Source organism: Vibrio sp. 2CM40D (assembly GCF_023161825.1).
In the GTDB taxonomy this organism is placed as follows: domain Bacteria; phylum Pseudomonadota; class Gammaproteobacteria; order Enterobacterales; family Vibrionaceae; genus Vibrio; species Vibrio alginolyticus.
This window is the reverse complement of the sequence record NZ_JALNTL010000001.1, coordinates 115343-173013: the sequence shown is the minus strand read 5'-3', so window position 1 is coordinate 173013 and position 57671 is coordinate 115343. Positions and strand designations below refer to the sequence as shown.

The following is a 57671-nucleotide window of genomic DNA, read 5'->3' as shown; positions in this document are numbered from 1 at the left end:
ACGATGAGGTGGATTGCATCAGTGTGTTCGACCCATTGACAGGCGTGGTGAAACAACGAGACTTGCCGCGCTATACCATCTATCCCAAGACGCACTATGTGACGCCAAGAGATCGCATTCTTGAAGCGATTGAAAATATTAAAGTCGAACTAGAAGTGCGCAAAAAGCAGCTTCTAGATAACAACAAGCTACTGGAAGAGCAGCGAATTAGCCAGCGCACTCAATTCGATATCGAAATGATGAATGAGTTGGGCTTTTGCTCCGGTATCGAAAACTATTCTCGTTATCTCAGTGGACGCTCGGAAGGTGAGCCGCCACCAACCCTGTTTGACTACTTACCTCATGATGGCTTGTTGATCATCGATGAATCTCACGTGACAGTACCGCAGATAGGTGCCATGTATAAAGGTGACCGTTCGCGTAAAGAAACGCTAGTGGAGTTTGGTTTCCGGTTACCTTCAGCTTTGGATAATCGTCCACTGAAGTTTGAGGAGTTTGAAGCACTAGCGCCACAAACGATTTTCGTCTCTGCTACGCCTGGAAATTACGAACTAGAAAAATCGGCGGGTGATGTAGCGGATCAAGTCGTTCGTCCTACAGGCTTGCTTGACCCTGAGTTGGAAGTTCGCCCAGTAGCGACCCAAGTCGACGACCTATTGTCTGAGATCCGTATTCGCGCTGCTAAAGATGAACGAGTTCTGGTTACAACACTGACCAAACGAATGGCTGAAGATCTCACCGAATACCTTCACGAACATGATGTTAAGGTACGTTATTTACACTCAGACATTGATACTGTTGAGCGTGTGGAAATTATCCGTGACCTTCGTCTTGGGGAATTTGACGTGCTGGTGGGAATAAACTTATTGAGAGAGGGCCTGGATATGCCAGAGGTCTCGTTAGTTGCAATTTTGGATGCGGATAAAGAGGGCTTCTTGCGGTCTGAACGCTCACTCATTCAGACCATTGGTCGTGCTGCACGAAACATCGAAGGTAAGGCGATTTTATACGCTGACCGAATCACCAACTCAATGAAAAAGGCGATGGATGAAACTAACCGTCGTCGCGAGAAGCAGGAAGCGTACAACGAAGAAATGGGTATTTCGCCACAAGCGCTCAAACGAAATATCAAAGACATCATGGAACTTGGCGATATCACTAAGTCTAAACGCCAGCGTAACACTAAACAGGTACCATTATCGAAAGTGGCGGAGCCTTCGCAAACTTACGAGGCACTGTCCCCTCAGCAGCTAGAAAAAGAAATCAGTCGACTGGAGGCAGCGATGTATCAGCATGCGCAAGATTTAGAATTTGAGTTAGCGGCACAAAAGCGTGACGAGATTGAAAAACTACGAGCGCAGTTCATCGCAAATAGTTGAACAAACTTACCGATTTAACTATCCAAGCATTTTAGGTCGCTTGTAAAAAAAGAAGCCAATAGGCAGTCGGGTCTATTGGCTTGTTTTGTGAACATATCGTTCACTAACAACGTCAGTTGGCTAGGTGACCCGAGGGGTCACTATCGTTACAGCATGGTTTGTGCCACTTTTTAAATAATTGATATTATTTTTGAATTTTTTCCTTTGCCCATAATTTAGCTAATGTTATTTGCAAAATGCAAAGCGTAATGCGATTATTGTTTAAAACACAACAAAATAATAGCTAGGTTATGCAACAAAAACCCGAAGGCCCAAAGTCTCGTTACCTTTTAATGGTCGAGGACACCGCATCTGTTGCGGCTCTGTACCGCTCATACCTGACACCGCTTGGCATAGATATCAATATTGTCGGCACAGGTAGGGATGCCATTGAGAGCCTAAATCATCGAATTCCAGATCTTATTTTACTCGATCTCCGTCTGCCAGATATGACGGGGATGGACGTTTTACATGCCGTTAAAAAGAGTCATCCCGACGTACCTATAATCTTTATGACCGCTCACGGTTCTATCGATACCGCTGTCGAGGCCATGCGTCATGGCTCACAAGACTTTCTAATTAAACCGTGTGAAGCAGACCGTTTACGTGTCACGGTTAACAATGCAATTCGTAAAGCGACCAAGCTAAAAAATGAAGCCGATAATCCAGGCAATCAGAGCTATCAGGGGTTTATCGGCAGTAGCCAAACCATGCAGCAGGTTTACCGTACGATAGATTCCGCGGCGAGCAGTAAAGCGAGTATTTTTATCACTGGTGAAAGTGGTACTGGTAAAGAGGTATGTGCCGAGGCAATCCACGCAGCAAGTAAACGTGGTGACAAACCTTTTATTGCAATTAACTGTGCTGCAATTCCAAAAGATTTGATTGAGAGTGAACTGTTTGGTCACGTAAAAGGGGCCTTTACTGGTGCTGCGAATGATCGTCAAGGTGCTGCTGAGTTAGCGGATGGCGGCACACTTTTTCTAGATGAGCTTTGTGAGATGGACTTGGATTTACAAACCAAGTTGCTACGATTTATTCAAACGGGCACATTCCAAAAAGTGGGTTCCTCAAAAATGAAGAGCGTGGATGTGCGCTTTGTTTGTGCCACTAACCGTGATCCTTGGAAAGAGGTACAAGAAGGTCGATTCCGTGAAGATTTGTACTATCGTTTGTATGTCATTCCTTTGCATTTACCGCCTTTACGCGAACGAGGCGAAGATGTTATTGAAATTGCATACTCACTGTTAGGTTACATGTCACACGAAGAAGGAAAAAGCTTCATACGTTTTGCGCCTGATGTCATCGAGCGATTCAACAGCTATGAGTGGCCGGGTAACGTTCGTCAGTTACAAAACGTGCTACGCAATATCGTTGTTCTAAACAACGGTAAAGAGATTACGTTGGACATGTTACCGCCACCGTTGAATCAACCGCTTGACCGTCCGTCGTCTGTGGCTAAATTAATTGAGCCGAAAGCGATGACCGCATCTGAGATTATGCCATTATGGATGACGGAAAAAATGGCAATCGAGCAAGCGATTGAAGCATGTGATGGCAATATTCCTCGAGCGGCGGGATACCTTGATGTCAGTCCGTCGACGATTTACCGCAAGTTACAGGCATGGAACGGCAAGGAAGAGCGGCAAAAAGTATGAGTGTAAATGTATTAAATCAGCAAAAAATAGATGAACTGTCGATGGAAATTGGCAGTGACAACGTACCTGTACTGTTCGATATCTTCCTAGGAGAAATGGATACCTATATCGAGAACTTATCCCAACTACAGGGGGCAGAGCGATTAGCTTACTCAAAAGAAATCAGCCACGCGTTGAAAAGTAGTGCTGCGAGCTTTGGGGCAGATCGCCTTTGTGAACTGGCGATGTCCATAGACAAAAAAGCGAAAGCCGGTGAGTTAACTGCTGAGTCTGAGGTGTTAGAGGTTATGTTCGATCTTTTGCACGAAACTCGAGATGCTTATCGCTCTTGGCGACAGTAGCTATTTATTCCTATTAACCATTTTTCTTAGTAAACATCTGTTCTTACTGGATGCCTGAACTAAAACCCTTCGATGACAGAAGGGTTTTCATTATCAATAAACAACTTAAAAGAGGGCGCTAGTCAGGTAACGTGCTCCTAGATAGAAAGTTGTAGCTGATTTTCAATCGCTAGTTTGAGCTTGTTTCTATCGTGACGCCAGTCTCGGTTAGAGGAGGCGAGTGACTCCGTCACTACATTCCATTGACTTAAGACGTCTTGCTCGGTTTTCTCTGCTAGAACCACGTCTATTTTTCTTCCTTGACAGGCACGTTCACACCATTCTAATTTTTGAGCCATCGTCATTCGTCCCGCTGGGCCGTATTCTGGACTCAGGTTAGCAACAAAAATGACTTTTGCTTTTGTGTTTGCTGCAATCGCTTTGCCGAGTTCAGGCAGCAATAAAGGAGGCATGATACTAGTTAAAAAACTGCCAGGGCCAAGAATAATCGCGTCCGCTTCCGCCAAAGCTGTGATGGCTTCTTTGGTAGCAGGCACTTCTGGTGAAAGATCCAAACGTCGCAAGTCTGCTTTCATTTCGTCGACATTTGTTTCTCCCGTAACCCACTTCCCATCTACGGATAACGCGGAAAGATCCGAAGGGTGTTCGGACATAGGAAGGATGTTAACGTCGACTTTTAACATATTGCGAATCAGATTAATGGCATCTAAAGGTCTGACCGATAAGTTATCGAGTGCAGTAAGCATCAAATTACCAAGATTATGACCATCAAGTTCGCCAGTTCCTTTGAAGCGATATTCAAACATCATAGAACTGATCGAAGGCTCTGTAATGAGCTGATTAATACAGTTACGTGTGTCTCCCCAAGCGATTCCTCCTTGGCAGTGACGAATTCTTCCTGTTGAACCACCATTGTCAGTCGTGGCAACAATCCCAGTTGCATTGCTGCCAAAATCTCGTAATGCGGCCAGCATTCGACCTAAGCCATGACCACCGCCAACAGCGACCACTTTTTTATCTGTGTAGATATTCATTATGTTCTTCTAATAATCTAATAAAAAACGGCTACAATTTATCTTAAGGAGTGTCTTAAAGGTACTCACTTAGCGGTAAATTGTGTCTCTAGAGAGTTTTTTATCACTCAAGTCTGGATTCCATTACAAATATTAAGTATTTTACACCGCAAAGCTATCAGAGATTTCATATCTCTGGTTGCCATAACTCCGAGCTCACTATTGCTAAGTCCTTGGATAAGCGTTTTGAGCCAGTGGCATACTGTCACAAGGGCATGATTGGAAATGGCCATGCCTCCCGTGTTTGGAAAGGTGTTCCGTGGCGCAACAATTCGAAGACAAATTTCATCGTAAGTTTTATTACTTGCGTCTGTCTGTGACCGACGTATGTAATTTCAAATGTACCTATTGCCTTCCTGATGGCTATAAGCCTTCGGGCAATAAAAACTCGTCTTTTTTATCTCTCCCTGAAATCAAACGGGTCGTAAAAGCATTCGCTGATTGTGGCACGTCAAAAGTGCGCATCACTGGTGGTGAGCCTAGCTTACGCAAAGATTTTACCGACATTATCCATTCAGTAGCGGCGACGCCTGGCATTCAAAAAGTTGCAACGACAACCAACGGCTATCGCATGGCAAAACAAGTCGCAGATTGGCGTGAAGCGGGTTTAACCCACATTAATGTCAGTGTGGATAGCCTTGACCCGCGTATGTTTCATCAAATCACAGGTGAAAATAAGTTTACTGAAGTCATGAATGGTATCGAACGTGCGTTCGAGGTCGGTTATGAGCAAGTAAAAGTTAATGTGGTGTTGATGAAAGATCTGAACCATCACGAGCTGCCAGCGTTTCTTAACTGGATAAAAGATCGTCCAATCCAACTGCGTTTCATTGAGTTGATGCAAACGGGTGAGATGGATGAGCTATTTAATAAGCACCATGTATCCGGAGTGGCAATTCGTAACCAGCTAATTGCAAATGGTTGGTTGCTGAAAGTGCGCTCGCATAATGATGGTCCTGCGCAAGTATTTGTTCATCCTGATTACAAGGGTGAAATAGGTCTTATCATGCCTTATGAAAAAGACTTTTGTGAAAGCTGCAACCGACTGCGCGTTTCTGCGATGGGTAAGCTGCACCTATGTCTGTTTGGAGACCACGGTGTAGAATTGCGTGATCTTTTGGAACGTGATGAGCAAGAGAGTGAGCTTATTGAACGTATCCAGGCGCAGTTACAAACCAAGTCGGTAAGCCATTTCTTGCATGATGGCAATACTGGTATGACGCCACACCTCGCGTCTATCGGCGGCTAACTTCATTCAATTTTTAGAGCGAGTTCACTGATAAGCTGGCTCTAACTTTTTCCGAATCGATACCAAGCGTATCAAAGCTAATTAAGAGAATAGGTGAACAAATGGGTCACGCTGAAAGCAAATTCCAACCTGCAAATATTGCCGTTCTAACGGTATCTGACACTCGTTCTGAAGAAAACGATACCTCTGGTCGTTACCTAGCTGAGCATGCTCAAGAAGCGGGTCACAACGTAGTAGACAAGCAAATTGTTATTGATGACATGTACAAGATCCGCGCGATTGTTTCTCAATGGATTGCTGATGAAAGCGTACAAGCGATCATGATTACTGGCGGTACAGGTTTCACCTCACGTGATAGCACGCCAGAAGCACTTAAGCCTCTATTTGATAAAGAAGTTGAAGGTTTTGGTGAGTTGTTCCGTATGGTGTCGTACGAAGAGATCGGTACGTCTACGATTCAGTCTCGTGCGATTGCTGGTTTTGCTAACCACACCGTGATCTTCGCAATGCCTGGTTCAACTGGTGCGTGTCGCACAGGCTGGACAAAAATTATTAAACAGCAGTTGGATGCAAGTCATCGCCCTTGTAACTTCATGCCACACCTATCTGTATAACCTTTCCTAAAAGCGAAGGAAAAATAATGACCCAATTTACACATATCAATGCTTCTGGCGAAGCAAACATGGTTGACGTGTCAGCAAAAACGGAGACGGTTCGTGAAGCTCGTGCTGAAGCATTTGTTCACATGGCCCCAGAAACACTTCAACTGATTGTCTCTGGCCAGCACCACAAAGGTGATGTATTTGCGACGGCTCGTATTGCTGGTATTCAAGCTGCGAAGAAAACCTGGGATTTGATTCCACTTTGTCATCCGCTACTACTCTCTAAAGTTGAAGTTCAACTGGAAGCTATCGAAGCAGAAAACAAAGTTCGCATCGAATCAGTATGTAAACTTGCGGGTAAAACTGGTGTGGAAATGGAAGCGCTCACGGCAGCTTCCGTTGCTGCTCTAACGATTTACGATATGTGTAAAGCAGTACAAAAAGACATGGTCATTGGTCAAGTTCGTCTACTAGAGAAAACGGGTGGTAAATCTGGTCACTTTAAGGTGGAATCATGATTAAAGTACTTTTCTTTGCTCAAACTCGCGAGCTGATTGGCATCGACAGTGTCGAGTTAGACGGGCCGTTTGAAACGGTGGAATCCATTCGTGCACATCTAGTGGAAGAAGGCACTAAGAAAGATGGCAAGTGGGATTTAGCACTCGAGTCAGGAAAGCTACTTGCTGCAGTGAACCAATCTATCGTCCCTCTGGATACACAAGTAAAAGCAGGTGATGAAGTTGCGTTTTTCCCGCCGGTAACTGGGGGTTAAGATGGATTCTCGTGTTTCTGTACAAATTGAAGACTTTTCGGTTGAGCAAGAATATCAACGTCTATCTGAAGGGACGGCTGCCGGCGCTGTCGTTACATTCGTTGGTAAAGTTCGAGATATGAACCTTGGGGATAATGTGATTGGTTTACATCTAGAGCACTATCCGGGGATGACAGAGAAGAGCTTGAGCGACATTTGCGATCAAGCTGAGTCTCGCTGGCCACTATTAGGTGTACGCGTGATTCATCGTGTCGGAGACATGGATAGCGGTGATCAAATTGTATTTGTGGGCGTTTCTAGTGCGCACCGCGGCGCGGCATTTGATGCGTGCGAGTTCATCATGGATTATCTGAAGACCCAAGCACCATTTTGGAAAAAAGAGCGTACGACGAATGAAGATCGTTGGATTGAGTCGCGCGACACCGATCATCAAGCTGCACAGCGTTGGGAAAAATAGAACTAACCCGCATTCTAGTGAAAAAAGCTAAGTGCTAATGGCACTTAGCTTTTTTTGTATTTATCTTCATTGTATTGCTCACTTTGTTTCAATATTTCCTATCTTTTGTCTGGTGATATTCTTCACAATAAAAGTTTTTTGCCCAATATATAAACAATTATTTGTTAGACTTGATTTGTCATAAATGTTAAATGATGTGTAAATATCTAGCATAAGATGCTAGTAAATGGTTTAAACTCAGATTAATCGAAAGTTTCGCCTGTTAAATGTCGCTTCTGGTCTTTATTTGGCTGGTGAATGCTTTGGAGTTAGAGTTTACTGCTAGATATGTGTGGTTTGGTCAGCATTATTGGTTTTTTTGCTACATTTTTATGGCAAATTACTTCAATGATTGCTAATGTGTGCCGCAGTCTTTGTAAGGTTTTAGACTTTTGTGCTCAGAAAGCGCACTAAAAAAATCTAAAACTCTGACCGTTCCAGGCCCTTACAAAGAAGTCATGGATGCTAACGAAAAAATTTGGAGTTTTACGCATGTATAAGAATAAAATCACGCGCGCTTTATTTATTGGTGCTGGTCTTTCTCTCGCTCTAGCTGGTTGTGGTGAAAAGCCTGCGGAGAAACAAGCTGCTGAGCCTGCTCCGGCTCCAGCCCCTGAAGCTAAATCTGATTCTAAAGAGCCAAAACTTGCTGCTGTTCAAGAATTGGTGCGTGGTAACGGTACAGAAGTTGCGACAATAGACCCTCATAAATCTCAAGGTGTTCCAGAATCCCACGTGATTCGCGATCTTCTTGAAGGCCTTGTAAACCAAGATGCGGACGGTAACACTATCCCTGGTGTTGCAGAATCTTGGGAAACTGAAGACAACAAAACATACACTTTCCACTTACGTGAAGACGCAAAATGGTCAAACGGTGATCCTGTCACTGCAGGTGATTTCGTTTACAGCTTCCAACGCGCAGTCGATCCAGCAACCGCCTCTCCATATGCTTGGTACATGGAATACACCAAGATGAAGAACGCAAAAGACATTGTTGCGGGTAAAAAAGATAAGAGCGAGTTAGGTGTTAAAGCGGTTGACGATCACACGTTAGTGGTTGAGTTAGATACTGCAGTACCATATTTTGTAATGATGATGGGCCACACGACAGTGAAACCTGTTCATCAAGCAACTGTTGAAAAGTTCGGCGATCAATGGACGAAGCCAGAGAACTTTGTAGGTAACGGTGCTTATGTTGTTGACAACTGGGTTGTAAACGAGCGTTTGGTTCTAAAACGTAACGAACAGTACTGGGACAACGAAAACACGACGCTTGACCAAGTTACTTTCCTACCAATCGAGAACCAAGTAGCGGAAATGAACCGCTTCCTAGCGGGTGAAATCGACTTCACGAACGAGCTGCCTACAGAGCACTTCAAGCGTCTGAAGAAAGAGCACCCACAAGAAGTGTCTGTAACCGGTAACTTATGTACTTACTACTACATCTTCAATACGAAGAAAAAGCCGTTTGATGATGTTCGTGTGCGTAAAGCGATTTCTTATGCGATTGACCGTAACATTGTGACTGATGCGATTTTAGGTCAAGGTCAAAAGCCAGCTTACTTCCTAACACCTGAAATTACGGCAGGTTTCAACCCAGAAATTCCTGCATACGGCAAAATGACGCAAGAAGAGCGTAACGCAGAAGCTGCGCGTCTATTGGAAGAAGCGGGTTACGGCGCAGACAACCCTCTTGAATTTAACCTTCTATACAATACATCAGAGAACCACAAGAAACTTGCGGTTGCACTGGGTTCAATGTGGAAGAAGACGCTTGGTCTAGACGTTACGCTAGAAAACCAAGAGTGGAAAACTTACCTATCTACCAAAGATTCTGGCAACTTTGAGGTTGCTCGTGCAGGTTGGTGTGGCGACTACAACGAAGCTTCATCTTTCCTAACGCTGATGATGAGTAATAACACTACTGGTGGTATTCACTACGACAGCAAAGAGTACGATGCGATCATGAACAAAGCATTTGCTTCAACTTCTGACGAAGAGCGCCAAGCACTTTACCTAGAAGCAGAGAAGTTGATGGCCAAAGATATGCCAATCGCACCTATCTACCAGTACGTGAAATCACGTCTACTATCACCGAAAGTTGGTGGCTTCCCAGTAAATAACGCGGAAGACAAGATTTACTCTAAAGATCTCTACATCACAGAGTAATTCGTAACTCGATAGAACTATAAAAATGAGGCCCTACATGTGAGAAATTGCATGTAGCGCCTATCTTTAGTCCAAAAGAATTGGACGACTTCTTTAATTTAACTGTCACAGACTGAAAGAGTGAGTTTATGCTTAAATTCATCGCAAAAAGGATATTTGAGGCGATCCCAACAATGTTGGTTTTGATCACCGTATCTTTCTTTCTTATGCGCTTTGCACCGGGAAACCCTTTCTCGACAGAGCGTCCATTGCCACCCGAAGTAATGGCAAATATCGAAGCTAAATATGGCTTGGATAAACCTGTATTTGAACAATACACCACGTATTTGACCAATGTTATCCAAGGTGATTTCGGACCGTCATTTAAATACCTTGATTACTCAGTAAACGAGCTGATCGCGGTTGCCTTACCTGTTTCGGCTAAAGTGGGCTTCATCGCCTTTATCTTTACTTTGATAATGGGGGTTACCGTCGGTACCATTGCTGCGCTCAAGCAAAATACTTGGATTGATTACACCATTATGTCGACTGCGATGCTTGGTGTCGTAATGCCATCCTTTGTATTAGCGCCTGCGCTTATCTACATATTCTCGCTTCATTGGAATATCTTCCCTGCGGGCGGTTGGCAAGATGGTAGCTGGCAGTATTTAGTGCTTCCTGTTATTGGTATGTCGCTACTGTATGTTGCTACCTTTGCTCGTATCACGCGTGGTTCGATGATCGAAACCCTAAACAGTAACTTTATTCGTACGGCACGTGCTAAAGGTCTAAGTTACCGTTATATCATTATCAAACACGCTCTTAAGCCGGCACTTCTCCCTGTTGTTTCTTACATGGGCCCAGCTTTCGTAGGTATCATCACCGGTTCCGTTGTTATCGAAACCATTTTTGGTCTGCCTGGTATTGGTAAACTATTCGTTAACGCTGCGTTTAACCGTGACTACTCGCTAGTAATGGGGGTAACCATTCTGATTGGTTTCCTATTCATTCTATTCAACGCGATTGTAGATATTTTACTTGCAATGATTGACCCGAAAATTCGCTACTAACAGGGACGTTTGGTTATGTTAACGAAAAAAGAAAACCTAGAAGCGATTGAGAAATTCTCCGAAAACTTGGAGATTGAAGGTCGCAGTCTTTGGCAAGATGCTCGTATCCGTTTCATGCGCAACAAAGCGGCGATGGTGAGCTTATTCCTTCTTGTTCTAATGACGTTGGCGGTTATTATCCTGCCAATGATCGCACCGTACACATTTGATGATACTGACTGGTACGCGATGCACGTTGCACCGAATGCTGACCATTGGTTTGGTACTGACAGCTTAGGCCGTGATTTATACGTGCGTACGCTAATTGGAGGTCGTATTTCGTTGATGGTAGGTGTTATGGGTGCATTTGTAGCGGTACTGATTGGTACGCTCTACGGCGCAGCATCTGGTTTCATCGGCGGTAAAGTTGACCGCGTAATGATGCGTATTCTAGAAATTTTATACGCGGTACCGTTTATGTTCCTGGTGATTGTACTGGTAACATTCTTCGGTCGTAACATCATGCTGATCTTCGTTGCGATTGGTGCTATCGCATGGCTAGATATGGCGCGTATCGTACGTGGCCAGACTCTTAGTCTACGTAGCAAGGAGTTTATCGAAGCGGCACATGTGTGTGGTGTAAGCAACTGGAAAATCATTACTCGTCATATCGTACCGAACGTACTGGGTATTGTAGCGGTATACTCTACGCTGCTTATCCCAAGTATGATTCTAACGGAATCATTCCTATCATTCCTTGGTCTTGGTGTTCAGGAACCAATGACAAGTTGGGGCGCTCTTCTACAAGAAGGTGCACAGACAATGGAAGTAGCAATCTGGCAGCTGGCATTCCCAGCAGTGTTCATGGTTGTGACGCTATTCTGCTTCAACTACGTTGGTGACGGCCTGCGCGATGCGCTGGATCCAAAAGACAGATAATTAAAAGATAAGATTAAGGAAGCAATGATGAGCTTATTAGATGTCAAAGATCTGCGCGTCGAATTCACCACGCAAGATGGTATCGTAACCGCAGTAAACGATTTGAACTTCTCTCTCAACCAAGGCGAAACCTTAGGTATCGTTGGAGAGTCGGGATCAGGTAAATCTCAAACCGTATTCGCAATCATGGGCCTTTTGGCTAAGAATGGTATTATTTCTGGTAGCGCAAAGTTTGAAGGCAAAGAAATCCTAAACTTACCAGAAAAAGAACTGAACAAAGTGCGTGCGGAACAGATCGCAATGATCTTCCAAGACCCAATGACATCACTGAACCCTTACATGAAAGTCAGTGATCAGTTGATGGAAGTGCTTATGCTGCACAAAGGCATGGGCAAAGCGGAAGCATTTGAAGAATCAGTACGCATGCTGGAAGCGGTAAAAATCCCTGAAGCGCGTAAGCGTATCACGATGTACCCGCATGAGTTTTCAGGCGGTATGCGTCAGCGTGTAATGATCGCGATGGCGTTGTTATGTCGTCCTAAACTGCTTATAGCCGATGAGCCAACAACAGCACTTGATGTGACGGTACAAGCACAGATCATGGACTTGTTGAATGAGCTGAAATCTGAGTTCAACACAGCGATCATCATGATCACTCACGACCTTGGTGTGGTTGCAGGTTCGTGTGACAAGGTGCTGGTGATGTATGCAGGCCGTACCATGGAGTACGGCAACGTAAACGAAATTTTCTACAATCCAAGCCATCCTTATGCGGAGGGGCTGCTGAAGGCGATTCCTCGCCTCGATACTGAGGGTGAAATTCTGCCGACCATTCCTGGTAATCCACCAAACTTGCTTCGTCTACCGCCGGGCTGCCCTTATCAAGAGCGCTGTCACCGTGTGATGGATCGTTGTAAGCGCGAGGCGCCAATTCTGACACCATTTGGTGATGGTCGTCAGCGTGCATGTTTTTCTGAATGGGAGGCTTGGAACAAATGAACGCAGTAGACAAAAAACTAATTCTGGACATTTCTGAGCTGAAAGTTCACTTCAGCATTGCCTCAAAGTCGGCATGGCCGTGGTCAAAGCCTTCGAGCCTGAAAGCGGTAGATGGCGTGAACGTTCGACTATACGAAGGGGAAACGCTTGGTGTAGTAGGTGAATCAGGTTGTGGCAAATCGACGTTTGCTCGTGCCATCATTGGTCTGGTTGAAGCTACTGACGGCCAAGTAGTTTGGTTGGGTCAAGACCTTACTAAAATGAAAAGCGTTCAGCGCCGTGAGACGCGTAAAGAAATTCAGATGATTTTCCAAGACCCATTGGCATCGCTGAATCCGCGTATGACTGTTGGTGATATCATTGCTGAACCTCTTGAGACATTCTATCCAGAACTGTCTAAGCAGGAAGTGAAAGATCGCGTTAAAGAGATGATGGCGAAAGTTGGCCTATTACCTAACGTGATTAACCGTTACCCACACGAGTTCTCGGGTGGTCAGTGTCAGCGTATCGGGATAGCGCGTGCGCTTATCCTTAAGCCTAAGATGATCATTTGTGACGAGCCAGTATCGGCGCTTGATGTATCTATTCAAGCTCAGGTGGTTAACCTACTTAAAGAGATTCAAAAAGAGTTAGGGCTTTCTCTGGTATTCATTGCGCATGACTTGTCTGTCGTTAAACACATTTCAGATCGCGTTTTAGTTATGTATTTAGGTAATGCCGTGGAACTTGGCGAGGCCGAGGCTCTGTTTGCTGATCCTAAGCACCCATATACGCGTGCGCTAATGTCTGCGGTTCCGATCCCGGACCCGGATATTGAGCGCAATAAGAAAATCCAAATGCTAGAGGGTGATCTTCCTTCACCTATCAACCCACCGTCGGGTTGTGTATTCCGCACTCGTTGCCCACAAGCAACCGAAGAGTGTGCGAAGACAAAGCCAACCATTTTAGGTAATGACGTTCACGCGGTATCTTGTTTACACGTTAGTGTATAAATTCAGCCTGTGACGGGCTTAAGCGCGACACCTTCATCGGGTCGCGCTTTTTTTATGTGTCTGATTTATACATTCGAATTTCTTGAACATGATGTCCTAAGTTCGATGATTCTCTGTTTGATAGGAAACGCTAATATAGACACAAACAGAACGAGAGGAGAGCAATCATGGGTAAGTTGGTTGAAGGTGTTTGGCAAGATGTCTGGTATGACACAAAATCAAATGGTGGCAAATTTGTGCGCGAAGACGCCGGATTCCGTAACTGGGTTAAAAACGATCCTGATGCGGAGTTTACACCAGAGTCTGGTCGATACCATTTGTATGTCTCTCTTGCTTGTCCTTGGGCACATCGAACCCTCATTTTCCGCAAGCTGAAAGGTTTAGAACCACATATTGATGTCACGGTCGTTTGCCCTGATATGCTCAGCCAAGGTTGGCAAATGGGGCTTCCTGAGCCATTGTTTGGTCACACGCGCATGTACCAAATTTACACGCAGGCCAAACCCGATTACACGGGCCGCGTAACCGTGCCTGTACTTTGGGATAAAAAGACCAATACTATTGTGTCGAACGAGTCGTCAGAGATCATTCGCATGTTCAATTCGGAATTCAATGCGTTAACAGGGAATCACGACGACTACTATCCAGATCATCTAAAACACGTTATTGATGAGTGGAACGATTTTGTTTATCCGAATGTCAACAACGGAGTGTATCGTTGTGGCTTCGCGACTACACAAGAGGCATATGAAGAAGCGTTTGATTCTTTGTTTAATGCGTTAGATAAAATCGATGCTCACTTAGCGACGCATCGTTACTTAGCAGGGAACACAATTACTGAGGCTGATTGGCGTTTGTTTACGACTCTTATTCGTTTTGATGCGGTGTATGTGGGGCATTTCAAGTGTAACAAGCAGCGCATCGCAGACTACGAAAATATACAAGGCTACTTAAAAGAGTTGTATCAAGTTGAAGGCGTCGAAGACACGACGGATTTCTATCACATTAAACGCCACTACTACTTCAGCCACACTGGGATTAATCCGACGCAAGTTGTACCAAAAGGGCCTGATTTAGACCTAAATACTCCTCATGGAAGAGAAAGTATTGGCTAGTTTGCTGCTTCCATCGCAAATGAAAAAGTACTTAACGGTTAGCAATGCCGTTAAGTACTTTTGTGTCATCTAAATACCGGGAGTAGGAAGTTTACTTTTTCATTCATCCTCACCTTACTTAGCGCGTACGATGTCCATCACTAGCTTTCCGTCCACTTTTACAGGACCGTCCTCTTTAGCGCCGAGCGTATACTCAAACACGCCAGTCTTCATGCCACCTTTCTCTCCGTGGACCATTAACATCAGCATATCGCCTGATTCTACTGGTTCCATCAAAATTGCATTTACGTTTTCATTCTTTCCCATTTTTAACGGAGCGTAGCCGATAACAGGACCAGGCTTCATTGATTCGTCTGTTCGGTGGACAACCATCCAGCCATTGTCATCAGCATGAGCCATTTCAGCGGTCACCGTTCCTCCGGACATATCTTGATCGACGCCTTTAATACTCGGGGCGGAAAAGCTGAATGAAGAAAAACTAATCAGAAACGCAGCTAAACCAAACTTTATCAGTGATGTATTGATGAAATCCTTCATATATATTCCTTAGCAGTCAATGAGTTTGTGCATTGCAGTAGCTTTTACGTATTTCCTAGCAAAAAAGTTTAGCTAAAACGTAAATAATGTCGATAAATTGAACAGGGACCGTGCTGCTTTGGAGCCAATGCATTTTGGGGAGTGGGTCAATCGGTGTAAGAACAAGCACGAGCAATGTCGATTAGGTATGGGGGGCGATAGGGAGAAAAGCTTTGTGCACCAGTAATTATAGGTTGTGCAGTGATTGGTATAAAAAACAAATAAGTGTTCTGGCCAGCAATAGAAAAAGCCCTCGACGAATCGAGGGCTTTGTATCTATATCCAACTAGATGTCAGAAGCGATTATTTAGCTTCTTGGTCTGCTTGGATAGCTGTTAGAGCGATGGTGTACACGATGTCGTCTACTAGCGCGCCACGAGACAAGTCGTTTACAGGCTTACGCATACCTTGCAGCATTGGACCGATAGATACTAGGTCAGCTGAACGTTGTACCGCTTTGTAAGTCGTGTTACCCGTGTTTAGGTCTGGGAATACAAATACTGTCGCTTTACCTGCAACTGGAGAGTTTGGTGCTTTAGAAGCAGCAACGTTTTCCATAATAGCAGCGTCGTACTGTAGAGGACCGTCAATGATAAGATCAGGACGTTTCTCTTGAGCCAGTTTTGTTGCTTCACGTACTTTATCAACATCTGCACCCTTACCAGATTCACCAGTAGAGTAAGAGATCATTGCAACGCGTGGTTCGATACCAAATGCTGCTGCAGAGTCAGCAGATTGGATAGCGATTTCAGCAAGCTGTTCAGCAGTTGGATCTGGGTTGATTGCACAGTCACCGTAAACCAGTACTTGATCAGGCAGAAGCATGAAGAATACTGAAGATACGATAGACGCATTTGGTGCCGTCTTGATGATTTGGAACGGAGGAACGATAGTGTTCGCCGTAGTGTGAACAGCACCAGAAACTAGGCCGTCAACTTCGTCGTTCTCAAGCATCATTGTGCCTAGGAATACTGAATCTTGTAGCTTCTCACGAGCCACAACTTCAGTCATGCCTTTCGCACCGCGCAACTCAACTAGGCGAGCAACGTAGTTTTCACGAACAGCATCTGCATCAATGATGGTTACACCAGTACCTAGCTCAACGCCTTGTTGAGCCGCTACGCGACGGATTTCATCTGGGTTACCTAGAAGTACACAGTCTGCAATGCCGCGTTCAGCACAGATTGCTGCTGCTTTAACAGTGCGTGGTTCGTCACCTTCTGGAAGAACGATACGCTTACCTGCTTTACGAGCAAGTTCAGTTAGCTGGTAACGGAACGCTGGTGGGCTTAGACGACGAGACTTCTGAGTGCCTTCAGTCATAGACTCGATCCAGTTACCGTCGATGTGGCCAGCAACGTGTTCGTTGATGAACTCGATACGCTCTTTATCGTCTGCAGGTACTTCGATGCTGAAGCTCTGTAGGTTTAGAGACGTTTGCCAAGTGTTACCTTGTGCTTTGAAGATAGGTAGACCAGTGTCGAATGCTGGTTTACATAGGCCTTCGATTTCGCTAGGGATATCGTAACCGCCAGTTAGCAGTACTGCACCAATATCCACACCGTTCATTGCAGCAAGAGAAGCAGCAACGATAACATCAGGACGGTCTGCAGAAGTAACAAGTAGAGAACCCGGTTTGAAGTGCTCAATCATGTTTGGCAGAGAACGTGCACAGAAAGTGATGCTCTTGATGCGACGAGTGTTGATGTCACCTTCGTTGATGATATCTGCTTTCAGGTGCTTAGCCATGTCGATTGCACGAGTCGCAATCAGATCAATGCTCCATGGCACACAACCTAGTACACGAATTGGAGAAGTGTTAAAAATTTCCATCACTTTCAATTCGTTTTGTTTCGCGCTGTCTGCATCGTCAAAGATTTCAGATAGGTCAGGGCGAGTACGGCCAGCTTCGTCAACAGGAGCGTTTAGCTTGTTGATGATAACACCTGAGATGTTTTTGTTTTTAGTGCCGCCGAAGTTAGAACATGCTACTTCGATACGCTCTTTCAGTTGCGCAGGGTTATCAGTACCTGGAGTCGCAACTAGCACGATTTCTGCACCAAGTGTTGCCGCGATTTCCGCGTTTACTTGGTTTGCAAATGGGTGCTTACGAGTAGGTACAAGACCTTCGATTAGCGTAACGTCTGCGTCTTTGTTGATTTGGTTGTAACGTTCAACAACGGTTTCTAGCAGCTCGTCCATGTTGTCGTTACCGATTAGGCTTTCAGCAACAGACATCGCCATTGGTTCACCGATCTTCATATCGCTGTTACGACCAACGATAGTTGAAGTCAGATCTGGCTGATCACCACCTGAACGTGGCTGACAGATTGGCTTGTAGAAAGAAACTTTAACGCCTTTACGCTCCATAGCGCGAAGAACACCCATGCTAACGCTTGTTAGGCCAACGCCTGCGCTAGTAGGGATAAGCATAATAGTACGAGACATTCGTAGAGTACCTTTAGCTATTTGGGGGATAAAAGCTCAACTCTTATTCCATGAAGCTCGAAGAATAGGAGTTGAGCCCCTAAGAAATTCGTTTGAATGAAAATCTGGCTAGCCGAGTGGCTAGCCAGGAATTCAATTAAAGACCTGTCAGGCGAGCAGTGTCTTCAGCGATGACTAGCTCTTCGTTAGTAGAGATAACCATTGCAGGGATACGGCTGTTTTCAGTCGTGATAACGCCTTCGCCGCCGAAGCGAGCTTTAAGGTTAGCTTCGCTATCTACTTCGATACCGAAGATGCCAAGACGGTTTAGAACCATTTCACGGATAGGGCCAGAGTTCTCGCCGATACCGCCAGTGAAAGTGATTGCGTCTAGACGGCCTTCCATTGAAGCAGTGTAGCCAGCAACGTATTTAGCTAGACGGTGACAGAACACGTCCATTGCGCGTGTTGCTTCTTCTTTTTGACCGTAGTTGTCTTCAACGAAACGACAGTCAGAAGTCACTTCAGTTAGACCTTGAAGACCAGACTCTTTAGTTAGCATCGTGTTGATTTGATCAACAGAGTAACCTAGAGCGTCGTGTAGGTGGAAGACGATAGCAGGGTCGATGTCGCCACAGCGAGTACCCATTACCAGACCTTCAAGTGGAGTAAGACCCATAGAAGTGTCTACAGATTGACCGTTCTTGATCGCACATACAGATGCGCCGTTACCTAGGTGACAGTTGATGATGTTTACTTCTTCAACTGGTTTGTTTAGTAGGCCTGCAACTTCACGAGTGATGAACAAGTGAGAAGTACCGTGCATGCCGTAACGACGGATACCGTGTTCTTTGTATAGGTTGTATGGAAGAGCGTATAGGTAAGACTCTTCAGGCATAGTTTGGTGGAACGCAGTGTCAAATACAGCAACGTTTTTCAGCTCTGGGAAGTTTTTCTTAGCCGCTTCGATACCGATGATGTGAGCAGGGTTATGAAGAGGTGCAAATGTTGCAGCGTCTTGAATACCTTTTAGAACTTCATCAGTAATTAGTGCAGATTGAGTGAACTGCTCGCCGCCGTGAACGATACGGTGACCGATTGCGCCTAGGTTAGCTTTAAGCTCTGGCTTAGAAGCAAGAATAGTTTCTACCATAAACGCTAGTGCTTCTTCGTGAGCTGCACCATTGCCTAGTTGAGCTTCGTGCTTGCCATCAAGTTTCCACTTGATGCGAGCTTCAGGAAGGTGAAGACACTCAGCAAGACCTGACAAGTGCTCGTCGCCGTTCTCGGCATCAACAACGGCAAATTTAAGAGAAGAACTACCGCAGTTTAAAACTAAAACTAGCTTAGACATGTATGACTACCTGTTATTCGTCTGATAAAAAAATCAGTTAAAGAATGAAAAATTAATCACAAGAATAGCCGATACCCAGAAGGCTGCGTACTAATCCTGGTCAAAAATTGTTCTAATTCCATATAAAGAAATAGTGATGAACCCTTCCATCACTATGATGCGATCCGTGCAGATAGATATCTCGGAGTTGCTTAAATTGTAAATAACAGCAACAATGAGATTGAGGGTCTGCAAAGGATAGCGATAATAAGCAATGATAACAAAAAAAATTTGAAAGAATATTAACTTTCATCAATTTTTTGTACCTTCAGTTGAAATGTTCAACTATTTTTTAGTGAGAGAGCGGTATGAGTAATAAAGTCGGATTGATCCATAGCCTGAAAGATGGCCAGAATTACATGGAGATCTGGCCGGTTCGTAAAGAGCTAAGCGCCATATTTCCGGAACAGCGTATCATTAAGGCGACTCGCTTTGGCATTAAAGTCATGCCGGCCGTTGCTGCGATCAGCGTACTCACTCAAATGGCATTCAACAATTACCACGCGTTACCTCAATCCATTGTTGTCGCCTTGTTTGCGATTAGCTTGCCACTTCAAGGCATTTGGTGGCTTGGTGCTCGATCCAACACGAAATTGCCGCCTTCTTTGGCCTCTTGGTATCGGGAGTTGCATCAAAAAATTGTGGAAACAGGTTTTGCATTAGAGCCTGTCAAAGCTCGCCCTCGTTACAAAGAGCTTGCGATAATACTGAACCGAGCGTTTCGCCAGCTCGATAAATCGTCATTAGAGCGTTGGTTCTAATTTAAATTGTTTGAAATGGAGTGTGCACTGGCCGCTCCATTTTTGATCCTGCCTCTATTACCTACTTTGACGGTCGTTGATGAAGCGAGCGAAGCTTTGTTTACCAAAGATTCTTTCCGGATGAAGAAGTCCCCCCGATCACAAATGTTGCTTTAGTGTTAAATCTTTCTTTTCTTTACTAAGACTTAGTAGTAATAATAAAAACAAGATGCGCAAGAAGTGCACAGTTATATGAACACAACAATACCGCCTTCAAACATTTGAATTCACGAGTCGATACACATATTGAAAGCTCGTGAAACAAGGACGAAGTCACATCAAGGAGTTATGATGAAAACGAAACGTTTATTAGCCACTGCCGTTCTATCAGCTACTGCTATTTTTTCTTCTACCAATGTACTGGCCGCCACTGCAACTGTCGCAGTTTCACAGATTGTCGAACACCCGGCGTTAGACGCGACGCGCCAAGGATTGCTTGATGGTTTGAAAGCGAAAGGCTACGAAGAAGGCAAAAATCTAGAATTTGATTATAAGACCGCACAGGGTAATCCAGCGATTGCGGTGCAAATTGCCCGTCAGTACGTCGGCGAAAATCCTGATGTGTTAGTTGGCATCGCGACACCTTCGGCACAAGCTTTGGTGTCGGCTACTCGCTCTATTCCTGTTGTCTTTACTGCGGTAACAGATCCGGTTGGTGCGAAATTGGTTAAGTCGATGGAACAACCAGGTAAAAACGTAACTGGCCTGTCTGATCTTTCCCCCGTTGCTCAGCATGTCGATCTCATCCAAGAAATTCTTCCTCAGGTGAAAAGCATCGGGGTTGTATTTAATCCCGGTGAAGCTAATGCCGTGACTTTAGTTGAATTACTAAAAGAAAGCGCAAAAGCAAAAGGCATACAAGTGGTTGAAGCGACCGCACTAAAAAGTGCTGATGTTCAGTCTGCGACTCAAGCGATTGCAGCGAAATCAGACATTCTTTACGCCCCAACAGACAATACAGTTGCAAGTGCGATTGAAGGGATGATTGTGGCAGCGAATCAAGCGAAGAAACCTGTATTTGGTGGCGCGACGTCGTATGTCGAAAAGGGTGCTATTGCAGGCTTAGGTTTTGACTACTACCAGGTTGGTGTACAAACCGCGGATTACGTGGCGGCGATTCTTGATGGTCAAGAACCAGGCAAGCTGGATGTAAAAGTCGCGACGGGCTCTGACCTTGTAATTAATGAAAGCGCAGCATCTAAGCTCGGTATCAAGCTGCCAAGTTCTGTGGTTGAACGTGCGACAAGCATGCAATAAGTAACGCTTTTTGGGGTTAAGCCTGTCACGTTGGTTGGTAGACGCTTGCCCCAAAATTGATACTCGCCGGATTTCTCGTGTAGAGCATTCTGCTAGAGAAGAAGGGGAGTATACGTTAGAAGTCTTAAGTTCAGGTTGGTATTAGCCAGCCTGAGCATGCAGAAAGGAGCAGTTATGTCTGCATTTGCTTTTTTTGGCGCACTCGAAATTGGCTTGATTTATGGCCTAGTCGCTCTGGGTGTGTATCTTACGTTCCGTGTTCTCGATTTCCCCGATTTGAGTGTGGATGGCAGCTTTCCAATGGGAGCGGCGGTGGCTGCAACGGCGATTGTCGCAGGTATTAATCCTTGGCTTGCGACAATAATGGCGATGATAGCTGGTAGTATGACGGGGTGGGTAACCGCTTTTCTGGCTGTTCGGTGTGGTATTTTACACCTGTTAGCTTCCATTCTTACCATGATCGCTGCATTTTCAATTAATATTCGTATTATGGGTAAACCTAATATGGCGTTGCTTGGAGAGGATACTATTCTCACTCCGTTTGAAGCATTGGGCGATGCGATGTTTATTCGCCCTCTGGTTGTTGGGGTCTTAGTTCTTCTTTCCGCTTTCTTTGTCATTCGCCTGCTGAACAGCGACTTTGGTCTTGGTTTACGAGCCACGGGTGTGAATGCGCGTATGGTTTCTGCGCAAGGGGCGAGCACTGGCTTTTATACCTACTTTGGCTTGGCTTTATCCAACGGGTTTGTGGGATTCGCAGGCGCGTTGTTTGCACAAACGAACAGCTTTGCGGATGTGACCTCTGGCGTGGGCACCATTGTCGTTGGTTTGGCAGCTGTGATTTTGGGGCAGACCCTTATTCCCGGGCGCAAGATTTGGGTTGCGGTGTTTGCGGTCATCATCGGTTCGGTACTTTATCGCCTTGCAGTGGCTTTCGCTTTGAGCTCTGGCATGTTTGGTTTACAAGCTTCAGACCTCAACCTGGTTACCGCAGTATTGGTGGCTGTGGCGCTTATTGCTCCAAAGCTAAAACAGAGCATGAGAGCGAAACAACGCGTTACTGATGCTAAACAAGCGGCATCAAAAAATGGTTCTGGGGAGGCATTATGATCGAACTAAATAATATTCAGGTCACGTTCAACCCTGGGACGATTTTGGAAAATCGTGCATTGAAAGGCGTCTCTTTAGAGGTTCCAGAGCATCAATTTCTTACCGTGATTGGTTCTAATGGCGCAGGAAAATCGACGTTGCTTGGTGCGGTGACAGGTGAGACGCCGATGATAGGTGGTCAGGTTATCATTGACGGCAAAGACGTCACCAAGCAGACGGTAGCCCAACGTGCGACGCAATGTGCCCGAGTGTTTCAAGATCCATTGGCCGGGACTTGTGGTGAACTGACGATAGAAGAGAACATGGCTCTAGCGCACATGCGTGGTAAAAAACGCAGCTGGGGGTTGGCGCTCTCTACTAAACGTCGCAAGCTGTTCCAAGAGCGAATTAGCATCCTCGGTCTTGGTTTAGAAGACCGCTTGGGCGATAGCATTGGGTTGCTGTCTGGTGGACAACGACAAGCCGTTAGCCTTGTGATGGCGACGTTATCGGAGAGTAAGTTGTTATTGCTTGATGAACACACGGCTGCGCTTGATCCTCGTATGGCGGCGTTTGTTATCGACTTAACTAAACGTATTGTCGATGAGTTCGATTTAACCGTGATGATGGTGACGCATTCGATGAAAGACGCATTAGCATGTGGCGATAGGACCGTAATGCTTCACCAAGGTGAAATTGTGCTTGATGTGGCTGGAGAGCAGCGCGCTAACATGCAAGTACCAGACTTGTTGGATATGTTCTCCAAAGTGCGTGGTGAAGAGCTGGCAGATGACAGTCTCTTGTTGAACTAAGCGGTATCCGACAAGTCACTACGCCTACTAAGTGTGATCCTCCTTGGGAAAATTGGCTGATATGTCAACTCGCAAGGAGGATTTCTTGTCTCTAATTCTTCAATAACATAGTGGCATATCCGATGACGAGGAGTGCCCATAATGAACCTGCTATTTATTTTTCATAGTCAAACTATTGATGGTTTAGCTTTTAATGACGAGCAAATTACAGTCAGACTGAAAACCGAGACATTGGATTTTGATTCCGTCTATGTGCGTATTGAGCCGGACAATGAAGAATATCTGGTCGACATGGCTCAAATTGGAACAGCTGGGGAATTGTTACTATGGGAGGCATCGTTTCGACCAAATCGAGATCGAGATGTCACACATTATGTGTTTAAGCTTCTCAAAGACGGACAACAATACTGGCTCGATGCACGAGGCGTACAAAAGCGTATTCCACCCAAAGAGTTCCACTTTAAGTTGAATGTAGAGCATCAACCACCAAGCTGGGTCCAAGAGCAAGTTTTCTATCAAATCTTTCCTGACCGTTTTTCTGCTAGTAAAAGTGAGTCTGATATTCGCCACGCTTATGCTCAGTATGATTCTGCATCGATCGTCAAGGCGTGGGGAGATGCGGTAGGCTCTCACCAAAATACCGGGGCACGTGAATTCTTTGGCGGCGACCTCAAAGGTGTGGAGCAAAAGTTGGACTATCTTGAACAGCTCGGCGTTACTGCGCTTTATTTTAATCCGATCTTTTCTTCACCAAGTAATCATAAATACGACACCACTGATTACTTCACTGTTGACCCTATGTTCGGCACCAACGATCAGTTTGCTGAACTGTGTGAGAAAATCCGTGGTAAGAATATGAAGATTGTCTTAGACGCGGTGTTTAACCACACGTCAGTGCATCATCCTTGGTTTGATATCCAACAAAAAGGAGAAGGAGCATATGGCAATCCGCAGTCAAAGTTCCGTGATTACTACTTTTTCGAAGGCGAAACCAATCACTACATTGGTTGGAAAGGCATTGGTAACTTACCGGTTCTGAACTTCGAAAATGAACAGGTGCGCGACTACATCTACCAAAGTGAAGAGTCTGTCATCAAGTATTGGCTGAAGCCACCGTACTTGGTTGATGGCTGGCGGTTTGATGTAATCCATATGCTTGGCGAAGGGGACGGCGCGAAAAACAATGCTCATTATGTGGCAGCGTTTCGTCATGCAACTAAGTCAGTAAACCCGAATGCTTATGTGTTAGGTGAGCACTTTTTTGAAGCAACGCAGTGGTTGCAAGGTGATCAAGAGGATGGGGCGATGAACTACTACGGTTTTGCTCATCCAGTCCGAGCTTTTATCGCACGACAAGACATTATGTACGATCCAATCAACATTGATGGTTTGGAGTTTAAAGTATGGTTGGACGAAGCCAGAGCAAAAATCCCATTTTCGAATCAGCTATCGCAGCTAAATCAGCTCGATAGTCACGATACTGCTCGGTTTATCACATTGGTTGATGGTGATAAGCGTAAAATGAACATCGCGCTAGCAATTCTTATGACTTACGTTGGCACGCCTTGTATTTACTATGGGAGTGAAGTCGGTCTAGAAGGAGGGCTAGACCCGGATAATCGTCGTTGTTTTCCTTGGAATGAAATTGAAAGTTCACAATGGCTATCGCTTTACCAACAATGGATCAAGATCCGTAAACAATGTAAGCCTTTAGAGTCGGGCTGTATTCAATGGCTTCATTGTACTAACAACCAGTTGGCGTACGCACGTGTACTGGGTCGTGAAGCAGTCGTTGTAATGGTTAATCTCAGTGGTAATGAATGTTCAATCGATTTACCTATGTGGCAACTGGGCTTGGAGGTTAGCCAAGTTATATCGTTGTTAGATGACACAGAACAGGTTGATTATAAAGGTCATATCTCTGTCAATATGTCGGCACAGAGCTGCAAATTATGGCGACTAAAGTGACACCACACTCTATATTGATTAAACTCCTTTAATATATAAACGGTCTCAAACAGCGCGCACACATTTGTTTGGTCTCTTGTTATCTGGTGCTGCATTGCATGCGTCACCAGATAACGAGTATCAATTTAATAGCAGTCATAAGAGACTATTGACCTTTCATATGCATGGTACTCAATGGTAAACCAAAGGCGATTTAGCCTCTCATTTGTCATCTTTTTTCCTCTGGCGTTATTTGTAGTGGTTTTACTCGTGACAACGAAAAATTACTATGATGCGGTTAACCGCTATATCGATTCTGAGTATTCGCGTATCGAGCGTGCAATGTCTCGCGGTATTAAAGTACTCACGGCTTTAGATTACAGCTTCACCAACTATACCAATTACGCTAACCCACTGTTTGAAGAACATAATTCTTTAGTCAAAGAAGGGCTTTGTTATCTTTGGCCTATAGATGTGTTATTACTCGAAAGTGTTTATAGTGAAGGGTTACCTGCGGTTGACCTTGATTATATGATCGTAGGGGACGAAAGCTTATGTCAGCAAGGTTCAACGATTAACCAGTTAGCTGAACAAAAGGCGGGTTTTGCGCCGTCATTGTCATTTCTGCACGATATTGAATCGCACATTGTTGGAATTCATTACATTGACAAGCGCGGTTACGTTATCTCCTCACCCGATACCTACGCAAAAAATTTCACGAGAGAACTTTTGTCAACGCTAAAAGCCCGACCTTTTTGGCAAAAAACCGCGCAAGATAAAGTGAATATTACCTTGGCTGGACCAGGGCCAGTGTTGGACTCGATGGAAGGTCAAGTCATTAGTATGACGGTACCCGTCTATGAGAAAGGAGAACACCAAGGTGTTTTGTCTATTGATTTTGACATCAATACGCTCATGGCTTCGTCGCTAGGTCTTGTTGGTCAGTTTCATTTGGTTTCCAATTTACAATCCATTCCTTCAAACAGTACACGAATCAAACCAGTCGAATTAGAGCGATTGAGTGCGAATCACAGCATGTACTACGAGTACAACCTTTGGGATGAAGCTAAGAACCTAGCGGTTTTTGAAAAATACAGCCTTATTGTCGCACTATTTATTTACGTGCTGAGTACCGTCGTCTTGTTCTATGTGAATATGCATAGCGAGCGACGCTACTTTAAAGAACTGGCAGCAAGAGACCCAATGACCAGCTTATTGAATCGTCGAGGTATGCAAACCGTGTGGCGTAATAAGATGACAAAAAAACAGGTTGCTTTAGCAGTGTTCGATATTGATAACTTCAAGAAGATCAACGACACCTATGGTCATGATGTCGGTGATTCTGCAATTCAGCTTGTTGCAAAATGTATACGTGAAAATATTCGCCATACCGATGTTGCCTCAAGGTTTGGTGGCGAAGAGTTCGTTTTAGCGATTTATGACGAAGATTCAGAGGGCATTAAACTCATTTTAGACAGAGTAAAAAAGGCCATAGATGAGCGCTCGACACGCGTAACGAAAGAAGGCTTTACGATCTCTGGCGGTGTGGTGTTTAGTAAAGAGAGCCGAGTAGAAAACTTTGATGAATTGTTTAAAGCGGCGGATGAAAAGTTATATCAAGCCAAAAGTACCGGCAAAAATAAGATCTGTTACTAGGATTTAGATACAAAAAAGGACGAGATATTCGTCCTTTTTTGTGTTCGGGAGTTATGCAACCTGAGAGTTTAAGTCATCGCGGTAGCGTTGAATATGCTCAACAATTGGTGCGGCTTTGTTGAACGTTCTGATTTCTCTAAATAGGTCTTTTGCTTCAGGATAAGCTTGACGTAAGTAAGAGAACCATTGTTTTACGCGGTTTGGGTAATACAAGCCTTTATCGCCTTTCATCTCGAACTTGGAGTAATAGATGAGCAACTCAACCACCTCGGGCCATGACATTGGCTGGTGGTTATGTTTTACCATATTGCCTAAGTTAGGGATATTGAAAGCGCCTCGGCACACCATTAAAGAGCTAACGCCAGTCGTTTCAATGCAACGTTGACCGTCTTCATAATTCCAAATTTCACCATTCGCTATCAGTGGGATATCGAAACGTTCGCGAATTTGGTTGATGTAATCCCATTTTATCTCAGAAGCTTTATAACCACCTTGTTTAGTACGTGCGTGTACGGTCAGTTCATTTGCGCCAGCAGACTGAATGGCATCGACAATTTCAAAGCAATCTTCAGGGTTCTCCCAGCCAAGACGAATTTTTGCAGTTACGGGAATGGCTTCTGGAACGGCTTCTCGACAAGCTTTAACCACACGGTGAATGAGCTCTGGATGCTGGAGTAGCGCTGCTCCACCTTTACTTTTGTTGACCATTTTGGCTGGGCAACCAAAGTTTATATCAATACCTCTGGCGCCAAGGTTTGCCGCTTTAATTGCGTTCTCAGCCATCCAGTTCGGTTCTTGTCCCAACAATTGCACATGTACTGGCACACCAGATGCAGTCTGAGAACCTTGCAACAGCTCCGGGCATAAACGGTGAAATACATGATCGGGTAATAGCTGGTCGATTACGCGAACAAACTCCGTAACACACAGGTCATAGTCGTTTATCTCGGTCAGGATTTGGCGCATCAAATGATCTAAAACGCCTTCCATTGGGCCTAGTACAACTCGCATAGCTTGCCTAATACAGTTTGGTGGTAAAAAGGAGGGCGATTGTAGCGATGTAAGTTAAGTTTGTCATTAAAAGAGTCGAAGCGCCCAATGCAGTCAAACACACAACGTTAGGTTACGTGCTTTTGAGCTCTGAGGTATAATGCCGCCAAATTTATGGGAAACCAGATGTCATGCAATACACATTGATTGAAAAAGGTGAAGTTCACGTCGATGAATCTTGCCTATTTATCGAAGGCGCAGTGTTAGCTGCGAATCTGACGACAAAACCACTCGCTCCTGAAAAGTGGTTAGAGCCGCTATTAGGTGAGGGATTCAAAGCGATTCAACCAGCTGTGGAAGAGCAAATTCACAAGCAGCATAACCGAATTCAACGAAACGAATATTCCGTGCTAGAGCTAACAGGCAAAGAACCTGAACAACTTGCTGATTTTGCCGAAGGCTTTATGTCTGTTTGGCCAATGATTGAAGAACAGTGGCAAGACGTTGAGCTCAATGATGGATTACAGCGTATGCTGCAAGCATTACTGACCACTTTGATGCTGGCGATCGATGAGCCAGCAACGCAGCAACAGATGCGTGACGCAGGTATTGAAACGCCACCGGCCCTGACAGATTTAGTCGACCAGCTTGATTTAATGGTCGGTGAAGTCGCGCTGGGCGCGGATGAGTTGATGGTAGGCAATAAAGCTCAAAGCCTAAACCCATTCAAAGGTATCGGGCGCAATGATCCCTGTCCTTGTGAGAGCGGAAAAAAATTCAAGCAGTGCTGTGGTCAATCACGCGGCTAAAGCGAATCGCCGCGCTATCCACTTAACAAAAAGCCGACCAGATGGTCGGCTTTTTGTTAATTTTTACGCGTCAGTAGGATTAACGAATTGGATTAACGCGTTTTGCAGGGAAGAATTGTGCAATTACAATTAATGCCAAAGCGATTAAATTGCCTGCAAAAATTACTACTAACCATTGTGGCATTGATAAATCAAGGAGCTGCCACACAACCTTAGAGCAATCACCATATGCTTCAAACATCCAAGGAACCCACTGATTGAGCGGAGCCCAGCTGGGGAATGTGACGAATAAATCACAAGTCGCGAATGGTGATGGATTAAACTGGTAGTCAACGTGCTGCATTGCAAGTAACAAACCCTTGTAAGCACTTAATCCCCAGCCTATCAAACCTAGCCAGCGGAAAATTGGGTTCTTGGGTGCCAATATACCAACCATTGCAGCGACGCCCACTCCCATCATCGCGACTCTTTCATAAATACACATGACACATGGTGCAAGCATCATGACGTGCTGAAAATAAAGGGCACATGCTTCAAAGAAAACGACGAATAGCAGAAGCAGTAGCCACGATAAACGTCCCTTTGAAAACTGGTTAAGTGAATTTAAAATAGTCACGTTTTTGTTCCTGTCTGAAATAGAAAAAGCTCTGAATACTCAGAGCTTTTTATCGTGGATAAGTTTCCTAATCAACTCAAATTTTAGTGACCACCGGATACTACGGGAGTCAGATCACCACTATGAGGTAAAATCCAACCAGCTTCGTAGAAAGAAGCTGTTGCAGGCTCTAGGAAGAACATGATTCCCATCAGACCGACAATCGCAAGAACGACGGTGTAAGGCAGCGCCATGATAACCATTCGACCGTAAGACAGACGAATTAATGGAGCGAGAGCCGATGTGAGTAAGAATAGGAATGCCGCTTGACCGTTTGGCGTTGCAACCGAAGGCAGGTTAGTACCAGTATTGATTGCCACCGCCAGTAAGTCGAACTGATCACGAGTAATGAGACCCTCAATGAGTGCAGTTTTTACTTCATTGATGTAAACCGTACCAACGAACACGTTATCCGACACCATAGATAATAAGCCATTCGCCACATAGAACAGAGCTAGCTGAGTACCTTTATCTTCAACGGCAAGCACCGCATCGATGACTGGTTTAAACAGCTCTTGGTCAATGATTACGGCAACGATCGAGAAAAATACTGCAAGCAGTGCAGTGAAGGGCAGGGCCTCTTCAAACGCTTTCCCCATGGAGTGCTCTTCAATGACACCAGTAAATGCGGTCGCTAATATGATCACAGAAAGGCCAATTAAGCCGACAGCCGCTAAGTGCAAAGCGAGTGCAACGATCAACCAAACCGCAATAAGACCTTGAACCCAGAGTTTTGCGACATCTTGATTTGTTCGCGTTTTACGCTCTTCACGGTCAAAATCGACGAGGATCTGACGAACGTTATTAGGAAGCTTCGCGCCGTAGCCAAACACTTTAAGCTTTTCAACTAAAGCACAAGTGATGAGACCACAGAAAAATACAGGTAGTGTCACTGGAGACATACGGATTAGGAATTCACCAAATAACCAACCCGCTTGGTCTGCAATAATTAAGTTTTGAGGTTCACCAACCATCGTGGTTACGCCACCTAAGGCAGTACCTACACCAGCATGCATCAACAAAGAGCGCAAAAACGCACGATAGTTTTCTAGGTCATCACGCGTTAGTTCAGTGATCGTGTCATCTTGTGTATGGTCATGGTCACCGATAGGGTTACCAGACGCTACTTTGTGATATATAGAGTAAAAGCCGATCGCCACGCTGATAACAACGGCGATAACCGTCAAGGCATCCAAAAATGCAGACAAAAATGCCGCAGCAAAGCAGAACGCGAGTGATAGTAGGGTTTTAGAGCGAATGCCAAGTAAAATTTTGGTAAAAATGAACAGCAATAGCTGCTTCATGAAGTAGATGCCCGCAACCATAAATACCAGAAGTAGCAGTACTTCGATATTTGCTACTAATTCGTGCTTAACTTGCGCAGGGCTAGTCATGCCGATAGCAATGGCTTCAATAGCAAGTAAACCGCCAGGTTGTAATGGGTAGCATTTTAATGCCATTGCTAGCGTGAAAATAAATTCAGCGACCAACAACCATCCAGCTACAAATGGGTTTATTAGGAAGAATACAATCGGGTTAATTATTAAGAAGGCTATAATGGCAACTTTGTACCAATCAGGCGCTTTACCAAGGAAGTTCTTGATAAAAGCGTTTCCGAGCGATATCGGCATGATAATTCTCTTTATAACAAAATTATGAATAGACACTACAATAGTGCTTAAGTATCTGTTTGTTAGACTTATTAACTAGTCTTTAAAAACAATAACTTAGTAAAACAACAATCCTTTGTTTATTGTAGTCTTGCCAAGTTACTTCCCCTGAACTCAAGCACCGCTCACTTTCGACCGCAAACTCTACACTCAGGCATTTATTAGTCAATAACAAAACGTGATGCTACCGACTAAAATGACTTTTTAAATGTAATAACGCGATCAAAACGGCGTTACTATACCATGAAAGTCTTAAAAAAATCCTCTTGGATTTTAAATGACGGTCAGTGACGAGAAAAGGCAAATTAAGAAAGAATATTAACTGTGATATACAAAGTAATTTTTCATATTTTGAATATAAAAATGTGACACGGTTGTCTTTATTTCTCCGAGATTTGTGAGCTGTTTAATTAAATGAAAATTCATATTTTACTGCTTTCGCTCGCATGTTAGAGCCTCTTAAATTGACACAACATATAGAGTATTAACTCTATGTTATGGAGTCATTTCCACTATTGATCGTAAATTTTCTCAAACCGCTAAGTAGTGGTATGATGAGTAGTATCGACCCTCAGAAATCAATATTGGATAAAAAGTAGAATGGTCATAAAGGCGAAAAGCCCTGCGGGATTCGCAGAAAAATATATTATCGAGAGCATTTGGAACGGCCGTTTTCCTCCAGGCTCAATTTTACCTGCTGAGCGCGAGCTGTCCGAACTGATTGGTGTTACTCGAACGACTTTAAGAGAGGTTCTTCAACGACTAGCCCGTGATGGATGGCTGACTATCCAGCACGGCAAACCTACGAAAGTTAACCAATTTATGGAGACCTCTGGCCTGCATATTTTGGATACTTTAATGACGCTAGACGTTGATAATGCGACAAACATTGTAGAAGATCTGCTTGCGGCACGTACCAACATCAGTCCTATCTTTATGCGCTATGCATTTAAAGCGAACAAAGAGAGCTCTGAGCGTACAATTAAGAACGTAATCGAATCTTGTGAAGCTTTAATGAATGCGGCTTCCTGGGACGAATTCATCGCTTCTTCGCCGTATGCTGAAAAAGTTCTGCAGAATGTGAAAGAAGATAACGAGAAAGATGAAGCGAAGCGTCAAGAAATCTTGATTGCTAAAACGTTCAACTTTTACGATTATATGCTTTTCCAGCGCCTAGCATTCCATTCAGGAAATCAAATTTACGGTTTGATCTTTAATGGTTTGAAGAAGCTCTACGATCGTGTCGGTAGCTACTACTTCTCAAATCCAGCTTCTCGTGAGCTAGCTCTGAAGTTTTACCATCAATTGCTCGAAACTTGTGAAAGTGGCCAGCGTGAGCAACTACCAGTAGTGATTCGTCATTATGGTATGGAAAGTGCGTTGATCTGGAACGAAATGAAAAAGCAATTACCAACGAACTTCACGGAAGACGACAGCTAAGCGCTGACAAGTTGAATAAACGAAAACCGCAGTGCCTTAGGCCTGCGGTTTTTTTGTTTTTATTTATAAGTCGGCGACGAACCAAGCACCAATAATAAGGTATGGAACGTTTATCCTGCTAGTGAGAGTCTGGGTAACGGTAGATATAATGACTCTACGACATCTGAAAGGACATGGTCGTAAGTATTGAAGATGGTCAATGACAAGTCCGATGTGATGCCATAAAGCTCTGCTTCTGTTAAGTCGACATGACTCCCTGTCACGTATTCATTTAGCGTCTGTATTGAGCGCGTGGAAGCAGGAGAGGTAATGCTAAGTGGAGCGATAACCGCTAGTTGGTTTAGCTTACGCATCATGACCGATGCATAATTTTTGAAACGCTCATTTCCGCCTTGCTCTCCTAAATCTTGAATGCTGATTCGTAACTGAGTCAGGGTCTCCAAGCTATCCATAATGTTTTGCCAGTTCATGTGATACTCATTATGCAAGTCATCTCTTTGCTCAACCGCTAGCCATGCGATGGTTACTTCATCCATCAAAAACAAGCAATGACGAATTAACTTACCATGCTCCATCTGGTTTCTTGCAACACTATGGTCATTCCATTGTTCAAGTAGTTTCCCTACTTTAATCTGTAATACGCGATACATGGGTTTGTTTTCAAACCGTGATGTTTCGACTAAAAGATGCAGCTTGTTAGTCAGAGCATCATGAAGAGCGTCCAATTTTTGTTGATCGTTTTGTTGGAATTGAAGCGAGTAGTGAGTAGCAGCTCGGTGGTGTCTCAGAAGGTGAACAACATCTCGTAACAATGTTAACAGCTGATATTTGCGCGCATGTTGCTGCTCTCGTTTAGAAGATAAGTGATATATTCCGGCTAAAATAGCGATGGACAATAGTGTGGAAATCAAAACAAACATAACCAACTCCTTGTTAGTGTTTGGACCTAACAAGAAAGATTGCAGTTTTGATGCCACTAATTAAATTCTATTAAAACAGTGAGTTAGGCTTGTGACGGGAAAGATGCTGTACAAGTTTGGTGCACAAATTCCCCAAAAGTGTGAATTCAGTCAAAAAAAGTCCCCGCTGAACTGGCGAGGACTTTTTAAATTTGATCGTAAAGCTACAACTTACATTACGCGCATGCCAGGTTGAGCGCCTTCGTGTGGCTCAAGGATCCACAGGTCGCTACCACCAGGGCCTGCCGCTAGGATCATACCTTCAGACATACCAAACTTCATCTTACGAGGTTTTAGGTTTGCTACCATTACCGTTAGCTTACCTTCTAGCTCTTCAGGTTTGTAAGCTGACTTGATGCCAGAGAATACCTGACGAGTTTCACCACCGATGTCCAATTGGAACTTAAGCAGTTTGTTGGCTTTTGGTACTTCTTCACAAGAGATGATGCGAGCGATACGCATATCTACTGCAGCAAAAGCATCGAACTCAATCTCTTCAGCGATTGGTTCTTTGTCTAGCTCGGTTTGGCTAGCCTTGTTCTTTTCCGCTTCAGCTTTCTCTTTCGCCGCCATTTCTGCCGCCGCATCTTCTTTAGACGCTTCGATCATCGCTTCAACATTCTTCGGATCGATACGGTTGAACAGTGCTTTGAACTTAGTGATCTCGTGGCCTGTTAGTGGAGCAGCGATGTTTTCCCAAGTTAGCTCTTGGTTTAGAAACGCTTCAGTACGCGCAGCTAGCGATGGCATTACTGGTTTCAGGTAAGTCATCAGTACGCGGAATAGGTTGATACCGACAGAACAGATGTCTTGTAGTTCCTGATCTTTGCCTTCTTCTTTTGCTACAACCCACGGTGCTTTTTCATCAACGTATTGGTTAGCTTTGTCTGCCAATGCCGTGATTTCACGGATTGCACGACCAAACTCACGCGTTTCGTAAAGCTCAGCGATACGGTCAGCAGCAGCAACAAATTCGTTGTAAAGTTCAGGCTCTGCAAAGTTGTCAGACAGTTTGCCTTCAAAACGTTTCGCGATGAAACCTGCGTTACGAGATGCCAGGTTAACGATCTTGTTAACAACGTCAGCGTTTACGCGCTGAGTGAAGTCTTCAAGGTTAAGATCTAGATCGTCGATACGGCTGTTTAGCTTCGCAGCGTAGTAGTAACGAAGACACTCAGGGTCTAGGTGCTCTAGGTAAGTGCTTGCTTTTACGAACGTACCTTTAGACTTCGACATTTTTGCGCCGTTTACGGTTACGTAACCGTGTACGAATACGTTGTTAGGCTTGCGGAAGCCAGAACCTTCTAGCATTGCTGGCCAAAATAGGCTGTGGAAGTAAACGATGTCTTTACCGATGAAGTGGTACAGCTCTGCTGAGCTGTCTTTTTTCCAATACTCGTCGAAATCTAGGTCGTCGCGCTTGTCACATAGATTTTTGAAAGAGCCCATGTAGCCGATAGGCGCGTCTAGCCATACGTAGAAGAATTTGTTCTTCTCACCAGGGATCTCGAAGCCAAAGTATGGTGCATCACGTGAGATATCCCATTGCTGCAAGCCAGATTCGAACCATTCTTGCATTTTGTTCGCTGTTTCAGATTGTAGCGAGCCAGAGCGAGTCCACTCTTTTAGCATGCTTTCAAACTGAGGCAGGTCGAAGAAGAAGTGCTCTGAATCTTTCATTACTGGCGTTGCACCAGAAACCGCAGATTTAGGATTGATCAGTTCTGTTGGGCTGTAAGTCTCACCACAGTTGTCACAGTTGTCACCGTACTGGTCTTCAGACTTACATTTTGGACAGGTACCTTTTACGAAACGGTCCGGTAAGAACATCTCTTTTTCTGGATCGAACAGCTGAGAGATAGTTCGGCTAGAGATAAAGCCATTTTTCTTCAACTCAAGATAAATGTGTGACGCTAGCTCACGGTTCTCATCTGAGTGTGTGCTGTGGTAGTTATCAAAGCTGATATCAAATCCAGCGAAGTCTTTTTGGTGCTCTTCGCTAACTGCGGCAATCATTTCTTCAGGAGTAATACCCATCTGTTGCGCTTTAAGCATGATTGGCGTGCCGTGAGCATCGTCAGCACAGATGAAGTTTACAGTGTTGCCGCGTAGGCGTTGGTAACGAACCCAAATGTCCGCTTGGATATGCTCAAGCATATGACCAAGGTGGATCGAACCGTTAGCGTACGGAAGGGCACAAGTTACCAGCATTTTCCTTGACGGAAAGTTTTTTGGATCGTTTGCCATACTTAATATTCGCTTTTCTTGATAGGTATAAATAAATTTTGATGGATAATACTACCCCATGAACTGACTAACTCCAAGGTGTCAAACTGCGGAATGCCTTAGTTTTTTTGGGGTTCTGGTTGAGCCTGGACGGTGGTAGCATGACATCTAAAAGGAGGGCTTATGCATCAGTTCACTTCAAAACAAGATTTTTGTCACTGGTTTAACCAATTCCAACATCCACAGTTGGTGGAAAACTGGGCAGATATTCATGGCGCAATTTCGATTACGACACAGGGTTCTATTGATATAACGTTGCCATTCGCAAGTAATGAGCTTCAAACCGTACTGCATGACTGGATCAAACAGCAGCAAGCCTCGGGTAAAGTGGCTGAATTCCCATTTAATATTCGCCTTGGAGTTAAAGCTTTAGAAACTCAAGTGGCTAACTCGGTTAAGGGTGTTAAGAACATCGTTGCCGTCAGTTCTGCGAAAGGTGGCGTTGGTAAATCTACTACCGCAGTTAACTTAGCGTTGGCGATTGCTCAATCTGGGGCGAAAGTGGGATTGTTGGATGCAGATATCTATGGTCCGTCTGTACCTATGATGTTGGGGCAAGAAGATGCTAAACCAGAAGTTCGTGATGGCAAGTGGATGGAACCCATTTTTGCTCACGGCATCTATACTCATTCTATCGGTTATTTGGTGGATAAATCAGAAGCGGCGATATGGCGCGGTCCAATGGCTTCAAAAGCGTTGTCGCAGTTATTAACTGAAACAGATTGGCCAGATTTGGATTATTTGGTGATTGATATGCCGCCCGGTACGGGGGATATTCAATTGACTCTGTCACAACAAATTCCGGTAACAGGTAGCGTGCTAGTCACAACACCGCAAGATTTAGCCCTTGCCGATGCAAGGAAGGGAGCGGCAATGTTTAACAAAGTCCATGTCCCGGTTATTGGTGTTGTGGAAAACATGAGTTATCACATTTGTAGTCAATGTGGCGCGAAAGAGCATATTTTTGGTATGGGCGGAGCTGAAAAAATGTCGCAAGAATTTGGCTTAGCATTGTTAGGACAAATTCCGCTTCATATCTCTATGCGAGAAGATATTGACGCTGGCGTGCCAACGGTAGCAAGACGCCCAGAAAGTGAGCATGCAGGGTATTATAAGCAACTTGCCGATCGCGTATGTAGCACGATGTTTTGGCAAGGCAAAGCAAAACCAGATGCGATTAGCTTTACAATGGTGAACTAAGTTTACTATGCCTGTTGGTTGATAATTGCACATTTTAACGTTTGCTCGGAGGTTAATCCTCTGAGCAGGCAGAAACTTATGACTAAACCCTAATTCCAACTAGTAACTATGGGGTGAACTCCCTATAATCAGGCAGTTTATCTTTTTATGTGACTAGAAATCATCATCGGGTGCAAACTAATGTCTGATAATAATCAATGCGTCATCGTAGGTATTGCTGGCGCTTCTGCTTCTGGAAAAAGTCTGATCGCGAGCACTATTTATAATGAGCTTCGCGCGAAAGTAGGCGATCATCAAATCGGTGTCATCACGGAAGATTGCTACTACAACGACCAAAGCCACCTAAGCATGGAAGAGCGAGTAAAGACGAACTACGATCACCCGAGTGCGTTGGACCACGACCTACTGTGTGAGCACCTAGAAAAATTGGTACGTGGTGAAGCAGTAGAAGTGCCTGAGTACAGCTACACTGAGCACACAAGAACAATTAACACCACCACAATGACACCTAAAAAGGTGATCATTCTAGAAGGTATCCTTCTTCTTACAGACCCTCGTCTTCGTGATTTGATGCATGCGACAGTATTTATGGACACACCGTTAGATATTTGCTTGCTTCGCCGTGTTAAGCGTGATGTGGAAGAACGAGGCAGAACTATGGAGTCTGTTCTTAAGCAATACCAACAAACAGTACGTCCGATGTTCATGCAGTTTATCGAACCTTCTAAGCAATATGCGGACATTATTGTTCCTCGCGGTGGTAAAAACCGTATCGCAATTGATGTATTAAAAGCTCACATTGCAAGACTTTTGAAAGCTTAAGCCTATAGACGGCTATATCGCTTTATTTTTAGGAGAAGAAGTGGCACCTTAAGTGCCACTTCTTTTTTTGTTTTTAAATTAGTCAGTTGCAGGTTAAAACCAGACACTTTTCACGCTTTTGTGGAACTGTCAGCGGCAAATGGAGTCTGCGCTTATAATTGTAAAAACACTCGAGCAAGGAAAAACAAATGAAGAAACTGCTCTTAATTCTAGCAATACCGATTGTGGTCATTTTGGTCGCAATTTTAGCGTTAACCATCTTCGTCAATCCGAATCAGTTTAAACCCCTTATTGTTGAGCAAGCGCAAAAGCAAACGGGATTAGAGTTGGTGATTGAAGGGGATATCAGTTGGCAATTTTTCCCATCGATTGGCTTTGAGTTGGGACATACAGAATTGCGAAATCCACAAGGCTTTAGTAAACCCAATTTATTCAAAGTTGATACCGTTGGTGTAGACATCTCTGTTATGCCACTTTTTAGTCAACAGCTTGAAATTGGAAACGTCACGCTTGATGGTGCTGAGTTCTACATTGAAACCAAGAAAGATGGCAGCAAGAATATTGATGCATTGACGAAAGCCCAAACACAACAAGCAGAACAAGAGAGCAATGCTGCGCCTACGCAAAATGGTGAAACGCAAACTTCTGGTTCTGATTGGAGTATTAATCTTGCTGGCGTTACGGTTTCTAACGGTTCATTAGAAATGCAGGATAAGCAAGCCGGTAGTTACACCAAACTCTATGATATTTCATTAAACCTTTCCGAATTCGCTTTTGACAACTGGACAACGGCTGATTTTGGCGTGAAGGGCGAAATGAACGACCAAAAGTTCACAGCGAAAGGTCAGGCAGACTTTAAGCTAGAAAAAGGTTTGGCAAACTACGCGCTAAAGAACATCAACTTTGATGCGACATACTCTGACCCTGCCAATAAAATTGAATCGGCAACGATCGGTTTAGACACGTTTGAATTCGATAAAGTAAATAACCTGACTTATGCCATTAAGGGTGACGCTGGTGGTATGAAGTTAGATATGCAGGGTGCTGGTCAACTTAGCGTGGACAAGGCTATCAGCAAAGTACAGTTGGATAAGTTAACTCTTAAATCGACTTTTGAGGGTGATGCTTTACCTCAGTCCCCGATGAAAGTCGACATGGTGTCTGATCTGTCTTTCGACCTAACGAAAAACCATCTGAGTTTTGTTCTAGAGAAGTTAACAGCGAATGCTATCGCCCTAGATGGTAAGGCAGATGTGACACTCGGTGATATTCCTAAAGTACGCTTTGCTCTCCATAGCCCCAATATCGATCTTGATGAGTTCTTAGGGTTAGATAAGCAAGCTGCCGAAGGTAATAAGCCTGCTTCTGGTGGCGAGAGTGCTCCTGCCGGACCTGAGGTTGAGCCTGATTTGTCTGCGTTGAAAGCGTTAGATGTAAAGGGTGACATTACCATCGACAAATTCAAAGCGGCAAATGCGAAGATGGAAGCGGTAAAAACGAGCTTCACTGTAAATCGTGGCGTGTTTGAGCTTACATCTTTTAGTTCGAAGTTGTACCAAGGCTCAATCTCAGCGACAGCGAAGTTAGATGCACGCCAATCACCAGCGACTTACAGTGTTAAAAAGTCAATCAAAGGCGTGAAAGTTCAACCGCTACTTATAGACGTTGCTGAAAACGACAAACTTGAAGGGACAGGTAACATTGATGTGAATGTTACAGGTAAGAGTCTCACGCCTACCGGTATCAAGAAGAATCTATCTGGTACGGTTGTTATCAATTTTGCTGACGGTGCGGTGAATGGCATCAACGTTGCTCAGTTGATTCGTGAAAACTATGCGAAATTTAAAGGGCAAAAAGTTGAAGGCACCAATGAAGCTAAGAAAACAGACTTCAGTGCGATGACGGCGACATTGAAACTCAACAAAGGTGTTGTATCAACGGATAATATGCAAGCTCAGTCTCCATTGTTACGTGTTCGTGGTAAAGGTACCGCAAACTACATCAATGAAACAGTCGACTTTACTATCAGCACGTCAGTTGTAGGTAGCCTAGAAGGCCAGGGCGGTAAAGATATAGATGAGCTGAAAGACATCACGATTCCAATCAATGTGTCTGGTAAGTGGGCAGAACCTAAATTCAAGCTCGTATTCGATGATGTTCTGAAGCAGAAAGCTCAGAAAGAAATCGATCGTGGCGTAGAGAAGCTAACGGACAAAATCAAAGACGAGAAAACCAAAGATGCGGTCGATGGTTTATTGAAGAATCTTTTCAACTAACCGTGCGTGAAAATCAAAAGGGTTGGCATTTTGCCAACCCTTTTTAAATTACTCTGCGAGTGTTACCAATCGACGCCTTTGAGGGCTTTTACGCCAGATTCAAATGCGTGCTTTACATTTTTCACTTCAGAAACGGTATCGGCCATTTCAATCAGGGTTCGATGTGCGCCACGCCCAGTAATAATAACCGACTGCATTTTAGGTCGGTTGCTCAGCGCTTCGACCACTTCGTCTAAGTCGATGTAGCCGTAGCTCACCATATAAGTTAGCTCGTCAAACAAGATGACATCGATAGAGTCGTCTTGCAGCATGCGCTTACATTCTTGCCATACGCCTTGCGCTGCTTCGGTATCAGCGGCTTTGTTTTGAGTTTCCCACGTAAAGCCGGTTGCCATTACTTGGAATTCAACGCCGAGTTTCTCAAGTAGGTTGCGCTCACCGTTGTCCCAAGTACCTTTAATAAACTGCGCGACAGCACAATTCAAACCATGACCCACTGCGCGTGCGATCGTACCGAATCCTGATGTCGATTTACCTTTACCATTTCCGGTAATGATCAGTAGCAGACCTTTTTCCTCTTGAGCCGCAGCGATTTTTACGTCTACCTGTTCTTTGACTTTTTGTTGGCGAGCTTTATGGCGTGCTTCTTTATTTTCTTCGATAGACATAATACTTCCTCAATTCCTTTTCGTGCTGTGCCCAAGTTAATTTGGGTTCATTGATTTATCTCGCTATGATAGACCAACATATCGTGAAGAAAAACCACCGATAATTCAGGGAATAAAATGAAGAAAATACTTGTTGTTTGTATGGGAAACATTTGTCGGTCACCAACTGGAGAGGCAGTGTTAAGAGCGAAAGCTCAAAAGCTAGGCGTTGAAGTAGAGGTTGATTCGGCAGGTACAATTGGCTACCACGCAGGAAACCGACCGGATTCAAGAGCGATGGCAGCAGGAAAGCAGCGAGGTTATTCTTTTAAAGGAATGCAAGCGCGCCAAGTCACCATTGATGACTTTGAAAAGTTTGACCTTATATTAGCCGCAGATAAAGCAAATTTGGCCGATTTATTGGATATTTGTCCGTTGAAGTATCGACACAAAGTATCGTTATTTTTAAGTCATTCTGAGTCAGGTTACGACGAAGTCCCGGACCCATATTATGGTGGGGAAGATGGCTTTGAACTGGTGCTTGATTTAATCGAAGAGGCATCAGACGCAATTTTGAAGAAGCTATAATCGCCGTGCTTGAAGACAATAGAAAAAGGGATGAGCTCAGCTCATCCCTTTTTATTCGTGTTAACCCGCTAGTATGTCGGTTGCGACTTTGTAGCTTGGGTCTTCCTTCACGTTAATTTCAACCAAGCTGCCAGCTTTGTCCAAAAGTTTACGACAATCTGGGCTTAGGTGACGAAGGTGCAGCGTTTTACCTTGAGCATTGTAACGCTCAGCCAGTGTTTCAATGGCTTCAATTGCAGAGTGATCTGTCACGCGAGAGTCTGCAAAATCGACAATCACATCTTTTGGATCTTCAGGCGCGTTAAACAACTCCAGGAAGTTAGCCGCAGAGCCAAAGAAAATAGGGCCGTGAATCTTGTACTCTTTTGAACCTTCCTCGTTTAAGCACGTGTCGGCATAGATGTGCTTAGCGTGTTGCCATGCAAACATTAATGCAGAAACGATAACACCAACCGCTACGGCAACAGCAAGGTCAGTAAGAACAGTAACAACGGTCACAAGAACAATAACGAAGAAGTCTTGCTTCGGTACGCGGCGTGCTAGCTTAAATGTTGCCCATTCGAATGTACCAATGACAACCATGAACATCACACCAACCAGAGCAGCGAGTGGGATCATTTCAATTAGCGAAGAAGCGAATAAGATAAACATCAATAGAGCGATAGCCGCAACGATACCAGATAGACGGCCGCGACCACCTGAGTTTACGTTGATCATCGACTGACCAATCATCGCACAACCACCCATTGCGCCAAACACAGAACACGTCATGTTTGCCATACCTTGACCGATACATTCGCGGTTAGATTGACCACGAGTATTCGTCATCTCATCTAAAACTGTCAGTGTTAGTAGAGATTCAATTAGACCAATGGCCGCGAGAATGATCGCGTATGGAAGAATGATTTGTAGTGTCTCTAGTGTAAATGGTACCGCAGGAATAGAGAAGGTTGGTAGTGAACCTGCGAGTGTTGCAGCTTCATCACCAGACATTGTACGCAGGAAGTCAACAACAGTTCGAGTTTCCAGATCCAAGCCAACCACTAAAGCCGTCACCGTTACGATCGCAACAAGTGAAGAGGGTACAGCTGTTGTGATTTTTGGTAGAAAGTGAATGATTGCCATAGTCAGCGCAACCAAACCAAGCATTAGCAGCATCTGGTCTTGTGGTAGCCAAGTAAGCATGCCGTTGATGTCTGGCGCTTTAAACTGACCCAACTGAGCTAGGAAGATAACAATAGCCAGACCGTTCACAAAACCGATCATCACAGGGTGAGGTACGATACGGATAAACTTACCCAATTTAAACATACCAGCGGCAATTTGAAGAATACCAGCGAGCATGATGGCTGCGAATAGGTACTGGACACCGTGAGTCGCGACAAGCGAAACCATTACGACTGCCATGGCACCTGTTGCACCAGAAATCATGCCAGGACGACCACCGAAAATGGAAGTAATAAGACCAACGATGAATGCAGCGTAAAGACCGACCATCGGATCTACGCCTGCGACGAACGCAAATGCGACAGCTTCAGGAACCAATGCTAGCGCAACGGTTAAGCCTGATAGCACATCATTTTTTACGGAGTGCTTAGAAAATTGGGGAAATTCGAACATGTTTGTTTTTAAGTTCTCTTTGCAATGAGTTAAACCCGACACATATTCGTATTTGCACAAGCCACTGGAAGGTTGATTTTTAATCAAACATTGCAGTGTAAACCGTAGTATTAAAAGAGCAGCATCAGAATGGTGTCGAAAACTTGAGTCGGCGCATGCTACCGAAAAGTGTGATTAAGTTCAAGAATGATACGAATAATGGCGTACAAATGTGATCACGAATTGGTATTTATATGAACAATTTAGTGGGCAAATATGAAGATAAAAAAGGCTACCAGATGGTAGCCTTTAATTTATTTATGCCGTTAAGCAGTTGAACGTAATGATTTAGCCTAGTTAAAGTTAGGCTTTGTCATCTCTGCCGATGCACGGTTTTTAGCCACTTGGCTACCTGCACCTTTAGCTTGGTAACGTTCGGTTTTGAACGGCGCTGCTGCAACCGTGATTTCGCGTAGCTCTTGAGGGCCAGGTGCTTTCGTCATCGGTGCGCTAGCGTTTAGCTTAGCAGCAACTTTAATGGCTTCGACTTTAGGCTCTGGTTTATCTACTGGCGCTTCGGCTACAATCTCTTTTGCTGCTTCAACGATAGGCTCTTCAGTAGGTGCCGTTTCTACAATGGCATCAACCGGTTCAGCATGTTCAGTTACAGGAGTTTCAACGATAGGCTCTACCGATGCTGTTTCTACTACTGCCGATTCAGCTTTTTCTGCGATTACTGTTTCAACAACAGGTGCTTCTACTACTGGAGCTTCCACTTTCGCTTCAACGGTTTCTTGAACCTTGTGTTCAACAACTGGCGCATCTGTTACGACAGGTTGCTCGCGACGAATAATCACTTTACCCATTGCCATTTCTGGACACGCAAAGCCACCTTGGATTGTAGGTACTGCTGCTACAGCTTCTTCCTTAACTCGCTCTTCCTTCTTAGGTGCTGGTTTCGGAATGTAACGTGGCATTACTTTACCCATAGCCATTTCAGGAGAAGCGACACCTCCCTTACGTAGGCGGAACGGGTTAGGGCGGCGATCACGGCCACGGCGACGACGCTGGCCGCTTGCACGCAGGTGACGTGGCGAACGACGATTACGACGTTGCTTAGACTCTGCTTGCTTGTTGTCTTGCTGTGCCTCTACCGCTGCTTCTGTTGGCTTTTCAACTTTAGCTTCAACCGTTTCTTGAGTCTTAACCGCTGTTTCTTCGGCTTTCTTCTCAATAGCTTCTTGGTCTTTAACGCGTACAGACTTGTTCAATTTGCGACGTTGGCGGCGCTCTTTCACTTTTTCTGCTTTCGCATTTTGCTGCTTCGGTTTGCTCTCTTCTGGTTTTGTTTCAGTACGAGCTTCCGCTGCTAGCTGCAGACCTTTTTCCGCTACTTTTGCGTTTGCTTTCTGCTCTTGGGCTTTATCTGCCTGTTGAGCTTTAGGTTTACGCTTTTGGTTACGGTTTTGCGGTTTATTTGTTTGTTGTTGAGCTTCGTTTTGCTCATTAGCCTGCTCATCACGAGGCTTACGACGACGTCGGTTATCGCGATTGTCGCGGTTATCACGATTATCGCGCTGGTTGTTATTGCGACGACGATCGTTACGATCACGTTTGTTACGTCGATTATCGCGATTTGGTTTTTTCTCTTCCTGAGGTTTCTGTTCTTCTTTTGTTTCTTCAGAACCACCGAATAGGAAGCTACCAAGTGCTTTAAACAGACGGCTGAACAATCCAGGTTTCTCTTCTTGTTCAACGTTTTGTTCTTTCTTCTTCGCCTCAGGAGCTGGTTTAGCTGCTGGTGCAGGTGCGGTTTGAGACGGAGCCGCAAAGCCTTTAAGAACTGGCTCTTCAATTCGTTTTGGTTTTACGTCAACTTCCGCTGGCTCTTTACCTTCCGCTTCTTTCATTGCTTCCAGTTTTTTAGGAAGTAGGTAAGAAATCAGATCGAACTCTTCACCTTCACGAACACGGATAACTTCGAAGTGCGGCGTTTCCATGTCAGAGTTTGGAACAACCGTAATCTTCACTTCTTGAATGCGTTCGATATGGTTAACTGAACGACGTTTTTCGTTCAACAAGTAAGAAGCGATTGGCACAGGTACAACTGCGAGAACTTGCGCTGTATTGTCTTTCAGTGCTTCCTCTTCGATTAAACGAAGTACAGAAAGTGCTAGAGATTCGTTGTCGCGAACGACTCCAGTACCGCTACAGCGAGGACAGATGTGGTGGCTTGCTTCTGCTAGAGAAGGGCTTAAACGTTGACGTGACATCTCCAACAAACCAAAGCGAGAAATACGACCGATTTGTACACGAGCGCGATCAAGACGAACGGCTTCACGTAGACGGTTTTCTACTTCTCGTTGGTGGCGAACAGGTGTCATATCGATAAAGTCGATAACCACTAAGCCACCCAAGTCACGTAGACGTAACTGGCGAGCAATTTCGTCGGCTGCTTCTAGGTTCGTGTTTAGGGCTGTTTCTTCAATATCACCGCCCTTGGTTGCACGAGCAGAGTTGATATCGATAGACGTTAGTGCCTCAGTCGGGTCAATAACAATAGAACCGCCAGATGGCAGACGCACTTCACGTTGGAAAGCCGATTCAATTTGGCTTTCGATTTGGTAGTGGCTGAATAGTGGAACTTCGCCTTCATATTTCTTAACGCGGTTAAGGAAATCAGGGCGCACCAATTGAATGTGCTCTTTTGCACGTTCGTAGATGGTGTTGCTATCAATTAAGATTTCGCCAATATCACGACGCAAATAGTCACGGATTGCACGAACGATAACGTTACTTTCTTGGTGGATTAAGAATGGAGCAGGGTTAGAGTCCGCTGCACCTTTGATTGCACCCCAGTGGTTAAGTAGTACATTCAAATCCCACTCAAGTTCTTCAGCACTCTTGCCAACGCCAGCAGTACGTACGATTAGGCCCATGCCCTGAGGCAGTTCCAAAGTACTTAATGCGGCTTTTAGTTGAGTACGCTCGTCACCTTCGATTCGACGAGAAATACCGCCAGCACGAGGGTTGTTAGGCATCAGAACAAGGTAACTACCAGCAAGAGAAATGAAAGTAGTAAGAGCAGCGCCCTTGCTTCCACGTTCTTCTTTTTCCACTTGAACGATAACTTCTTGGCCTTCCGTTAGCACTTCTTTGATGCTTGGACGACCTTGGTAGGTGTAACCTTCAGGGAAATATTCGCGGGCAATTTCTTTGAGAGGGAGGAAACCGTGACGCTCGGCGCCGTAATCAACAAATGCGGCTTCTAAGCTTGGTTCGATACGTGTGATACGTCCTTTGTAGATATTCGCTTTTTTAGATTCATGTCCTGGACTCTCGATATCAAGATCGAAAAGTCGCTGGCCATCAACCAGAGCGACACGCAACTCTTCTTTTTGAGTTGCGTTAATTAACATTCTTTTCATTGAAAATTCTCGTTGTCTTTTCTTTTATATCTTTCTTGTCGACTTGCCACTGTTTTTTCGCTCTTTCACGGTGCCTGATCCCATGGCTTGTATTTTGCAGCCTCCCGGCTGGAAGGGGATGCTCTCGGGCACTTCAGTCATCACAAGCCTCTTGTGGTTTCTGTTGGAAACGTAGACTTGTGACCCGCTATTTGGGCGGTAGGTACTCAACGTGAATATGCGAGGAGTAGGGTGGCAAGAGTGTTGAATTCGATGTGTCTCACGCCAATGCTGCACTCGACCTTCAACGATCTACTCACATTGCTTGAGGATAAATGATTGGTAATGAATAAAATGTAACCAAACCTTCCTTAGCAGCTGTGAACTATAGCAGTGCGCGTGGCTATCAGCAATCTGCTTTCACGCAAACGATAGAAAATTTGCCGCTAAACTCAAAATTTCTATTTTATAACTGGCTGTTTCATAAGCAATTGAGATGTGCAAACTGTTCAAGACAGAAAACAAATTGAGAACTTGATTGAGAGTTTTAATAATTTAAACAAAAGCTTGGCGAAATTTAGACCAGTATGTGCCACGGAGTGTTTCTTTTACGACAAGAATAATGTGAAGTCGCACGAAATTGAGTTTACAATACCGCCCATGAACGAAATAAGAACAAAAGTCCAGTTCGTCGATATCGACGAAGATATGGCGGGTCAGCGCATTGATAATTTTTTGCGCAACCAATTAAAAGACATTCCTAAAAGCATGATTTACCGAATTGTGCGTAAGGGCGAAGTGCGCGTAAATAAAAAGCGTATAAAAGCAGAGTACAAGTTAAAAGCAGGCGATCTCGTTCGTATTCCACCGGTGACCGTCGAGAAAAAAGATGGCGATGTCGCACCAAGTACGAAACTTAACAAAGTCGCTGAGTTGGAAAATATGATTATCTTCGAAGATGATCATATGTTGATTCTAAACAAACCATCTGGCACCGCTGTGCATGGTGGCAGTGGTTTAAAGTTTGGTGCGATTGAAGCGCTTAGGGCTCTGCGTCCTCAAGCTCGCTTTCTTGAACTTGTGCATCGTATTGACCGTGATACTTCAGGGATTTTGCTGGTTGCTAAGAAGCGTTCTGCACTTCGTCACTTGCAAGCCCAGTTTCGTGAAAAGACAGTAAAGAAGTTTTACTTAGCTCTTGTCATGGGGCAATGGAAAAGCAGTTGTAAGGTTGTGAACGCGCCACTGCTCAAAAACGAAGTGAACAGTATTGTTCGTGTTAACCCTAATGGTAAGCCGTCAGAAACGCGTTTTAAGATTTTGGAAAAGTTCGAACAAGCTACATTGATTCAGGCGAGTCCGATTACTGGTCGAACTCACCAAATACGAGTTCATACGCAATACACTGGTCACCCAATCGCTTGGGATGATCGCTACGGTGATCGTCGCTTTGACGCTTACACAGGTCAAGTTGGTTTAGATCGTTTGTTCCTACACGCGGCAAACATCAAGTTCCAACACCCATCAAATGATGAGTGGATGGAAATCAACGCACCGATGGAACCGAAACTAGAAAAAGTGTTGGCGGGTTTAAGAAACGCGTAACCATGTTTTCCTCGCGGATGCAAAAGGGAGCCTGTGGCTCCCTTTTATCGTATTTGGGTTAAAGGACATCGAGTCCTTGAACATGCAACATATCAATCAAATCAATCAATGGTAGTCCGACAAGTGTGTTCGGGTCTTTACCAACTAATTTCGTAAACAAACAAATTCCCATGCCTTCGCTTTTAAAGCTGCCTGCGCAGTAAAAAGGTTCTTCCCTGTCGACGTAGCGTTCGATTTGTTCAAGCGTTAAATCTCTAAAGTGCACCTCGAAAGAATCAAAGCCGACTTCTGTATGGTTTGTCACGGTGTTATGTACCGCAAGACCAGTATAGAAAGTGATGACTTTTCCACTTTGAGCCAAAAGTTGATTTATCGCGTTATCTCTATTTAAAGGCTTGCCAACGATTTCACCATTAATGACACAAACTTGGTCACTGCCGATAACTAAACTTGCTTTATCCGTCTGGCAAGATATTGCTTTCTCTTGGGCCAGTCTCTGCACAAGTTCAGTTGGCGTTTCTTGGTCAAAAGGTGTTTCATCGCAATCAGGTGATAAACAAACGAATGGTAGTGAGAGCTTTTCAAGCAGTTGTTTACGAAAAGGGGAGGTTGAGGCTAAAACCAGTTGGTAATTTTTCATTTTGAATTACAATTCGTGGGAGCATTTCCAATAGGATAATAGATCAAAAATGATTCTGGCTAATGCTCTGTATGTTAAGCGTAAAAAAGTACAACTTTTTTGCCTTTTTCTTTGACTAATTTTGATTTGGAAGATAATATTCGCGCCCTATGCAAAAGGTAAAAATACCGCGAACGGTTGACCCAGCTAAAGCTGCACAGAAACGATTGGATTACGATGGCATCATCCAAGCTAGTCTTTTCAAGCGCTTAGTGGAAACAACTGAAGGCGTAAAACGCGACGCAGAAGTCTCATTGTCATTTGGGATGGATGAACAGCGACTCGTTGTTATCTCTGGTAAAGCTAACATCGAAGTCGATTTAGAGTGTCAGCGTTGTAATGAGGTATTCGCACATGAGTGCGAAGTTGAATTCCTTTCTACTCCTTACTACGGTGAGAAAACAGAACAGGAAGCACCAGAAATTTATGATTTGGTAGATCTAAATGAATATGGTGAATTAGACCTCATACAACTTGTTGAAGACGAGTTCATCTTAGCATTACCTCAAATTGCGATGCACGATGAAGCGGATTGTAGCGTTGATTCAAATAACATGGTTTTTGGTGAGATTCCTGAAGAAATTGAGGAAGAAAAACCGAATCCATTCGACGTTTTGAAAAGTCTGAAAAAGTAATAGGTGTGGTAGCCGATTCTTCTTCAGGTTTTTAACCCAATAGTATAGGAGTAGGGTCAATGGCCGTACAGAAAAACCGTAAAACTCGTTCTAAGCGCGGTATGCGTCGTTCACACGATGCGCTAACTACAGCTGCTCTATCTGTAGACGCGACTTCTGGTGAAACTCACCTACGCCACAACGTAACTGCTGAAGGTTACTACCGTGGTCAAAAGGTTATCAACAAGTAAGGTTGAACCTTTGCAAAGTATTACCGTTGCACTTGATGCAATGGGCGGGGATTTCGGTCCACGCGTAACAGTGCCTGCCGCCGTGCAGGCACTGTCTCATTTCCCAGAGCTAAAAGTGATTCTTATTGGTGATCAATCTCTGATCACGTCTCAATTATCTCAACTCGGTACCTCGACCAGTTCCCGCTTGACTATTCTTCACAGCGAGAAAGTTATCTCGAACTCAGAAAAACCTTCATTGGCGTTACGTAATAGCCAAAATAGTTCTATGCGTATGGCTATCGATTTGGTTTCTGAGCAGAAAGCGGATGCTTGTGTTAGTGGTGGCAACACCGGTGCATTAATGGCACTATCGCGTTTCATTCTTAAGTTACTTCCTGGCATTGAACGTCCTGCTTTAGTTTCCGCTTTACCGACGATTACCGGAAAGCGTACTTGGATGCTGGATCTGGGGGCGAATGTATCGTGCGATGCTGATAGCTTGTTCCAATTTGCTGTAATGGGCAGTGCATTAGCTGAAGAACACTTGGGTCGTCCTCCTCGCGTTGCTGTACTCAATATTGGCGCAGAAGAGATTAAAGGTAACGATTTAGTCAAACGTTGCGCAGAAATGCTTTCTCAGACCGATGCGATTAACTTTGTCGGTTATATTGAAGGTAATCAAATTTTGCATGATGTTGCGGACGTCATTGTTTGTGATGGATTTGTCGGCAACGTATGCTTAAAAGCCAGTGAGGGAACAGCTCAACTTTTTATCGAAAAAATTAAAACCAGCATAATGGCATCAACGATAAAGGGTTGGATAGCTAGAAAGTTGTTTTCTAGGCTGTTTAATGAACTAAAAACACTGAACCCCGACCAGTATAACGGCGCAAGTTTGCTAGGATTGCGCGGCATTGTCATAAAAAGCCATGGAAGTGCGGATGTATCTGCGATTGTCAATGCACTTGGCGAGGCAGTACACGAGGTCAAACGACAAGTACCAAGCCGTATTAGCGATCGTTTGGAAGCGGTTTTACTCGAGAGGCATTATTAGTCTTCATGTATAGCAAAATTTTAGGTACTGGCAGCTACCTGCCATCTCAGGTGCGTACAAACGCAGATCTAGAGAAAATGGTAGATACAAGTGATGAGTGGATCGTTGCTCGCACGGGTATTAAAGAGCGTCGAATTGCTGCAGAAAACGAAACTGTAGCAGACATGGCATTCTACGCAGCTGAAAACGCTATCGATATGGCGGGTATTGATAAAAACGATATCGACCTGATTATCGTAGCCACAACGAGCAGTAGCCATACTTTCCCTTCATCTGCGTGTCAGGTGCAGGCAAAGCTTGGCATTAAAGGTTGTCCAGCTTTTGACTTAGCCGCTGCTTGTTCTGGTTTTGTGTACGCATTATCTGTTGCAGACCAACATATCAAATCTGGTATGTGCAAAAACGTACTTGTGATTGGTTCAGATGCTTTGTCTAAAACGTGTGATCCGACAGACCGTTCAACCATTATCCTATTTGGTGATGGTGCCGGAGCCGTTGTCGTAGGCGCTAGCCAAGAGCCTGGCATTATCTCTACCCACATATACTCGGATGGTCAATTCGGAGAGCTTCTAAGCCTACCTGTACCTGTGCGGGGGCAAGATGCGGATAAATGGCTTCATATGGCTGGGAACGAAGTATTCAAAGTCGCTGTAACTCAGCTATCGAAACTAGTAAAAGATACGCTTGAAGCCAACAACATGCATAAGTCTGAACTAGACTGGCTAGTGCCGCACCAAGCGAACTACCGCATTATTTCAGCGACAGCGAAGAAACTTTCGATGTCACTAGACCAAGTCGTGATTACACTTGATAAACACGGCAACACATCAGCTGCGACGGTGCCAACAGCACTAGATGAAGCGGTACGTGATGGTCGTATTAAACGCGGTCAAACTCTGCTTCTTGAAGCGTTTGGCGGCGGATTCACTTGGGGCTCGGCCCTTGTGAAGTTCTAAGTTTCACAAGAATTCAAAATTTAAGGTGCACTTGGTGCATCTTATTTCTTTTTACTTTGCTTAAAGGAAAACAACATGAGCAAGTTTGCTATCGTATTTCCAGGTCAAGGTTCTCAAGCTGTAGGTATGCTTGCAGAACTAGGCGAACAATATGACGTAGTAAAACAAACATTTGCAGAAGCATCTGACGCACTAGGTTACGATCTATGGGCGCTTGTTCAAAATGGACCTGCAGAAGATTTAAACGAGACTTTCCGTACTCAACCAGCTTTGCTAGCTTCATCTGTTGCAATCTGGCGTGTATGGCAGGAACTTGGCTTAGAGCAACCAGCAAACCTAGCCGGTCACAGCCTAGGTGAGTACTCAGCACTTGTATGTGCGGGTGTTATCGACTTTAAAGAAGCCATCAAGCTGGTTGAATTACGTGGTCAACTTATGCAAGAAGCAGTACCAGCTGGTACTGGCGCAATGTACGCGATTATCGGTTTGGCTGATGATGCGATTGCAAAAGCGTGTGAAGACGCAGCGCAAGGCGAAGTGGTCTCTCCAGTAAACTTTAACTCGCCTGGTCAAGTCGTTATCGCTGGTAGCAAAGACGCAGTAGAGCGAGCTGGTGCGCTATGTAAAGAAGCTGGTGCGAAGCGTGCGCTTCCTCTTCCTGTTTCAGTACCTTCACACTGTGCACTTATGAAGCCAGCAGCGGAAAAACTTGCTGTAGCTCTTGAGTCTATCGAATTTAACTCACCACAGCTGCCAGTTATCAACAACGTTGATGTGGTTGCTGAGACAGATCCTGCAAAAATCAAAGATGCGCTTGTTCGTCAGCTACATAGCCCAGTTCGTTGGACTGAAACAGTTGAACTGATGCACGAACAAGGCGTAGAAAATCTTCTTGAGCTTGGTCCTGGTAAAGTTTTAACAGGTCTAACAAAACGTATCGTGAAAACGCTAACTGCAGCAGCAGTGAATGATATCGCATCGCTAGACGCTGCGAAGTAATCCATCAAGCGATAAATTTGCGATAAGAAAAGGAAACACAACATGATGAATCTAGAAGGTAAGATCGCGCTAGTTACCGGCGCAAGCCGTGGTATTGGCCGCGCGATCGCGGAACTTCTTGTCGAGCGAGGTGCTACGGTTATCGGTACTGCTACTTCTGAAAGTGGTGCGGCTGCTATCAGCGAGTATCTTGGTGATAACGGTAAAGGCTTAGCGCTTAACGTGACTGATGTCGAGTCTATCGAAGCGACATTAAAAACGATCAACGAAGAATTTGGTGTGATCGATATTCTGGTGAATAACGCTGGTATTACTCGTGACAACCTATTGATGCGCATGAAAGATGATGAGTGGAACGACATCATCGATACCAACCTAACGCCTATCTACCGCATGTCTAAAGCGGTTTTACGCGGTATGATGAAAAAACGTGCGGGTCGTATCATCAACGTAGGCTCTGTTGTTGGTACCATGGGTAATGCTGGTCAAACTAACTACGCAGCAGCGAAAGCGGGCGTGATTGGTTTTACTAAATCAATGGCTCGTGAAGTTGCGTCTCGTGGTGTAACAGTGAACACTGTTGCTCCTGGTTTCATCGAAACTGACATGACTAAGGCGCTAAGTGATGACCAACGTGCGGCAACTTTGTCGAACGTGCCAGCAGGTCGTTTAGGTGACCCACGTGAAATTGCATCAGCAGTAGTTTTCCTTGCTTCTCCTGAAGCAGCGTACATTACTGGTGAAACTTTGCATGTAAATGGTGGCATGTACATGGTTTAATGCGACAGTTTATGCAAAATAAGCTATTTTACATTGTGAAAAATAGCCTATAGTTGCAGTTAACTGTCATGAACTTGTCATGCTTATGCGCAAGATTTGTGCATGATTTAAGTCAAAAATGTATTGAAATTCGGTTAAATTCGCTAATTTTGTGGTTTGACCAGCAAGGACCCCCTTGCAACTTTCAATAGTTCGAATAAACTACGGAATCATCGCATTAGGCGAAATCTGTAAAGGAAAAGAAAAATGAGCAACATCGAAGAACGCGTAAAGAAAATCATTGTTGAACAGCTAGGTGTAGACGAAGCAGAAGTTAAAAACGAAGCTTCTTTCGTTGATGATCTAGGTGCTGATTCTCTAGACACTGTAGAACTAGTTATGGCTCTAGAAGAGGAATTCGACACTGAGATTCCTGACGAAGAAGCTGAGAAGATCACTACTGTTCAAGCTGCAATCGACTACGTAAACAGCGCTCAGTAATTAGCTCTCCCAGGCGGTCTCCTAGACCGCCTGTGTTCTTTCTAACTTCTTCTATCCTCTCATAGAAATATTCAATTCCCGGAGAATTATATCGTGTCCAAGCGTCGTGTAGTTGTCACTGGCATGGGTATGTTGTCACCGGTAGGCAACACAGTAGAATCATCTTGGAAAGCCCTGCTAGAAGGTCAAAGTGGTATCGTAAATATCGAGCACTTTGATACTACGAACTTCTCAACTCGTTTTGCAGGTCTTGTTAAAGATTTCGATTGCACAGAGTACATGTCTAAAAAAGATGCTCGTAAGATGGACCTTTTCATCCAGTACGGCATTGCAGCGGGTATTCAAGCTCTTGATAACTCTGGCTTACAAATTACCGAAGAAAATGCGGCTCGAGTTGGTGTTGCTATCGGCTCAGGCATTGGCGGTCTTGACCTTATCGAAACTGGCCATACTGCATTAGTAGACAAAGGCCCTCGCAAAGTTAGCCCATTTTTTGTTCCTTCGACCATTGTAAACATGGTTGCAGGTAACCTATCTATCATGCGTGGTCTCCGTGGTCCAAATATCGCGATTTCTACCGCATGTACTACTGGCCTGCATAATATCGGCCATGCAGCACGTATGATTGCCTACGGCGATGCAGATGCGATGGTTGCTGGTGGTGCAGAAAAAGCTTCTACGCCTCTTGGCATGGCTGGCTTCGGTGCAGCTAAAGCACTATCTACTCGTAATGAAGAGCCTCAAAAAGCGTCTCGCCCATGGGATAAAGGCCGTGATGGTTTTGTTCTAGGTGATGGTGCTGGCATGATGGTGCTTGAAGAGTACGAACACGCAAAAGCACGTGGCGCGAAGATTTACGCAGAACTGGTTGGTTTTGGTATGTCTGGTGATGCTTACCACATGACTTCTCCAAGCGAAGATGGCTCTGGTGGTGCACTTGCGATGGAAGCGGCAATGCGTGACGCGAACATCACAGGTACCCAAGTAGGTTATGTGAATGCTCACGGTACATCTACTCCTGCTGGCGACGTTGCAGAAATCAAGGGCGTGAAACGTGCTCTTGGTGAAGAAGGTGCGAAGCAAGTACTTGTATCATCAACTAAGTCTATGACTGGTCACCTATTAGGTGCAGCAGGCTCTGTTGAAGCAATTATCACGGTTATGTCTTTGGTTGACCAAATCGTTCCACCAACGATTAACCTTGATGATCCAGAAGAAGGTCTAGACATCGACCTTGTGCCGCACACTGCGCGCAAAGTTGAAGGTATGGAATACGCTATCTGTAACTCGTTTGGCTTTGGTGGTACAAACGGTTCTTTGATCTTCAAAAAGTTCGCTGAGTAACACTATCTAACCTTATTTAGATAAGCGAAACTTGTATTCTAACGGCTCGATGCTTAGCATTGAGCCGTTTTGTTTTATTTGTTGTCTGCTAATTTGAAGGTACGTGAATGTTTTGGGTAAATGGAGTTCCGCAAACGCATGTAGAGCTAGGTGATCGCTCATTCCAATACGGTGATGGAGGCTTTACCACCATCCTGACCCAAAATGGAGAGTTGGTTTACTGGCAGGAGCATACTGAGCGCATGAGTGCTTGCCTTGACGCTTTGAAGATCTCTTCACCTGACTGGAAAGTTGTGCATGGTTGGGCAAGCAAAGCGGTTTTATCTGACGCACGAGCGGGGGTGAAGATTCACGTTAGCCGCGGTATTGGCGGGCGAGGGTATAGCCCTAATGGGATTAAAGGCCCTATCGTGACGATTTCCAATTTTGCATTTCCTTCTCATTATTCATCTTGGCAAGAACAAGGTGTGGACTTGGGCGTTTGTAATACTCGTCTAGGGATTCAACCTTTACTTGCGGGACATAAGCACAACAACCGTTTAGAGCAGATTCTCGCCAAGGCTGAAATCGACAATACAGAGTTTGCAGATGCAATAACGTTAAATGTGCAAAACCATGTCATTGAAACTACAATGGCCAACCTTTTTTGGGTTAAAGGTAATAAAGTATTTACGCCGGAGCTGACCTTATCAGGCGTTACGGGCGTAATGCGTCGTAAGGTGCTTGAGTTACTTAAAGTAAGTCATATTGAAGTCATCGAGGGGCGTTTTATACTTCCAGATTTGCTGAGTGCTGACGAGGCTTTCATGTGTAACTCAATATTAGGTGTCGCACCTATTCGCAGCATAGTGACATCGAACTCTAAGACTATATTTCCGATAGGAAAATTGACTCAACGACTGCAAGGGAATTTAACTACGTGATTAAAAAACTGTTGGCTTTTGTTGTGCTGATCGCAGTGATAGGCGCAGCAGCTGTTTTTTATATAATTTCACAGGCTAAACAATACGTTGAAAAGCCTATTCTATTGGAACAACCTCAGCTGTTTACTGTAGAAAGTGGTACAAGCTTTCATCATGTCATGCGCGCCTTAGTTGAAGGTGAGGTGATTGAAACATCGGAGTACATCCGTTTAATTCCTCACTTATATCCAGAATTGTTGCAAGTGCGAGCGGGTACTTACCAACTTGAGCCTGGTATGTCACTTTCGCAAACATTGGAGCATCTGAATACTGGAAAAGAATACCAGTTTGCGATCACTTTTGTTGAAGGCAGCCGCTTTTCTGAATGGGTAGATCAACTAAAAAGTGCTCCTTATTTAAAGCATGATTTAACCGATCTTTCAGAAAAAGAAATGGCTGCGAAGCTCGGAATTGAGAGAGAAAAGCTAGAAGGGTTGTTTTTAGCAGAAACCTACCATTACACAGCGGGTGCGAGTGAAAGCCAGTTATTAAAACGAGCGCATCGAAAACTCAATAAAATACTGGATGCTAACTGGGAAGCGCGTCAAGAAAAGCTGCCATTACAGGACAAATATGAAGCCTTGATTCTCGCGTCTATCATCGAGAAAGAGACGGCTATTGATTCTGAGCGTGAGCGCGTCGCTTCTGTGTTTATCAACCGATTGAACAAACGCATGCGGTTACAAACTGATCCGACAGTTATTTATGGTATGGGTGACGCCTACGATGGCAACATTCGTAAGAAAGATTTGCGTACGCCGACACCATATAACACCTATACCATCAATGGATTGCCACCAACACCGATTGCGATGGCTGGTGAAGCTTCCATTGAAGCGGCTTTGAATCCAGAAAGCAGCAACTATTTATATTTTGTAGCAAGTGGAAAGGGCGGACATGTATTCTCGAAATCCCTTGCTGAGCACAACCGTGCTGTTCGTGCCTATTTAAGAGAACTAAGAAAGAACAAATGATGAAAGCAAACTTTATTGTCGTTGAAGGCCTAGAAGGCGCGGGTAAAAGCACTGCGATTAAAACCGTTTTAGATACGCTAAAAGCGGCCGGTATTGAGGATATCGTAAATACCCGTGAGCCAGGAGGCACACCGCTAGCAGAAAAAATGCGCGCTCTGGTGAAAGAAGAGCACGAAGGTGAAGAACTTAAGGACATGACGGAGTTGCTTCTTCTGTACGCTGCACGTGTTCAGTTGGTTGAGAACGTGATCAAACCAGCTTTGGAAAACGGTCAGTGGGTGGTTGGTGACCGACACGATATGTCGTCGCAAGCTTATCAAGGTGGTGGCCGTCAGATTGACGCATCGTTAATGAAAAATCTCCGGGATACAACGCTTGGTGATTTTAAACCTGCTCTCACTCTCTATATGGATATTGACCCTCGTGTTGGGCTTGAGCGTGCACGTGGGCGTGGTGAGTTAGATCGTATAGAGAAGATGGATATTAGTTTCTTCGAGCGTACACGTGAGCGTTATTTGGAGATTGCTCATGCCGATCCTTCCATCGTTATCATTAACGCAGAACAGGCGATTGAAGGCGTGTCGCGTGATATTCGGGACGCTCTAAACGAGTGGCTAGCTCGTCAATAAGTGAAACGTAAATTTAGGTGACTCATGTTAAATGATTATCCATGGCTACAGCCAATATGGGATAACCTCAAAGTAGGGTTAGAGTCGGACAGAATACCAGGTGCGCTTTTATTACAAAGCGAGCAGGGCTTGGGCATCGAAAAACTTATCGAGTTTTTTAGCCAAGCACTTCTTTGCCAAAATTACGCGAGTGAAGCATGCGGTTT

At 44.5% G+C, this 57671-nt stretch carries 52 protein-coding genes and 1 riboswitch (2 of these 53 running past the window's edge); of the genes, 39 read left to right on the top strand and 13 right to left on the bottom strand.

Annotation, left to right across the window (positions count from 1 at the left end; all coding sequences use genetic code 11):
• The 3 genes from uvrB to luxU form a co-directional block, all read left to right on the top strand.
• Positions 1–1379 carry the 3' portion of an excinuclease ABC subunit UvrB gene (uvrB, locus tag MTF70_RS00750; protein ID WP_017636056.1) on the top strand. Its footprint begins 652 nt before the window's first position, so only the last 1379 of its 2031 coding nucleotides appear in the window; the start codon falls outside the window, past its left edge; the stop codon is at positions 1377–1379.
• Between the two features lie 290 nt (positions 1380–1669).
• Complete coding sequence (gene luxO / locus MTF70_RS00745; RefSeq protein WP_005380768.1) at positions 1670–3076, top strand: quorum-sensing sigma-54 dependent transcriptional regulator LuxO; 1407 nt, start codon at positions 1670–1672, stop codon at positions 3074–3076.
• A complete protein-coding gene (gene luxU / locus MTF70_RS00740) occupies positions 3073–3417 on the top strand; it encodes a quorum-sensing phosphorelay protein LuxU (protein WP_005380770.1) in 345 nt (114 codons plus the stop codon). Before luxO ends, luxU begins: the two co-directional genes overlap by 4 nt.
• 137 nt (positions 3418–3554) lie before the next feature.
• Here the strand turns inward: luxU and MTF70_RS00735 are convergent, their stop codons facing one another.
• The gene (locus MTF70_RS00735) at positions 3555–4451 is read right to left on the bottom strand and encodes a YvcK family protein (protein ID WP_005388931.1); all 897 of its coding nucleotides are present in this window, start codon (positions 4449–4451) and stop codon (positions 3555–3557) included.
• 175 nt (positions 4452–4626) lie between these two features.
• Positions 4627–4761: riboswitch (molybdenum cofactor riboswitch) on the top strand.
• On the opposite strand from MTF70_RS00735, the gene moaA reads away from it, so the two are divergent.
• From moaA to MTF70_RS00680, 11 genes are all read left to right on the top strand, one after another.
• Positions 4750–5739 carry a GTP 3',8-cyclase MoaA gene (gene moaA, locus MTF70_RS00730; protein WP_017636052.1) on the top strand — a complete coding sequence of 330 codons (990 nt, stop codon included), beginning with the start codon at positions 4750–4752 and terminating at the stop codon, positions 5737–5739. (Overlaps the previous riboswitch by 12 nt.)
• Before the next feature lie 101 nt (positions 5740–5840).
• Positions 5841–6353 (top strand): molybdenum cofactor biosynthesis protein B, encoded by a 513-nt coding sequence (gene moaB, locus MTF70_RS00725; RefSeq protein WP_042523114.1) that lies wholly within the window; start codon positions 5841–5843, stop codon positions 6351–6353.
• 26 nt (positions 6354–6379) lie between these two features.
• Positions 6380–6859 (top strand): cyclic pyranopterin monophosphate synthase MoaC, encoded by a 480-nt coding sequence (gene moaC / locus MTF70_RS00720; RefSeq protein ID WP_005380779.1) that lies wholly within the window; start codon positions 6380–6382, stop codon positions 6857–6859.
• The gene (moaD, locus tag MTF70_RS00715) at positions 6856–7113 is read left to right on the top strand and encodes a molybdopterin synthase sulfur carrier subunit (protein ID WP_042523112.1); all 258 of its coding nucleotides are present in this window, start codon (positions 6856–6858) and stop codon (positions 7111–7113) included. Before moaC ends, moaD begins: the two co-directional genes overlap by 4 nt.
• 1 nt (position 7114) lies before the next feature.
• Complete coding sequence (moaE, locus tag MTF70_RS00710) at positions 7115–7570, top strand: molybdopterin synthase catalytic subunit MoaE (protein WP_005380781.1); 456 nt, start codon at positions 7115–7117, stop codon at positions 7568–7570.
• 531 nt (positions 7571–8101) lie between these two features.
• Positions 8102–9778, top strand: a complete 1677-nt coding sequence (locus MTF70_RS00705) for an ABC transporter substrate-binding protein (RefSeq protein ID WP_017633862.1) — start codon at positions 8102–8104, stop codon at positions 9776–9778.
• Between the two features lie 128 nt (positions 9779–9906).
• Positions 9907–10827, top strand: a complete 921-nt coding sequence (gene oppB, locus MTF70_RS00700) for an oligopeptide ABC transporter permease OppB (protein WP_005380786.1) — start codon at positions 9907–9909, stop codon at positions 10825–10827.
• A gap of 15 nt (positions 10828–10842) precedes the next feature.
• Positions 10843–11745 (top strand): oligopeptide ABC transporter permease OppC, encoded by a 903-nt coding sequence (gene oppC / locus MTF70_RS00695; protein ID WP_017633861.1) that lies wholly within the window; start codon positions 10843–10845, stop codon positions 11743–11745.
• A gap of 27 nt (positions 11746–11772) precedes the next feature.
• Positions 11773–12744: an ABC transporter ATP-binding protein gene (locus tag MTF70_RS00690; RefSeq protein WP_005380792.1), complete on the top strand. Its 972-nt coding sequence runs from the start codon at positions 11773–11775 to the stop codon at positions 12742–12744.
• On the top strand, positions 12723–13736 hold the full coding sequence (gene oppF, locus MTF70_RS00685) for a murein tripeptide/oligopeptide ABC transporter ATP binding protein OppF (RefSeq protein ID WP_005387265.1): 1014 nt from the start codon (positions 12723–12725) through the stop codon (positions 13734–13736). Before MTF70_RS00690 ends, oppF begins: the two co-directional genes overlap by 22 nt.
• A 167-nt stretch (positions 13737–13903) precedes the next feature.
• Positions 13904–14851, top strand: coding sequence for a glutathione S-transferase family protein (locus tag MTF70_RS00680; RefSeq protein ID WP_205461164.1), 948 nt, complete (start codon positions 13904–13906; stop codon positions 14849–14851).
• A gap of 114 nt (positions 14852–14965) precedes the next feature.
• On the opposite strand, the gene MTF70_RS00675 is transcribed toward MTF70_RS00680, so the two are convergent.
• The 3 genes from MTF70_RS00675 to MTF70_RS00665 all read right to left on the bottom strand — a co-directional run bounded on the left by MTF70_RS00675 (position 14966) and on the right by MTF70_RS00665 (position 19208).
• Positions 14966–15388 (bottom strand): hypothetical protein, encoded by a 423-nt coding sequence (locus tag MTF70_RS00675; RefSeq protein WP_005380804.1) that lies wholly within the window; start codon positions 15386–15388, stop codon positions 14966–14968.
• Positions 15389–15730: 342 nt separating this feature from the next.
• Entirely contained in the window at positions 15731–17875 is a 2145-nt protein-coding gene (gene pta, locus MTF70_RS00670; RefSeq protein ID WP_005380805.1) for a phosphate acetyltransferase, read from the bottom strand.
• 136 nt (positions 17876–18011) lie between these two features.
• The gene (locus tag MTF70_RS00665; RefSeq protein ID WP_005380807.1) at positions 18012–19208 is read right to left on the bottom strand and encodes an acetate kinase; all 1197 of its coding nucleotides are present in this window, start codon (positions 19206–19208) and stop codon (positions 18012–18014) included.
• Positions 19209–19555: 347 nt separating this feature from the next.
• On the opposite strand from MTF70_RS00665, the gene yfbV reads away from it, so the two are divergent.
• From yfbV to MTF70_RS00635, 6 genes are all read left to right on the top strand, one after another.
• On the top strand, positions 19556–20008 hold the full coding sequence (gene yfbV / locus MTF70_RS00660; protein WP_005380809.1) for a terminus macrodomain insulation protein YfbV: 453 nt from the start codon (positions 19556–19558) through the stop codon (positions 20006–20008).
• 330 nt (positions 20009–20338) lie between these two features.
• Complete coding sequence (locus tag MTF70_RS00655; protein WP_017633858.1) at positions 20339–21304, top strand: ABC transporter substrate-binding protein; 966 nt, start codon at positions 20339–20341, stop codon at positions 21302–21304.
• Positions 21305–21478: 174 nt separating this feature from the next.
• Entirely contained in the window at positions 21479–22414 is a 936-nt protein-coding gene (locus MTF70_RS00650; protein WP_012841584.1) for an ABC transporter permease, read from the top strand.
• Positions 22411–23205: an ABC transporter ATP-binding protein gene (locus MTF70_RS00645; protein ID WP_005387275.1), complete on the top strand. Its 795-nt coding sequence runs from the start codon at positions 22411–22413 to the stop codon at positions 23203–23205. The genes MTF70_RS00650 and MTF70_RS00645 overlap by 4 nt, the downstream gene beginning before the upstream one ends.
• A gap of 141 nt (positions 23206–23346) precedes the next feature.
• Positions 23347–25173: a maltodextrin glucosidase gene (gene malZ / locus MTF70_RS00640; protein WP_205461166.1), complete on the top strand. Its 1827-nt coding sequence runs from the start codon at positions 23347–23349 to the stop codon at positions 25171–25173.
• 174 nt (positions 25174–25347) lie between these two features.
• Positions 25348–26808: a sensor domain-containing diguanylate cyclase gene (locus MTF70_RS00635; protein WP_005380815.1), complete on the top strand. Its 1461-nt coding sequence runs from the start codon at positions 25348–25350 to the stop codon at positions 26806–26808.
• Between the two features lie 51 nt (positions 26809–26859).
• Here the strand turns inward: MTF70_RS00635 and dusC are convergent, their stop codons facing one another.
• The gene (dusC, locus tag MTF70_RS00630) at positions 26860–27819 is read right to left on the bottom strand and encodes a tRNA dihydrouridine(16) synthase DusC (protein ID WP_005380816.1); all 960 of its coding nucleotides are present in this window, start codon (positions 27817–27819) and stop codon (positions 26860–26862) included.
• 170 nt (positions 27820–27989) lie between these two features.
• Between dusC and MTF70_RS00625 the strand changes: the two genes are divergently transcribed.
• The gene (locus MTF70_RS00625; RefSeq protein ID WP_005380818.1) at positions 27990–28607 is read left to right on the top strand and encodes an SEC-C metal-binding domain-containing protein; all 618 of its coding nucleotides are present in this window, start codon (positions 27990–27992) and stop codon (positions 28605–28607) included.
• Positions 28608–28686: 79 nt separating this feature from the next.
• Here the strand turns inward: MTF70_RS00625 and dsbB are convergent, their stop codons facing one another.
• Positions 28687–29223 carry a disulfide bond formation protein DsbB gene (gene dsbB / locus MTF70_RS00620; protein WP_031779052.1) on the bottom strand — a complete coding sequence of 179 codons (537 nt, stop codon included), beginning with the start codon at positions 29221–29223 and terminating at the stop codon, positions 28687–28689.
• Positions 29224–29306: 83 nt separating this feature from the next.
• Positions 29307–30893: a Na(+)/H(+) antiporter NhaB gene (gene nhaB, locus MTF70_RS00615; protein ID WP_005380822.1), complete on the bottom strand. Its 1587-nt coding sequence runs from the start codon at positions 30891–30893 to the stop codon at positions 29307–29309.
• 639 nt (positions 30894–31532) lie between these two features.
• On the opposite strand from nhaB, the gene fadR reads away from it, so the two are divergent.
• Positions 31533–32372: a fatty acid metabolism transcriptional regulator FadR gene (fadR, locus tag MTF70_RS00610; protein ID WP_005380824.1), complete on the top strand. Its 840-nt coding sequence runs from the start codon at positions 31533–31535 to the stop codon at positions 32370–32372.
• 110 nt (positions 32373–32482) lie between these two features.
• On the opposite strand, the gene MTF70_RS00605 is transcribed toward fadR, so the two are convergent.
• Complete coding sequence (locus tag MTF70_RS00605; RefSeq protein WP_005380827.1) at positions 32483–33292, bottom strand: hypothetical protein; 810 nt, start codon at positions 33290–33292, stop codon at positions 32483–32485.
• A 210-nt stretch (positions 33293–33502) separates the two neighbouring features.
• The gene (gene metG, locus MTF70_RS00600) at positions 33503–35578 is read right to left on the bottom strand and encodes a methionine--tRNA ligase (RefSeq protein ID WP_205461167.1); all 2076 of its coding nucleotides are present in this window, start codon (positions 35576–35578) and stop codon (positions 33503–33505) included.
• Positions 35579–35740: 162 nt separating this feature from the next.
• On the opposite strand from metG, the gene apbC reads away from it, so the two are divergent.
• The 3 genes from apbC to MTF70_RS00585 all read left to right on the top strand — a co-directional run bounded on the left by apbC (position 35741) and on the right by MTF70_RS00585 (position 39915).
• Positions 35741–36817 carry an iron-sulfur cluster carrier protein ApbC gene (gene apbC / locus MTF70_RS00595; protein ID WP_054574796.1) on the top strand — a complete coding sequence of 359 codons (1077 nt, stop codon included), beginning with the start codon at positions 35741–35743 and terminating at the stop codon, positions 36815–36817.
• A 180-nt stretch (positions 36818–36997) separates the two neighbouring features.
• Positions 36998–37639 carry a uridine kinase gene (gene udk, locus MTF70_RS00590; protein ID WP_005380833.1) on the top strand — a complete coding sequence of 214 codons (642 nt, stop codon included), beginning with the start codon at positions 36998–37000 and terminating at the stop codon, positions 37637–37639.
• 188 nt (positions 37640–37827) lie between these two features.
• On the top strand, positions 37828–39915 hold the full coding sequence (locus MTF70_RS00585) for an AsmA family protein (RefSeq protein WP_062730505.1): 2088 nt from the start codon (positions 37828–37830) through the stop codon (positions 39913–39915).
• Between the two features lie 62 nt (positions 39916–39977).
• On the opposite strand, the gene cobO is transcribed toward MTF70_RS00585, so the two are convergent.
• The gene (cobO, locus tag MTF70_RS00580) at positions 39978–40583 is read right to left on the bottom strand and encodes a cob(I)yrinic acid a,c-diamide adenosyltransferase (protein ID WP_205461168.1); all 606 of its coding nucleotides are present in this window, start codon (positions 40581–40583) and stop codon (positions 39978–39980) included.
• A gap of 117 nt (positions 40584–40700) precedes the next feature.
• Between cobO and MTF70_RS00575 the strand changes: the two genes are divergently transcribed.
• Complete coding sequence (locus MTF70_RS00575) at positions 40701–41150, top strand: low molecular weight protein-tyrosine-phosphatase (protein WP_025767219.1); 450 nt, start codon at positions 40701–40703, stop codon at positions 41148–41150.
• A gap of 60 nt (positions 41151–41210) precedes the next feature.
• On the opposite strand, the gene MTF70_RS00570 is transcribed toward MTF70_RS00575, so the two are convergent.
• Both MTF70_RS00570 and rne read right to left on the bottom strand, forming a co-directional pair.
• Positions 41211–42770 carry a SulP family inorganic anion transporter gene (locus MTF70_RS00570; protein ID WP_005380840.1) on the bottom strand — a complete coding sequence of 520 codons (1560 nt, stop codon included), beginning with the start codon at positions 42768–42770 and terminating at the stop codon, positions 41211–41213.
• 332 nt (positions 42771–43102) lie between these two features.
• The gene (gene rne / locus MTF70_RS00565; protein ID WP_042523100.1) at positions 43103–46177 is read right to left on the bottom strand and encodes a ribonuclease E; all 3075 of its coding nucleotides are present in this window, start codon (positions 46175–46177) and stop codon (positions 43103–43105) included.
• 639 nt (positions 46178–46816) lie between these two features.
• Between rne and rluC the strand changes: the two genes are divergently transcribed.
• The gene (gene rluC, locus MTF70_RS00560) at positions 46817–47761 is read left to right on the top strand and encodes a 23S rRNA pseudouridine(955/2504/2580) synthase RluC (protein ID WP_205461169.1); all 945 of its coding nucleotides are present in this window, start codon (positions 46817–46819) and stop codon (positions 47759–47761) included.
• 58 nt (positions 47762–47819) lie between these two features.
• On the opposite strand, the gene MTF70_RS00555 is transcribed toward rluC, so the two are convergent.
• Positions 47820–48401: a nucleoside triphosphate pyrophosphatase gene (locus MTF70_RS00555; RefSeq protein WP_005380845.1), complete on the bottom strand. Its 582-nt coding sequence runs from the start codon at positions 48399–48401 to the stop codon at positions 47820–47822.
• Positions 48402–48550: 149 nt separating this feature from the next.
• Between MTF70_RS00555 and yceD the strand changes: the two genes are divergently transcribed.
• From yceD to MTF70_RS00495, 12 genes are all read left to right on the top strand, one after another.
• Positions 48551–49075 carry a 23S rRNA accumulation protein YceD gene (gene yceD, locus MTF70_RS00550; protein ID WP_005387307.1) on the top strand — a complete coding sequence of 175 codons (525 nt, stop codon included), beginning with the start codon at positions 48551–48553 and terminating at the stop codon, positions 49073–49075.
• Between the two features lie 59 nt (positions 49076–49134).
• Positions 49135–49305, top strand: coding sequence for a 50S ribosomal protein L32 (rpmF, locus tag MTF70_RS00545; RefSeq protein WP_005396978.1), 171 nt, complete (start codon positions 49135–49137; stop codon positions 49303–49305).
• Between the two features lie 10 nt (positions 49306–49315).
• Positions 49316–50341, top strand: coding sequence for a phosphate acyltransferase PlsX (gene plsX, locus MTF70_RS00540; RefSeq protein ID WP_017633846.1), 1026 nt, complete (start codon positions 49316–49318; stop codon positions 50339–50341).
• A 5-nt stretch (positions 50342–50346) separates the two neighbouring features.
• Positions 50347–51297 carry a beta-ketoacyl-ACP synthase III gene (locus tag MTF70_RS00535; protein WP_017821385.1) on the top strand — a complete coding sequence of 317 codons (951 nt, stop codon included), beginning with the start codon at positions 50347–50349 and terminating at the stop codon, positions 51295–51297.
• A gap of 75 nt (positions 51298–51372) precedes the next feature.
• Entirely contained in the window at positions 51373–52296 is a 924-nt protein-coding gene (fabD, locus tag MTF70_RS00530; RefSeq protein ID WP_005387313.1) for an ACP S-malonyltransferase, read from the top strand.
• Between the two features lie 45 nt (positions 52297–52341).
• Positions 52342–53076 (top strand): 3-oxoacyl-ACP reductase FabG, encoded by a 735-nt coding sequence (fabG, locus tag MTF70_RS00525; RefSeq protein ID WP_025767222.1) that lies wholly within the window; start codon positions 52342–52344, stop codon positions 53074–53076.
• A gap of 246 nt (positions 53077–53322) precedes the next feature.
• Entirely contained in the window at positions 53323–53556 is a 234-nt protein-coding gene (gene acpP / locus MTF70_RS00520) for an acyl carrier protein (protein ID WP_004406112.1), read from the top strand.
• Between the two features lie 93 nt (positions 53557–53649).
• A complete protein-coding gene (gene fabF / locus MTF70_RS00515) occupies positions 53650–54900 on the top strand; it encodes a beta-ketoacyl-ACP synthase II (RefSeq protein WP_005372948.1) in 1251 nt (416 codons plus the stop codon).
• Between the two features lie 107 nt (positions 54901–55007).
• Positions 55008–55823 carry an aminodeoxychorismate lyase gene (gene pabC, locus MTF70_RS00510; RefSeq protein WP_042523095.1) on the top strand — a complete coding sequence of 272 codons (816 nt, stop codon included), beginning with the start codon at positions 55008–55010 and terminating at the stop codon, positions 55821–55823.
• Positions 55820–56836: an endolytic transglycosylase MltG gene (mltG, locus tag MTF70_RS00505; RefSeq protein ID WP_042523092.1), complete on the top strand. Its 1017-nt coding sequence runs from the start codon at positions 55820–55822 to the stop codon at positions 56834–56836. Before pabC ends, mltG begins: the two co-directional genes overlap by 4 nt.
• Entirely contained in the window at positions 56833–57465 is a 633-nt protein-coding gene (gene tmk / locus MTF70_RS00500; protein WP_044129475.1) for a dTMP kinase, read from the top strand. The genes mltG and tmk overlap by 4 nt, the downstream gene beginning before the upstream one ends.
• A gap of 24 nt (positions 57466–57489) precedes the next feature.
• A protein-coding gene (locus MTF70_RS00495; protein WP_054729226.1) for a DNA polymerase III subunit delta' crosses the window boundary here: on the top strand, positions 57490–57671 show its beginning. The gene runs 781 nt beyond the window's last position; the window shows 182 of its 963 coding nt (coding positions 1–182); the start codon lies at positions 57490–57492; its stop codon lies beyond the right edge, outside the window.

Bases quoted from the DNA above. Each gene is read 5' to 3' on its own strand.
- MTF70_RS00555 (WP_005380845.1), bottom strand. From the start codon at position 48,401: ATGAAAAATTACCAACTGGTTTTAGCCTCAACCTCCCCTTTTCGTAAA.
- apbC (WP_054574796.1), top strand. From the start codon at position 35,741: ATGCATCAGTTCACTTCAAAACAAGATTTTTGTCACTGGTTTAACCAA.
- metG (WP_205461167.1), bottom strand. From the start codon at position 35,578: ATGGCAAACGATCCAAAAAACTTTCCGTCAAGGAAAATGCTGGTAACT.
- moaB (WP_042523114.1), top strand. From the start codon at position 5,841: ATGGGTCACGCTGAAAGCAAATTCCAACCTGCAAATATTGCCGTTCTA.
- dusC (WP_005380816.1), bottom strand. From the start codon at position 27,819: ATGCGAGTTGTACTAGGCCCAATGGAAGGCGTTTTAGATCATTTGATG.
- oppC (WP_017633861.1), top strand. From the start codon at position 10,843: ATGTTAACGAAAAAAGAAAACCTAGAAGCGATTGAGAAATTCTCCGAA.
- rpmF (WP_005396978.1), top strand. From the start codon at position 49,135: ATGGCCGTACAGAAAAACCGTAAAACTCGTTCTAAGCGCGGTATGCGT.
- fabD (WP_005387313.1), top strand. From the start codon at position 51,373: ATGAGCAAGTTTGCTATCGTATTTCCAGGTCAAGGTTCTCAAGCTGTA.
- moaD (WP_042523112.1), top strand. From the start codon at position 6,856: ATGATTAAAGTACTTTTCTTTGCTCAAACTCGCGAGCTGATTGGCATC.
- yceD (WP_005387307.1), top strand. From the start codon at position 48,551: ATGCAAAAGGTAAAAATACCGCGAACGGTTGACCCAGCTAAAGCTGCA.
- rne (WP_042523100.1), bottom strand. From the start codon at position 46,177: ATGAAAAGAATGTTAATTAACGCAACTCAAAAAGAAGAGTTGCGTGTC.
- MTF70_RS00645 (WP_005387275.1), top strand. From the start codon at position 22,411: ATGATCGAACTAAATAATATTCAGGTCACGTTCAACCCTGGGACGATT.
- udk (WP_005380833.1), top strand. From the start codon at position 36,998: ATGTCTGATAATAATCAATGCGTCATCGTAGGTATTGCTGGCGCTTCT.
- MTF70_RS00680 (WP_205461164.1), top strand. From the start codon at position 13,904: ATGGGTAAGTTGGTTGAAGGTGTTTGGCAAGATGTCTGGTATGACACA.
- MTF70_RS00625 (WP_005380818.1), top strand. From the start codon at position 27,990: ATGCAATACACATTGATTGAAAAAGGTGAAGTTCACGTCGATGAATCT.
- rluC (WP_205461169.1), top strand. From the start codon at position 46,817: ATGAACGAAATAAGAACAAAAGTCCAGTTCGTCGATATCGACGAAGAT.
- moaE (WP_005380781.1), top strand. From the start codon at position 7,115: ATGGATTCTCGTGTTTCTGTACAAATTGAAGACTTTTCGGTTGAGCAA.
- yfbV (WP_005380809.1), top strand. From the start codon at position 19,556: ATGAGTAATAAAGTCGGATTGATCCATAGCCTGAAAGATGGCCAGAAT.
- MTF70_RS00665 (WP_005380807.1), bottom strand. From the start codon at position 19,208: ATGTCTAAGCTAGTTTTAGTTTTAAACTGCGGTAGTTCTTCTCTTAAA.
- MTF70_RS00570 (WP_005380840.1), bottom strand. From the start codon at position 42,770: ATGTTCGAATTTCCCCAATTTTCTAAGCACTCCGTAAAAAATGATGTG.
- moaC (WP_005380779.1), top strand. From the start codon at position 6,380: ATGACCCAATTTACACATATCAATGCTTCTGGCGAAGCAAACATGGTT.
- MTF70_RS00535 (WP_017821385.1), top strand. From the start codon at position 50,347: ATGTATAGCAAAATTTTAGGTACTGGCAGCTACCTGCCATCTCAGGTG.
- pta (WP_005380805.1), bottom strand. From the start codon at position 17,875: ATGTCTCGTACTATTATGCTTATCCCTACTAGCGCAGGCGTTGGCCTA.
- oppB (WP_005380786.1), top strand. From the start codon at position 9,907: ATGCTTAAATTCATCGCAAAAAGGATATTTGAGGCGATCCCAACAATG.
- oppF (WP_005387265.1), top strand. From the start codon at position 12,723: ATGGGAGGCTTGGAACAAATGAACGCAGTAGACAAAAAACTAATTCTG.
- MTF70_RS00635 (WP_005380815.1), top strand. From the start codon at position 25,348: ATGGTAAACCAAAGGCGATTTAGCCTCTCATTTGTCATCTTTTTTCCT.
- MTF70_RS00575 (WP_025767219.1), top strand. From the start codon at position 40,701: ATGAAGAAAATACTTGTTGTTTGTATGGGAAACATTTGTCGGTCACCA.
- luxO (WP_005380768.1), top strand. From the start codon at position 1,670: ATGCAACAAAAACCCGAAGGCCCAAAGTCTCGTTACCTTTTAATGGTC.
- MTF70_RS00655 (WP_017633858.1), top strand. From the start codon at position 20,339: ATGAAAACGAAACGTTTATTAGCCACTGCCGTTCTATCAGCTACTGCT.
- MTF70_RS00585 (WP_062730505.1), top strand. From the start codon at position 37,828: ATGAAGAAACTGCTCTTAATTCTAGCAATACCGATTGTGGTCATTTTG.
- fadR (WP_005380824.1), top strand. From the start codon at position 31,533: ATGGTCATAAAGGCGAAAAGCCCTGCGGGATTCGCAGAAAAATATATT.
- fabG (WP_025767222.1), top strand. From the start codon at position 52,342: ATGAATCTAGAAGGTAAGATCGCGCTAGTTACCGGCGCAAGCCGTGGT.
- luxU (WP_005380770.1), top strand. From the start codon at position 3,073: ATGAGTGTAAATGTATTAAATCAGCAAAAAATAGATGAACTGTCGATG.
- cobO (WP_205461168.1), bottom strand. From the start codon at position 40,583: ATGTCTATCGAAGAAAATAAAGAAGCACGCCATAAAGCTCGCCAACAA.
- MTF70_RS00675 (WP_005380804.1), bottom strand. From the start codon at position 15,388: ATGAAGGATTTCATCAATACATCACTGATAAAGTTTGGTTTAGCTGCG.
- MTF70_RS00690 (WP_005380792.1), top strand. From the start codon at position 11,773: ATGAGCTTATTAGATGTCAAAGATCTGCGCGTCGAATTCACCACGCAA.
- nhaB (WP_005380822.1), bottom strand. From the start codon at position 30,893: ATGCCGATATCGCTCGGAAACGCTTTTATCAAGAACTTCCTTGGTAAA.
- pabC (WP_042523095.1), top strand. From the start codon at position 55,008: ATGTTTTGGGTAAATGGAGTTCCGCAAACGCATGTAGAGCTAGGTGAT.
- MTF70_RS00650 (WP_012841584.1), top strand. From the start codon at position 21,479: ATGTCTGCATTTGCTTTTTTTGGCGCACTCGAAATTGGCTTGATTTAT.
- MTF70_RS00605 (WP_005380827.1), bottom strand. From the start codon at position 33,292: ATGTTTGTTTTGATTTCCACACTATTGTCCATCGCTATTTTAGCCGGA.
- tmk (WP_044129475.1), top strand. From the start codon at position 56,833: ATGATGAAAGCAAACTTTATTGTCGTTGAAGGCCTAGAAGGCGCGGGT.
- MTF70_RS00705 (WP_017633862.1), top strand. From the start codon at position 8,102: ATGTATAAGAATAAAATCACGCGCGCTTTATTTATTGGTGCTGGTCTT.
- acpP (WP_004406112.1), top strand. From the start codon at position 53,323: ATGAGCAACATCGAAGAACGCGTAAAGAAAATCATTGTTGAACAGCTA.
- malZ (WP_205461166.1), top strand. From the start codon at position 23,347: ATGAACCTGCTATTTATTTTTCATAGTCAAACTATTGATGGTTTAGCT.
- MTF70_RS00735 (WP_005388931.1), bottom strand. From the start codon at position 4,451: ATGAATATCTACACAGATAAAAAAGTGGTCGCTGTTGGCGGTGGTCAT.